At 45.3% G+C, this 57671-nt stretch carries 47 protein-coding genes and 1 other annotated feature (2 of these 48 running past the window's edge); of the genes, 33 read left to right on the top strand and 14 right to left on the bottom strand.

Features of this window, described 5'->3' with window-relative positions; genetic code table 11:
• A protein-coding gene (locus tag L876_RS0101185) for a hypothetical protein (protein WP_028762106.1) crosses the window boundary here: on the bottom strand, positions 1-154 show its beginning. It extends 203 nt beyond the left edge of the window; the window shows 154 of its 357 coding nt (coding positions 1-154); it begins with the start codon at positions 152-154; its stop codon lies beyond the left edge, outside the window.
• A gap of 218 nt (positions 155-372) precedes the next feature.
• Here L876_RS0101185 and L876_RS0101180 point away from each other — a divergent pair, with 218 nt between their 5' ends.
• Positions 373-2445: a S9 family peptidase gene (locus tag L876_RS0101180; RefSeq protein WP_028762105.1), complete on the top strand. Its 2073-nt coding sequence runs from the start codon at positions 373-375 to the stop codon at positions 2443-2445.
• 86 nt (positions 2446-2531) lie between these two features.
• On the opposite strand, the gene trpA is transcribed toward L876_RS0101180, so the two are convergent.
• From trpA to L876_RS0101150, 6 genes are read right to left on the bottom strand one after another with little or no spacing between them, the layout of a single operon-like run.
• The gene (gene trpA / locus L876_RS0101175) at positions 2532-3335 is read right to left on the bottom strand and encodes a tryptophan synthase subunit alpha (RefSeq protein WP_028762104.1); all 804 of its coding nucleotides are present in this window, start codon (positions 3333-3335) and stop codon (positions 2532-2534) included.
• A complete protein-coding gene (gene trpB, locus L876_RS0101170) occupies positions 3328-4527 on the bottom strand; it encodes a tryptophan synthase subunit beta (RefSeq protein WP_028762103.1) in 1200 nt (399 codons plus the stop codon). The genes trpA and trpB overlap by 8 nt, the downstream gene beginning before the upstream one ends.
• Before the next feature lie 43 nt (positions 4528-4570).
• On the bottom strand, positions 4571-5998 hold the full coding sequence (gene trpCF / locus L876_RS0101165) for a bifunctional indole-3-glycerol-phosphate synthase TrpC/phosphoribosylanthranilate isomerase TrpF (protein ID WP_037427776.1): 1428 nt from the start codon (positions 5996-5998) through the stop codon (positions 4571-4573).
• 31 nt (positions 5999-6029) lie between these two features.
• Positions 6030-7064 (bottom strand): anthranilate phosphoribosyltransferase, encoded by a 1035-nt coding sequence (trpD, locus tag L876_RS0101160; RefSeq protein WP_028762101.1) that lies wholly within the window; start codon positions 7062-7064, stop codon positions 6030-6032.
• The gene (locus L876_RS0101155) at positions 7061-7660 is read right to left on the bottom strand and encodes an aminodeoxychorismate/anthranilate synthase component II (protein WP_028762100.1); all 600 of its coding nucleotides are present in this window, start codon (positions 7658-7660) and stop codon (positions 7061-7063) included. Before L876_RS0101155 ends, trpD begins: the two co-directional genes overlap by 4 nt.
• The gene (locus L876_RS0101150; protein ID WP_028762099.1) at positions 7657-9213 is read right to left on the bottom strand and encodes an anthranilate synthase component 1; all 1557 of its coding nucleotides are present in this window, start codon (positions 9211-9213) and stop codon (positions 7657-7659) included. The genes L876_RS0101155 and L876_RS0101150 overlap by 4 nt, the downstream gene beginning before the upstream one ends.
• Positions 9214-9272: 59 nt before the next feature.
• Positions 9273-9381 (bottom strand) — a sequence feature (Trp leader region).
• Between the two features lie 214 nt (positions 9382-9595).
• Here L876_RS0101150 and rnm point away from each other — a divergent pair.
• The 7 genes from rnm (at position 9596) to L876_RS0101115 (ending at position 17981) form a co-directional block, all read left to right on the top strand.
• Positions 9596-10429: an RNase RNM gene (rnm, locus tag L876_RS0101145; RefSeq protein ID WP_028762098.1), complete on the top strand. Its 834-nt coding sequence runs from the start codon at positions 9596-9598 to the stop codon at positions 10427-10429.
• A 23-nt stretch (positions 10430-10452) separates the two neighbouring features.
• Complete coding sequence (locus L876_RS0101140) at positions 10453-11073, top strand: L-threonylcarbamoyladenylate synthase (protein ID WP_028762097.1); 621 nt, start codon at positions 10453-10455, stop codon at positions 11071-11073.
• Positions 11074-11193: 120 nt separating this feature from the next.
• The gene (locus tag L876_RS0101135; protein ID WP_028762096.1) at positions 11194-11982 is read left to right on the top strand and encodes a segregation and condensation protein A; all 789 of its coding nucleotides are present in this window, start codon (positions 11194-11196) and stop codon (positions 11980-11982) included.
• Positions 11983-12000: 18 nt separating this feature from the next.
• Entirely contained in the window at positions 12001-12624 is a 624-nt protein-coding gene (gene scpB, locus L876_RS0101130; RefSeq protein WP_028762095.1) for an SMC-Scp complex subunit ScpB, read from the top strand.
• Positions 12617-13483, top strand: coding sequence for a 23S rRNA pseudouridine(2605) synthase RluB (gene rluB / locus L876_RS0101125; RefSeq protein WP_028762094.1), 867 nt, complete (start codon positions 12617-12619; stop codon positions 13481-13483). Before scpB ends, rluB begins: the two co-directional genes overlap by 8 nt.
• Before the next feature lie 265 nt (positions 13484-13748).
• Positions 13749-14504 carry an exo-alpha-sialidase gene (locus L876_RS20845; RefSeq protein WP_248674431.1) on the top strand — a complete coding sequence of 252 codons (756 nt, stop codon included), beginning with the start codon at positions 13749-13751 and terminating at the stop codon, positions 14502-14504.
• Positions 14505-15302: 798 nt separating this feature from the next.
• On the top strand, positions 15303-17981 hold the full coding sequence (locus L876_RS0101115) for a TonB-dependent receptor (protein ID WP_028762093.1): 2679 nt from the start codon (positions 15303-15305) through the stop codon (positions 17979-17981).
• A gap of 240 nt (positions 17982-18221) precedes the next feature.
• Here L876_RS0101115 and L876_RS0101110 read toward each other — a convergent pair whose 3' ends face one another.
• The gene (locus L876_RS0101110) at positions 18222-18578 is read right to left on the bottom strand and encodes a TraR/DksA C4-type zinc finger protein (RefSeq protein ID WP_028762092.1); all 357 of its coding nucleotides are present in this window, start codon (positions 18576-18578) and stop codon (positions 18222-18224) included.
• 150 nt (positions 18579-18728) lie between these two features.
• Positions 18729-19658, bottom strand: coding sequence for a tRNA dihydrouridine(16) synthase DusC (gene dusC / locus L876_RS0101105; protein WP_028762091.1), 930 nt, complete (start codon positions 19656-19658; stop codon positions 18729-18731).
• A 351-nt stretch (positions 19659-20009) separates the two neighbouring features.
• Between dusC and L876_RS0101100 the strand changes: the two genes are divergently transcribed.
• The 13 genes from L876_RS0101100 (at position 20010) to L876_RS0101030 (ending at position 34144) form a co-directional block, all read left to right on the top strand.
• Complete coding sequence (locus L876_RS0101100; protein ID WP_028762090.1) at positions 20010-20483, top strand: HvfA family oxazolone/thioamide-modified RiPP metallophore; 474 nt, start codon at positions 20010-20012, stop codon at positions 20481-20483.
• 89 nt (positions 20484-20572) lie between these two features.
• Complete coding sequence (locus L876_RS0101095) at positions 20573-21409, top strand: HvfB family MNIO-type RiPP peptide maturase (protein ID WP_028762089.1); 837 nt, start codon at positions 20573-20575, stop codon at positions 21407-21409.
• On the top strand, positions 21410-22153 hold the full coding sequence (locus L876_RS0101090; protein ID WP_028762088.1) for an HvfC family RiPP maturation protein: 744 nt from the start codon (positions 21410-21412) through the stop codon (positions 22151-22153).
• Positions 22154-22440: 287 nt separating this feature from the next.
• Positions 22441-22809: a YbaN family protein gene (locus tag L876_RS0101085; RefSeq protein ID WP_028762087.1), complete on the top strand. Its 369-nt coding sequence runs from the start codon at positions 22441-22443 to the stop codon at positions 22807-22809.
• Between the two features lie 205 nt (positions 22810-23014).
• Positions 23015-23569, top strand: coding sequence for an adenine phosphoribosyltransferase (gene apt, locus L876_RS0101080; RefSeq protein WP_037427701.1), 555 nt, complete (start codon positions 23015-23017; stop codon positions 23567-23569).
• 285 nt (positions 23570-23854) lie between these two features.
• Entirely contained in the window at positions 23855-26632 is a 2778-nt protein-coding gene (dnaX, locus tag L876_RS0101070) for a DNA polymerase III subunit gamma/tau (RefSeq protein WP_028762085.1), read from the top strand.
• A gap of 97 nt (positions 26633-26729) precedes the next feature.
• The gene (locus L876_RS0101065; RefSeq protein WP_028762084.1) at positions 26730-27059 is read left to right on the top strand and encodes a YbaB/EbfC family nucleoid-associated protein; all 330 of its coding nucleotides are present in this window, start codon (positions 26730-26732) and stop codon (positions 27057-27059) included.
• 12 nt (positions 27060-27071) lie between these two features.
• Positions 27072-27671: a recombination mediator RecR gene (recR, locus tag L876_RS0101060; RefSeq protein WP_028762083.1), complete on the top strand. Its 600-nt coding sequence runs from the start codon at positions 27072-27074 to the stop codon at positions 27669-27671.
• Positions 27672-27829: 158 nt separating this feature from the next.
• On the top strand, positions 27830-29749 hold the full coding sequence (htpG, locus tag L876_RS0101055; RefSeq protein WP_028762082.1) for a molecular chaperone HtpG: 1920 nt from the start codon (positions 27830-27832) through the stop codon (positions 29747-29749).
• Positions 29750-29823: 74 nt separating this feature from the next.
• Positions 29824-30669 (top strand): co-chaperone YbbN, encoded by an 846-nt coding sequence (locus L876_RS0101050; protein WP_028762081.1) that lies wholly within the window; start codon positions 29824-29826, stop codon positions 30667-30669.
• Positions 30670-30866: 197 nt separating this feature from the next.
• A complete protein-coding gene (gene adk, locus L876_RS0101040; RefSeq protein WP_028762080.1) occupies positions 30867-31511 on the top strand; it encodes an adenylate kinase in 645 nt (214 codons plus the stop codon).
• Positions 31512-31630: 119 nt separating this feature from the next.
• A complete protein-coding gene (hemH, locus tag L876_RS0101035; RefSeq protein WP_028762079.1) occupies positions 31631-32650 on the top strand; it encodes a ferrochelatase in 1020 nt (339 codons plus the stop codon).
• A 189-nt stretch (positions 32651-32839) separates the two neighbouring features.
• Positions 32840-34144, top strand: coding sequence for an inosine/guanosine kinase (locus L876_RS0101030; protein ID WP_028762078.1), 1305 nt, complete (start codon positions 32840-32842; stop codon positions 34142-34144).
• A 62-nt stretch (positions 34145-34206) separates the two neighbouring features.
• On the opposite strand, the gene L876_RS0101025 is transcribed toward L876_RS0101030, so the two are convergent.
• Positions 34207-35526 carry a dicarboxylate/amino acid:cation symporter gene (locus L876_RS0101025; RefSeq protein WP_028762077.1) on the bottom strand — a complete coding sequence of 440 codons (1320 nt, stop codon included), beginning with the start codon at positions 35524-35526 and terminating at the stop codon, positions 34207-34209.
• A 615-nt stretch (positions 35527-36141) separates the two neighbouring features.
• Between L876_RS0101025 and L876_RS0101020 the strand changes: the two genes are divergently transcribed.
• Positions 36142-38514, top strand: coding sequence for a hypothetical protein (locus L876_RS0101020; RefSeq protein WP_428829713.1), 2373 nt, complete (start codon positions 36142-36144; stop codon positions 38512-38514).
• A 313-nt stretch (positions 38515-38827) separates the two neighbouring features.
• On the opposite strand, the gene astB is transcribed toward L876_RS0101020, so the two are convergent.
• Positions 38828-40165 carry an N-succinylarginine dihydrolase gene (gene astB, locus L876_RS0101015; RefSeq protein WP_028762075.1) on the bottom strand — a complete coding sequence of 446 codons (1338 nt, stop codon included), beginning with the start codon at positions 40163-40165 and terminating at the stop codon, positions 38828-38830.
• Between the two features lie 359 nt (positions 40166-40524).
• Between astB and topA the strand changes: the two genes are divergently transcribed.
• The 6 genes from topA (at position 40525) to L876_RS0100985 (ending at position 46469) form a co-directional block, all read left to right on the top strand.
• Complete coding sequence (topA, locus tag L876_RS0101010) at positions 40525-43188, top strand: type I DNA topoisomerase (RefSeq protein WP_028762074.1); 2664 nt, start codon at positions 40525-40527, stop codon at positions 43186-43188.
• Between the two features lie 514 nt (positions 43189-43702).
• Positions 43703-44275 (top strand): YceI family protein, encoded by a 573-nt coding sequence (locus tag L876_RS0101005; protein ID WP_028762073.1) that lies wholly within the window; start codon positions 43703-43705, stop codon positions 44273-44275.
• A gap of 119 nt (positions 44276-44394) precedes the next feature.
• Entirely contained in the window at positions 44395-44751 is a 357-nt protein-coding gene (locus L876_RS0101000; protein ID WP_028762072.1) for a DUF3802 family protein, read from the top strand.
• 98 nt (positions 44752-44849) lie between these two features.
• The gene (locus L876_RS0100995) at positions 44850-45137 is read left to right on the top strand and encodes a hypothetical protein (protein ID WP_028762071.1); all 288 of its coding nucleotides are present in this window, start codon (positions 44850-44852) and stop codon (positions 45135-45137) included.
• A gap of 26 nt (positions 45138-45163) precedes the next feature.
• Positions 45164-45535, top strand: coding sequence for a SpoIIAA family protein (locus L876_RS0100990; RefSeq protein ID WP_028762070.1), 372 nt, complete (start codon positions 45164-45166; stop codon positions 45533-45535).
• 64 nt (positions 45536-45599) lie between these two features.
• Positions 45600-46469 carry a putative ATP-dependent zinc protease gene (locus L876_RS0100985; protein WP_028762069.1) on the top strand — a complete coding sequence of 290 codons (870 nt, stop codon included), beginning with the start codon at positions 45600-45602 and terminating at the stop codon, positions 46467-46469.
• Positions 46470-46587: 118 nt separating this feature from the next.
• On the opposite strand, the gene L876_RS0100980 is transcribed toward L876_RS0100985, so the two are convergent.
• Together L876_RS0100980 and L876_RS0100975 are read right to left on the bottom strand one after the other, a co-directional pair.
• Positions 46588-49221, bottom strand: a complete 2634-nt coding sequence (locus L876_RS0100980; RefSeq protein WP_028762068.1) for a PDC sensor domain-containing protein — start codon at positions 49219-49221, stop codon at positions 46588-46590.
• Between the two features lie 121 nt (positions 49222-49342).
• Positions 49343-50845, bottom strand: coding sequence for a methyl-accepting chemotaxis protein (locus tag L876_RS0100975; RefSeq protein WP_028762067.1), 1503 nt, complete (start codon positions 50843-50845; stop codon positions 49343-49345).
• Between the two features lie 392 nt (positions 50846-51237).
• On the opposite strand from L876_RS0100975, the gene pheS reads away from it, so the two are divergent.
• The 4 genes from pheS to lpxM all read left to right on the top strand — a co-directional run bounded on the left by pheS (position 51238) and on the right by lpxM (position 55961).
• The gene (gene pheS / locus L876_RS0100970; RefSeq protein ID WP_028762066.1) at positions 51238-52221 is read left to right on the top strand and encodes a phenylalanine--tRNA ligase subunit alpha; all 984 of its coding nucleotides are present in this window, start codon (positions 51238-51240) and stop codon (positions 52219-52221) included.
• A gap of 15 nt (positions 52222-52236) precedes the next feature.
• Positions 52237-54624, top strand: coding sequence for a phenylalanine--tRNA ligase subunit beta (gene pheT, locus L876_RS0100965; protein ID WP_028762065.1), 2388 nt, complete (start codon positions 52237-52239; stop codon positions 54622-54624).
• Between the two features lie 4 nt (positions 54625-54628).
• Positions 54629-54925: an integration host factor subunit alpha gene (ihfA, locus tag L876_RS0100960; RefSeq protein ID WP_028762064.1), complete on the top strand. Its 297-nt coding sequence runs from the start codon at positions 54629-54631 to the stop codon at positions 54923-54925.
• A gap of 100 nt (positions 54926-55025) precedes the next feature.
• Positions 55026-55961 (top strand): lauroyl-Kdo(2)-lipid IV(A) myristoyltransferase, encoded by a 936-nt coding sequence (gene lpxM / locus L876_RS0100955; RefSeq protein ID WP_028762063.1) that lies wholly within the window; start codon positions 55026-55028, stop codon positions 55959-55961.
• An 82-nt stretch (positions 55962-56043) separates the two neighbouring features.
• Here lpxM and L876_RS0100950 read toward each other — a convergent pair whose 3' ends face one another.
• On the bottom strand, positions 56044-57150 hold the full coding sequence (locus L876_RS0100950; protein ID WP_028762062.1) for a phosphoribosylaminoimidazolesuccinocarboxamide synthase: 1107 nt from the start codon (positions 57148-57150) through the stop codon (positions 56044-56046).
• Positions 57151-57530: 380 nt separating this feature from the next.
• Between L876_RS0100950 and L876_RS0100945 the strand changes: the two genes are divergently transcribed.
• Positions 57531-57671, top strand: the start of a protein-coding gene (locus L876_RS0100945; RefSeq protein WP_028762061.1) for a hypothetical protein. 1161 nt of this gene lie beyond the right edge of the window; the window shows 141 of its 1302 coding nt (coding positions 1-141); the start codon lies at positions 57531-57533; its stop codon lies beyond the right edge, outside the window.

Raw genomic sequence — 57671 nt, 5'->3', positions numbered from 1 at the left:
TACTGAATTTTCCGAGCCCATAAGACAGCTGAAAATGAATTGCCTTGATGTTGTTGCTTTGGTCGTACTTTGCATCGTAGGGCGTATGTTCGATGCCATTTTTGCTGCGGTAGTCTTGCAGCCGGGTTAACACCTTTGTTAAAAAATGCTCCATGCTTACCTCTTTCCTTAGATGACGCGGCTGGCAACTTGTTAGAAGGATACAATATAAGCTTTTTGACGCTTACCGCGAGCCCAATACTACCTGCACCATGACTTAATGCCAATAAATTGTTAGGCACTGTTTTAGTTTTGTATCCAATGAACCTATAATGTTGCCCAGATCAAGATAACAATAACAAGATAACTAACAGATTGGAGTCTAAAGCAAATATGAAAAGACCGTTACAAGCTGTAAAGCATGCCATCGCCTTGTCGTTTGGTGTACTCAGTCTTAATGCAGCGGCTGGAGATCTACTCACGGCCGAGGAACTGATTGGGTTGCAACAGGTGGCGCAAGCTCAGGTAAGCCCATCAGGAGACAATGTCGCTTTTACTCGCTATGTGCCTCGTGAACTCTATAAAGAGAAGAATGGCTTACATTGGGCTGAGCTGTATATCGTTGACGACAAAGGTATTGAACGCCCCTATGTTACAGGCGAAGTGACCATTAAAAATATTCATTGGTCAATGGATGGCACCTTGGTGTATTTCCTCGCAAAGATGGGTGATGACAAACATACAGCGTTATATCAGATCCCTTTTAATGGGGGGCAGGCACAGAAAACCTTCGAATTAAAAGAGACCGATATCGCCAGCTATGCACTCAGTCATGATGGTAAACAAATTGCGCTGATTGCAAAACCTGCTAAAGACAAAAGTGTTAAGGAGCTAAAAGAGCTTGGTTTTATGGCCGAGGTTTATGAGCAGGGACTGACTAACAAACAGCTGTTTGTCGTCGATTTGACTGTCAATGACAAGCCGCTTACACCTGTTGCTTGGGCGATTGAGGATTATGTTTCAGCGGTACAGTGGTCGGCAAATGATGAGCAACTGCTTGTTAAAACCCAACCTTCAGCGTTGATTGACGATCAGTACATGAAGTCGCAGTGGCATATTGTTAATGTGGACAAGCAGCAGGTTGTGACCTCATTTATGACTGAAGGTAAGCTTGGCGCTGCTGAGTTTTCCCATGATGGGAAATATGTCGCCATTTTAGGCGCACAAGATAAGCACGATCCCGCGACTGGTCGACTTTACCTTGCTGACAGCCAAAGCGGTAAGATCAAAGAATGGTTACCTAATCATTTAGGCCACGTGAGCGATATAGAGTGGAAAAAGCGCAGCAATGAGCTTTATTTCATTAGTAATATCGATACGGATTCAGTGATTGGATTGATTAAACCGGGTAGCAGCAAGTTCAAAGAGGTTGTTAAACCGGGTAAATTTATCGCTTCACAGCTTAGTATCTCTGATTCAGATAAGAGTATTGCCCTGCGTGCTAACACTGCTAAACATCCGAATGAAGTGTATTTCCTTCGAGGTGCCAAGCATAAGGCAAACCGTCTAAGTAACTCCAACCCATGGCTAGACGATAAGCGTTTCGCTAAACAGGAATCTATCACCTTCAAGGCGAAAGATGGCGTTGAGATTGGTGGTGTGTTGATCTATCCCCTCGACTACAAAAAGGGGGAGCGCTACCCGTTGATCATGTCGGTCCATGGCGGCCCAGAGAGCCATGATAAAGATGGTTGGTTGACTAACTACTCTCGTCCAGGTCAATTAGCGGCGAGTCAAGGTTATGCGGTTTTTTACCCTAATTACCGTGGTAGTACGGGTAAAGGCGTTGACTATTCTAAGCTTGGACAAAATGATTATGCTGGCAAGGAGTTCGACGATCTGGTCGAGTTTAAAGATCACCTTGTTAATATGGGGCTAGTGGACAGTAAAAAAGTAGGTATCACGGGTGGTTCATACGGCGGCTATGCTTCAGCATGGGCGGCGACTAAGCTGACAAAACATTTTGCTGCGAGCGTGATGTTTGTTGGTGTGACCAATCAGCTGTCTAAATTTGGTACGACGGATATCTCGAATGAGATGCACTTAGTGCATGCACGCTCTTATCCTTGGGATAAGTGGCAGTGGTATTTAGAGCGCAGCCCAATTTATTGGGCGGGCCAATCTGAAACCCCATTGCTGATCATGCATGGTAAGGATGATCCTCGTGTACATCCTGCTCAATCGATGGAGCTTTATCGTTATATGAAGGTGCAGGGTAAGGACGTGCGCTTAGTTTATTACCCTGGTGAAGGACATGGTAACCGTAAAGCAGCTGCGCAATACGATTACAATCTTCGTTTAATGCGCTGGATGGATCACTATTTGAAAAATGATGGCAAAGCAATGCCACCGTTTGAGATAGACCATAAGGCTATGCTCGATACAGCGAAGCAAGAAACTGAATAGTCATTATGCTAATGGGTACTAGATAATAAAAACGCCTGATAGTTAATCAGGCGTTTTTTTATGGCACTCAAAGTGGCGATATTAGCCTAAGTGGCGGCTTTCATATTGCGGGTAAATTCTCCCAGCGCACTAAGGAGTGCGGCTTCGTTATCACGATTGGCTTCAATTATCTTAACCACAGCCGATCCTGAAATGGCTCCTGCTGCGCCCGCGTCGATCGCGGCCTTCACTTGCGCTGGCTCTGCGATACCAAAACCCAATAGTGGTGGTGCACCGTTGAACTCTTTCAAGCGGGTTAAAATCTCATCAATTGGCCTGCCTGCTTTCGACTCTGTCCCCGTGACACCTGCACGCGACAGAAGATAGGTGTAGCCTTCACCTTTCTCACTGACTAACTGCAAGGTTTCACGGTTAGCATTAGGCGGGGCGATAAAGATTGGCGCAATACCGTGTGCTTTGGCTGAGTCGATAAAAGGCGCCGCTTCTTCCACTGGCACATCAGCAATGAGTACTGAATCGACCCCTGCAGCCTTGGCTTTGGCATAAAAGGCATCGATACCGTTGGCAAAGACTAAGTTGGCGTAAAGCAGCAGCCCGACAGGAAGATCGGGGTATTTAGCACGGATACTGCTAAGCATCTCAAAGCAATGACTCGGCGTGGTCCCTGCGTCTAGTGCACGTAAGTTTGCCCCTTGGATCACGGGACCATCGGCAAGCGGATCTGAAAAGGGGAACCCTAGCTCTAGCGCATCGGCACCGTTTTCAACTAAGGTATCGATGATCTTTAGCGATAACTCAGGGCTGGGGTCGCCAAGCGTGACAAAAGGCACAAAAGCGCCTTGGCCTTTCGCTTTTAATGCGCTAAATGCTACTTGATAACGGTTACTCATTACCGCTCTCCTTGTTCTTATTTTCTAATATGTCCGCCACGGTAAAGATATCTTTATCACCGCGACCAGAGAGATTGACCACCAATAAGGTCTCTTCTGTGGCTGCTTTGGCAAGCTTGATGGCATAAGCTAGCGCGTGGGCGGATTCTAGGGCTGGAATAATCCCTTCGCTACGGGCTAATAACTGGAAAGCTTCGAGCGCTTCATCATCGGTTGCCGATTCATAAGTGGCGCGGCCGGTGGCTGCAAGGTGAGCATGTTGTGGGCCGACAGAGGGAAAGTCAAGGCCTGCCGAGATGGAGTAAGACTCTTCAATCTGTCCCTCTTTGTCTTGCATCAAGGGGGCTTTCATGCCGAAAAATATACCGGTTTTGCCATGCTTAAGCGGTGCGCCATGCATCGGGGTATCAATACCTAACCCAGCGGGCTCGACACCAATAAGTTTGACACTGGCTTCGTCAATAAAGTCGGCAAACATACCTATGGCGTTTGAACCGCCGCCAACACAGGCGATAACCGCGTCTGGCAGGCGACCTTCACGTGCAAGTATCTGTTGTTTTGTCTCTTCGCCAATCATGCGCTGAAACTCACGCACTATGGTTGGAAAAGGGTGTGGCCCTGCAGCGGTGCCAAGTAGGTAATGCGCTTTATCGTAGCTGCCAGACCAGTCGCGCATCGCTTCATTACAAGCATCTTTTAGTGTCGATGAACCAGAGGTTACCGGAATGACTTCGGCGCCCATCAGTTTCATTCTGAACACGTTTGGCGATTGACGTTCAACGTCTTTAGCGCCCATATAAACTTTGCACTTTAAATCGAGCAATGCACAGGCTAGGGCCGTGGCTACACCGTGTTGCCCAGCTCCGGTTTCAGCTATGATCTCTTTTTTACCCATGCGCTTAGCGAGTAACGCTTGGCCGAGCACTTGGTTGGTCTTATGGGCGCCACCGTGCAACAGATCTTCACGTTTAAGGTAGATCTTAACCAAAGGGTTCGGGCTTAAGTTACGGGTGAGTGTCAACGCTGTTGGGCGGCCAGCATAGTTCTTCAGTAGGTCGCTAAACTCTGCCAGAAACGCCTCGTCTTGCTGGGCATCGACAAAAGCTGCTTCAAGTTGTTTTAGCGCTGGCATCAATATCTGCGGCACGTACATGCCACCATATTCACCAAAGTAGGGATCAAGCTTAGTCATTGGTAGTTCCTTAAATTAAAATTCAATTTGGTGTCATCGTCACTTAGTAGGCTCTAAGTGCGCTAAATGCTGCAGCAATTTGTTGATGATCTTTTACCCCCGGCTCATGTTCAACGCCTGAGTTAAAATCCAGACCAAAGAACCCTTGTTTACTGGCCTCAGCGGCATTTTTAGCGGTTAAACCGCCTGCAAGCATGGATTCAGTTTTGTTGGGGAGTGACAGTTGCCAGTTAAATACTTGGCCGGTACCGCCAAACTGCACGCCGCCGGCTTGCTGGGTCTTGCTGTCAAAAAGGAGACGGTCGGCATTGGTGACTAACGTGAGCTCAGTATCTGCTGCATCAACATTAACGGCAACCGCTTTCCAAATTTTTGCTTGTGAGCCCGCCTCTTTTAATGCTTCTCGTACTTGGTTTATTTCATATTCTGATTCGTTGCCGTGTAACTGTACGGCGAATAGATCTAATAATGAGGCGATATCACTGATCACTTTGGGGGCTTCATTGACAAATACTCCAACAAAGCTAAGCGATTTAGCGCTGGCACGTTGTGCGGTTGTCAGCGCTAGCGCTTGCTCTGGCGTTACGTAGCGTGGCGATTTTTTTGCAAAAATAAGTCCTGCGTAAATTGCCCCCGCCTCTGCGATTGCTTGCAAATCCTCGCTACGGGTCATCCCACAGACTTTGTTGTGACCTAAGGTCAAGGTACGACAGGCTAAATCTAAATCATCTTCTGCCATTAACGAGCTACCCACCAAAAAACCATCTACTAATGGGCTGAGGCGACGCACTTGTGCTTGGTTATAGATCCCTGATTCACTGATCACCACGCGATCTGCGGGTATATGTGGTGCCAAGGCTTCTGTGGTGGCTAAATCGGTCGATAGATCGCGCAAGTTACGATTATTGATGCCGATGATTGCAGCATCTAAAGCGATAGCACGCTGTAACTCCTCTTCGTTACTGACTTCTGTCAGCATATCGAGTTGGTACTTTTGGGCTTCGGCCGCTAAGGCTTGGTACTGCTCATCATCTAATACCGATAACATCAGCAAAATGGCATCGGCACCTTGATGCGCCGCGAGTTTGACTTGATATGTGTCGACAAAAAAATCTTTACACAGAATGGGTTGTGTCACTCGGGCTCTGACTTTGGGGATATAATCCATATCACCTTGGAAGAAGGCTTCATCGGTCAATACCGATATGCCCGCCGCGTAATGCAGATAAACGTCGGCAATCGCTTCAACATCGAAATCTGGGCGAATCAAGCCTTTCGAAGGGCTGGCTTTTTTACACTCAAAGATAAACCCAGCATTGGGCGCTTTCAGAGCCTCGAACAGGCTTCTGTCTGATATTTTGGGTTGCAGTGATGCCTCGGGGAAACGGATTTTTAATGCAGCGATATGCTCAGCCTTGGTATCAACAATCTTGGTCAATACATTGCTTTGCTTTGGTGCTGTTTGGGTCATAGTTGAACTGCTCACAATCACTCCCAATTCTCTATTTAACGGCGCTTGCGTCGGCAAGCTGCTCAAGTAAGGTAAAGGCTTTGCCACTGGCTAGGGTATCTAACGCGAGTGCTGTGCCAGCTGCAGGGCTGTTACAGATACCGGCGATGTACAATGCGCAACCTGCATTGGCGGCAACCGCATTGGTGTGCGCTGCTTGGCCGCAACCTTGTAAAATGGCCTTAGTCAACGCGGCATTTTCTTCTGGAGTGCCCCCTTCCAACTCAGGAAGGCTAGCTTGTGGTAATCCTAACTCAGCAGGTGTAAGGGTGTATTGGCTTATCTCACCATTATGCAGCTCACAGACAAAGGTGTCGCCATGAATAGCTACTTCATCGAGCCCTGCGCCGTGTACCACCATTGCACGCTTTATACCTAGGGCTTTCAATGCATGAGCAACCGGGTCGACCAGCTCCTGACTGTATACACCTAGCACCATAAAATCTGGGTGTGCGGGATTGATTAACGGCCCTAAAAGATTAAACAGTGTGCGGGTTTTCAACGCTTGGCGCACCGGCACCGCATGTCGCACGCCACCATGATAATGGGGCGCGAATAGAAAACATAAGCCCAGATTGTCTAGGCAGTCTCGGGCGGTGTCTGGGGCCATTGTTAAATCGATGCCAAATTGTGCCAACAAGTCGGAAGACCCCGATTTACTTGAGACGCTGCGATTTCCATGCTTGGCGACCTTAGCGCCAGCAGCCGCGGCAACAAATGCTGCTGTCGTTGAAATATTGATGGTGTTGTGGCCATCACCGCCAGTGCCGACAATGTCAACAATACCTTGCGCTTTAGTGGCTTTGCTTGGACGTGGGAAAGGTTTTGCGGCGGCGCGCAGTGCATCGGCTGCCCCTGATATTTCATCAATGGTTTCACCGCGCATTTTCATTGCGACTAGCATACCTGCCATAGTGACTTGGTTCATTTCACCGCTAATGATCTGACTGACTAAGGTGTTGGCTTCTTCGCGGCTAGCACTCTGTCCAGCATAAAGTTTATCTAAGATTGATTGTAGTTGGCTCATTTTTCCTCTCCCACTGCCGGGCTGGTTAAATAGCTGAGGGTTTGCGTCAATAACTGACTGCCTAGCGTGGTTAGAATCGATTCAGGATGAAATTGAAAGCCCACGGCTTTATAGGTTTTGTGAGAGATCGCCATCGGCATCTCTTCTGTTGTCGCAATGACCTCTAAACACTCAGGGACTTGGGTCGCCACTAGGCTGTGGTACCGTGCGACGGGAAGCGGCGAGGGCAAGTTAGCAAATATCTCTTGGCCATTGTGAAAGGTTGGGCTCGCTTTGCCATGTACCACTTGCTGAGCGCGCTCAACTTTGCCACCGAAATGTTCAACCATGGCTTGATGTCCTAAGCAGATCCCAAGCATTGGCACTTTTCCCGCAACCAAACTGATTAATGTCATCAGACATCCAGCCTCGTGGGGAGCACCAGGGCCTGGTGACAATACTAATGCGGCTTTACCAGCTTCATTGAGGAGTTTATCAGCGATAAACTGGGCATCGACATCATTACGGTAGATCACCACCTCGAAGCCTAAGCTTCTAAATTGGTCAACTAGGTTGTAGGTAAATGAATCGAAATTATCCAATAGGTAAAGCTTCATACGCCACCTCCCATCTTAATTGCTGTTATAACGGCTTGTGCTTTTTGACGGGTTTCATCAGCCTCGGCCTGTGGGTCTGAATCATAGACCACACCAGCCCCTGCTTGAATGTGTGCGGTGCCATCTTTTACAAAGGCGGAGCGGATGACAATGCAGGTGTCCATATCACCTAGACCATTAAGATAACCTGCGGCGCCTCCGTAACTACCGCGGCGTGTTTTCTCTACGCCACGAATGAGCTGTGCGGCACTCACTTTTGGAGCACCAGTCAGGGTGCCCATATTCATACATGCTTGATAAGCATGTAGTGCATCTAAATCTTGGCGCAATTGTCCTGTGACGCGACTGACCAAATGCATCACATGTGAGTATCTATCGACTTTAAGTAACTCAGGAATTTTACGGGTGCCACTTTGACTAATGCGAGCGACATCATTACGCGCAAGGTCGACCAACATCAAATGTTCAGATAGCTCTTTCTTATCTAGCCGAAGTTCAAGCTCAATCCGGCTGTCTAGATCGGTGTCAATACTGCCATCAAGGGTTTTTCCTCGCGCTCGGGTGCCAGCGATTGGGTAAATCTCAACCTGATTGGTCGAGGTTTCATATTTGAGTGCGCTTTCTGGTGAGGCACCAAACACGGTAAAATCATCGCCTCGAAAGTAGAACATATAAGGGCTGGGGTTGGTTAAACGCAGCGCTCGGTATGCGCCTAAGGTATTGGGGCAAGGGAGGCTAAAACTACGTGAGGGGACAACTTGAAAGATATCTCCTGCTACCACATGAGATTTTAGCGCCTCGACGTGTTGGACAAATTCCGCATCAGAGACGTTAACTTTGGCGTCAGCATCAACAGTAACCAGTGCTGGAGCCGATCTAAGTTCCGCGACTTGTGCTGCAATCGTTGCAATACGATCGCTAAGGCAGCATGCATAGTCATTATCTTGGTGTTGTTCTGTATTAAATAGATGCGTGATCACTTGCGCTGTTTCGGCCTGTCTATCGACTGTGACCAAGGTTTCAGCCAGATAGAAAAGGTAATCAGGGCAACTGTTATTACCCTCTGGTACTTGCGGCAGAGGCTCTACCGTGTCAATTAAATCATATGCCAGTACACCACCTAGGAATAGATCTTCAAATTGTGGTGATTCACCACAATCGATGCCCTTAACTATGGCGCGTAAACCATCGAGTGGCGACACCGATTTAAGCCGAGCATCTTCATCGAGTTGTTGAGACGCTTTCGTCAAGGTTAAGGTTAGCGTGTTGTCTTCAACCACGGCGTCAGCATCGGGGAAATAGCGTTCAATTGGTGCGAGCAAGTTTTGGCCATTTTCAGTCAGTGCGGTAAAGGTTAACTGATAACCTTTGCATCGGATAGCCAGTGCTGCGTGGGTTAAGATGATGCTGCGAATATTATCTTTGCTTTCAATCTCAGCCGATTCGAGCAGCATAGTGTGCGGCGCATCGTGGGTAAGCTGCTGATATAAGCTGAGCGGATCATTCGGATAGTCGATCCGTTCCCTAACCGTTGTTACTTTAGCTATTGTCATCTTGTCTCTCGCTTTAAACGTCTGGTATCGCAATAACGGGCTGATTATGATTTTTTTTTACAAAAAAGCCCGCATCAAGTGCGGGCTTTTTGTTGAATCTTGTCTCTTTTACATGAGCACAGTTCTTCACACCACCCGCTAGTTTGGGAAGTGCCACCACCAATTGATGTTATTGAACTGAAATGTCATCGAAGCGTCTCTCATTTATGTAAAAGGTAATGTTGTTTAATGGCTATATAAAAACATCCACGTGGCGGTGATGTCAATTGAATATTTTTCTATTTAGTGCTTATTTGGTCTAAGCGACATCTCATCAAGGGGATTGTCGCACTATTTAACCCAATTAGATGTTTCTAATAACAAACTCTAGTAGAATAGTGGGATGATAAATGAAACGCTTTTAATTGATCTTCACAGCCACACGACCGCTTCAGACGGACAGTTGTCACCTTCAGAGCTTGTTGCTCGCGCCATTGAGAAAGGTGTACAAGTGTTGGCTATCACTGATCACGATACAACCGCAGGTTTAACTGAGGCCCATCAGTTTAATAATAACCAAAGTGAGCCGTTAACCTTAATCAATGGTACAGAAATATCAACTCGGTGGAATAACTTTGATATTCATATCGTTGCACTGAATATTGATACTGACAATGAACCGTTAGCTGAGTTTTTGACCGAGCAACGCCTGTTGCGTGAAGCCCGGGCCAAAGAGATTGGGATGCGCCTAGAAAAGGCGGGTATAGAAGGCGCTTACGAAGGAGCTAAGGCGTTAGCCTGTGGGGCTGCGCTGAGTCGTGGGCATTATGCGCGCTGGTTAGCGGATAATGGTTATGCCGTTAATGCCGCATCGGTATTTAAGAAGTATCTCGCGCGTGGAAAAACGGGATATGTGCCGAATAATTGGTCCGACATGGCAACAGCCATTGCATTTATTCATCAGGCTGGTGGCTGCGCGGTATTAGCACACCCTAGTGGTTACAAGCTGTCTGGGAAATGGCTCAAACGCTTGGTTAGAGAGTTTAAAGCGGCTGGGGGCGATGCGATGGAAGTGGTGCTTGGTCAGCAAACCATTGAAGATAGAAATAATTTAATCGCATTAAGTAAACTCAATCAACTGCATGCATCACTAGGTAGTGATTTTCATTTTCCTGGCAGTTGGATTGAGTTAGGTAAAAATATGTTCCAGCCCCAAGGTGTTGATTGGGTATGGTAAATGGATAATTGGATGGAATCTAAATGAGTCAGTTTTTTTATGTACATGAAGAAAATCCACAGGCACGACTGATTAATCAGGCGGTGAATGTGATTAAGCAGGGCGGAGTGGTGGTTTACCCAACCGATTCCGGTTATGCCTTAGGTTGCTTGTTAGGCGAAAAAGATGCCATGACGCGTATAGCCCGTATTCGTCAGATAGATAATGACCACAATTTCTCACTGATGGTGCGCGATCAATCTGAACTAGCCGCTTATGCAAAGGTTGATAATCAAGCTTATCGCGTGTTAAAGCACAACACACCGGGGCCATTCACCTTTATTTTTAAAGCAAGTAAAGAGGTGCCTAAACGGTTACAGAACCCTAAGAAAAAGACCATTGGTATTCGAGTGCCTGATAATGTCATTGCTTTGGCGCTGCTTGAAGCGCTAGATGCCCCGCTTATGTCGACCAGTTTGATATTGCCAGGCGAGGAGTTTACCGAGTCCGATCCTGAGCACATTCGTGACATTCTTGAGCATCAAGTGGATGTGATTATCCATGGTGGTTATTTAGGCGAAAAGCCGACGACCGTGATTGATTTATCCGAAGGGGATATCGATATTTTGCGTGAAGGCGCAGGGGATGTCAGTCAGTTTCTTTAAACCCCTGTCTATTGCGACGCTTAGCGGGTATAATCGCGCGTTTGGCGTAAAGCAATCAAGAGGTTAAACGCTGTAGTTGGTCTGTTTCCTTTTGAAAAATAAAGGGTATTGGGAGCGCGGATGCTTGGAACTCAACAAAGTTTACCGCTAGCAGTCGTTCGAGGCGAGGTGGTTAAACATCTGCCTGCTGATCTGTTTATCCCGCCAGAAGCATTAGAGGTGTTTCTTGAGTCCTTCGAAGGACCGCTCGATCTCTTGCTATATTTAATCCGGAAACAAAAGCTGGATGTGGTGGATTTAGCCATCTCTCCGGTGACGGATCAGTACCTTGAGTATATTGAGTTACTGCAAGGTGCCAGAGTGGAACTTGCTGCCGACTATTTGGTCATGGCCGCTACCTTAGCAGAGATAAAGTCGCGGTTATTATTGCCAAAGCCTGATGTGGGCGATGAGGATGAAGAAGATCCTCGGGCGCAACTTATTCGCCAATTAAAAGCGTATGAAGTCATTAAAGACGCCCAACAGCGCTTAGATGAGTTACCGCGTTTAGAGCGAGATATATTTCAAGCTAAAGCGCTGCCAGCGGCGGATATTAAACCTGTTGTCGTGCCGCCGTCGGTATCCTTGTTTGATATCGCCAGCGCATTTGCATCGGTGTTAAAACGTGTTGAAGCGACTGAGCATCATCATGTTAGACGTGAAAACCTGTCAACCCGGGAACGTATGGCACAGATTTTAGCTATGCTTGAAGGCAAGGATTATCTGCCTTTTGAGCAGCTATTCGATGTCAAAGAGGGGCGAGCTGGTGTGGTGGTGAGCTTCTTAGCGCTAATGGAGTTAGTCAAAGAGCTATTGGTTGACTTAATTCAAGCTGAGCCATTATCAACGATTCATGTTAGGGCGTATTGATTGTCAAACGGTAAGAAACTGCAAATTAATCCTGATCAGTTAAAACAATTGATTGAAGCCAGCTTATTCGTCATGGCGAAAACGGTGTCAATTAAGCATTTAACTGAGAGTGTGTTGGCAAACTTTAACGTGTCTCGCGTTAAGGTTAAAGCAGCGCTAGAGGAGTTACAGCAAGATTATCAAGGCCGTGGCATTGAACTGGCTAAGGTGGCGGGTGGTTATCGTTTTCAGACGATTGAAACCTTGAGTCCCTATTTGCAAACTTTGTGGCAAGAAAAAGCGCCTCGTTACTCTAGGGCGACACTCGAAACATTGGCAGTGATAGCTTATCGTCAGCCAGTGACACGAGGAGATATAGAGTTTGTCCGTGGTGTGGCAGTCGGTAGCCACATTATAAAGAGTTTATCCGATAGACATTGGATTAAAATTGTAGGCCATAAAGAGGTGCCGGGAAGGCCCGCGTTATATGCGACTACAAATGAATTTTTAGCCTATTTTGGCTTAGATACGATAGCGGATCTTCCCGTTCTATCTGATACTGAGTCACTAGCGGCACTGTTTTCTGGTGGGGTGAGCGCTGAGGTAAGCGTGCCCGACGATGAAACCGTGCCCAACACTATAGAAGAGTCTACTAATGAGTGAAAAATTGCAGAAAGTCTTGGCCCGAGCAGGCCATGGCTCCCGTCGTGAGATGGAGGCATGGATTGCTGCAGGTCGAGTTAGTATTGACGGTGAAATTGCTAAGCTAGGTGATCGTATTGAGGCTGACGCCAAGGTGCGTATCGATGGTCGCGCGGTTTCGGTAAAGTCTGAAGAGGATCTGGTATGCCGTGTGATAGCCTACCATAAGCCAGAAGGTGAAATTTGCAGCCGCAAAGATCCTGAAGGACGTCCTACGGTCTTTGATAGATTACCACGCACGCGTGATTCACGCTGGGTCGCGGTCGGCCGTTTGGATATCAACACCTCTGGTTTGTTATTGTTTACCTCTGATGGTGAATTGGCCAACCGACTAATGCACCCTTCACATGAAGTGGAGCGCGAGTACGCTGTGCGTACATTTGGTGAAGTCAATGACGCTTGCATTCAGCGTTTACGCACAGGTGTAACCCTTGAAGATGGTCCAGCTCACTTTGATAAAGTAAAACCAGCTGGTGGTGAGGGCATGAACAAGTGGTGGCATGTATCACTAGCCGAAGGCCGTAATCGTGAAGTTCGTCGCTTATGGGAATCGCAAGAGGTACAGGTGAGCCGTCTGATCCGTATTCGTTACGGTATGATCGAGTTGCCAAAAACCTTGCCGCGTGGTGGTTGGATTGAGTTGCCAATTGAGCAGGTTAATTACCTAAGGAAATTGGCCGGCATGGAAGAGGAAACACGTACCCTAATGGGAACGGACAAGCACAGTGTTGCTCGTGCTAAAGTCAAAAGTGCCAAAATTCGGCGGGCTGTGCGCAAACATAAGAGCGCTGCAGGCAAAACACCACGTCAACGTAGCTAACCGAGTTACAGTATCCCAAAGAGGTCGCTTAGGCGGCCTTTTTTGTACCCACAATTGTGCTGCAATGCTATAACTCTCTATAGCCTTCAAGCGGAGTATACCAATGGAAATCATATTAGTAACAAAGGTTTGCGACCAAGGTTAACATAATGCCTTTACTGGCTTAGCGGCGTTTAATGGTGCGCTTTACTGCGTATTTCGAGAAGGTCGCGCCCATGTCTCTCCTGATGGTGCGCTGCGTATTCTCAAATCTTGTGACGATGGTGTGACATGGCATAGTTCAGCGCTAATCACTTCTGCTGAGACCGATCTTCGTGATGGAAAGTTAGTCGTGTTTCAGCAACAACTTTATCTTTTTGGCGGTGCCACGCTTCACAATAAGAGTGAGCAAAATCTGCAATCTTACTATTGGCAATCAAAGGATGGTAAAGATTGGTCATCAGGGCAAGAGTTAGCAGGTAAAGATGAATGGCTGTGGCGCGTCACTGAGCATAAAGATTGTTTGTATGGCGTTGCTTACCACCCTAACGAGCTTCATGGTTATGTCGCTTTATATCGTAGTGATGATGGGCTGCAATACACTCAGCTGAAACCACGATTAAATCAAAGTGGCTATGTGAATGAGTCAGGGTTGGTATTTGATTATGAAGGCAAGGCGTGGTGTCTTCTTAGACGAGATCCCCTCTGGCAAACCGATGAGCGAGCGCTGCTTGGTGAAGCCAATCCTCCCTATACTTCCTGGCATTGGCGCGTGTTAGATAAACGTATCGGTGGTCCAGTCAATTTTATATGGCAAGGGCGACACTTTGCCGTGGTACGGCTATATGATGAGCGTGTAAGAACATCAATTGTTGAGGTTTTATCTAGTAAAGGGGAGTTGATTGAGTGTTTGACCTTACCGTCTGGTGGCGATACCAGCTATGCCGGAGTTATAGTGACCGAAGAGGAGTTACGCATCAGCTATTATTCCGCTCATGAAGGGACATGCGCGATCTATTTCGCTAAGGTGCTACTGAGTTAATCTTTCCTGCCACAATCGTTTTTTTGTGTCAATTGAGTCGCGACAATGTCAAGTCTGCCGATTAGACTAAGCTGATGTTAATTCAATCGGCTTGATTTAGCCTTGTTGCTGGGTATTGGTGATGAGAGCACTCAAGTCTTTCTTTGAATACATTGATGCTCATAATATCCTTAGTACGCTGCTCGTTTTGACTCGTGGCCGTCATCTATTTAGTTGGTACGCAATGTTGCTGTTTTAGATTTCTAATATCTTGCTGAACCCCGCCAACGTTCCATTTATTTAATGACATACTAGTTGTAAATAACAATATTTATTTAATATTAAAATAGCTGGATAATTATATCACCCTTCACTCAGTAACATTTTATTAACTAGGGTGGATTTTTAGAGCTTCTAAAATTTGCCGAGCGTTTACAATGTTTCGATACTTGTTGTGTTTAGTGTTTATTATTGATCTTTTATTAATAATTAAAACAGTAATCATACATGTGTATTTATTTGTATCCACTGACTTTAATGTAATGTATTTACTTTGCTCGTTCTCTTGCTTATCACCTTTGCTTTTTAGGTCGTTGTTTTTTATGGCTTTTTTGGGCTCCTTATTATTTGTAATAATTTTTTGTTATTTCATGTGTATCAATTGGTTTCATTTAGGTTGTTTTTGTGCACTATTCGTTGACATGTTTTTTGTTTTTTAACAATATCTATACCGAAGGATTAACTTCTTATTTAAAAACAAAACAATAAATATTATTAAGCGAGAAATTTTTGTTAATTACTCGTATATGAGGGAAACATATGAACTCTTTGACCTTAACAGCGAAAGCGGTTCGCGTAGGCATATTTGCCTTAACGACATCGAGTATGGCTTTTTCAGGAACAGTATTTGCTGAAGAGCAAAGTGAAAAAGTAGAACGCATCGAAGTAACTGGTTCACGCATTAAACAGGTGGATATGGAAACTTCCTCACCTGTAACTGTGCTCAGCGCAGCAGATATAGCCTTAACGGGTGAGAAAACCGTTGCAGATGTGCTTAACAACTCAGCCATTAACAGTTTTGGTTCTTGGCGTGGCATGTCAGGTTATGGATCTGGTGCTAGCTCTACTGCCAGTATTAATATGCGCGGTCTTGGTGCACAAGCAACGCTTGTCCTGCTAGATGGCCGTCGTATGCCTGGCACAAGTTCTAGCTCAGGTGCGGTTGCCGATACTTCGCAAATTCCATTGGCAATAGTAGAGCGAATCGAAATCTTACGTGATGGCGCCTCTGCGGTTTATGGTTCTGATGCTGTTGCAGGTGTAATTAACATTATTACCAAGAAAGAGTTTGATGGTTTCCAGCTTGATTTTAGCACTGAGCAACCCGATATCGACGGCGGAGATGCCAACCGATTCTCTATCGCTGCGGGCTTCAATTCAGATAAAGGCAATGTCACATTTACCTATGAGTACTATGACACTAAATCTGTGATGGACCGTGATATATGGAATATGGATGATCCCTCTTATGGCGATTACAGTTCGTTCAGCTCAGTGCCAAATGGTTACTACAACACTGGCAAGTTAGATGCAGATGGCAAGCCGATTTATGACTTTTACGCTAATTCTGATATGTGCGATCAAACAGAAAATGTTTCCGATGGTACAGACGGTGAAAATAACGGTCGCTGTTTCTACAGTTACGGGGCTGTCACCAAGTTATTTGGCGACATGACGCGTAACTCATTCATGACCAATTTCAACTATGAAGTGACTGATAACATTCAGTTCCGTGGTCGTGGGTCTGCATCGTTGAGCGAAACCAATACGCGTTATGCCGGCACGCCTGTGTCAACTAACTATCCAGTAATGGGCGCAGATAACCAATACAACCCAACTGGCGCAGATATGACGCTTTATATGCGCTCGGTACAGATTGGCGAGCGCGACACATTAACCGAGACCAATAACTACGATATTTTAGGTGGATTTGTTGGTTACTCAGAAGTCGGTAATGGGATTGACTGGGAGATCAATGCTCAGCATTCTGCGTCAACCACTAACTCTTTCAATTATAACTTAATCAATGACAACATCATTCAGAGCGAAATCGATACTGGTGAGTATGACATCTTTAATACTTCTGGAATGAGCTATGCCGAGTGGGATGCACAGATGGCTAAGTTGTACGGTGCTGCGGCTCATACTGGCGTATATCAAGGCAAATTCGACAGCACTCAGTTTGATGCGTTAGCCAGTACATTAGTGCTTGAAAATGGAGATTTCACTGTTGCTATGGTTGGTGGTATCGAGTATGAAATGATCAACTTTAAACAAACTAGCGACCCTGAGTCTGCAGCAGGTATTATCTCTGGTGGCTCAGGTGGCGATGATGTTGATGCTGAGCGTACGCGCCAAGCTGTATACACAGAGTTCCAAGTGGGTTTGCCTGCTAACTTTGAGTTTTCAGCGGCAGTTCGCTATGAAAAGTATGAGCAAGAGGGAAGCCTGAGTGGTCCTGAGGGGGTCGTGACCAAATCATCGACATTTGATGCCGTTGTGCCTAAGTTTGGTTTAAGCTGGCGTCCAGTTGATTCGTTACTCCTTCGTGCCAGTTATGGTGACTCTTTCCGTGCACCAAACATGGGGGAGATGTTCTCATCTCAATCACTAAGCTTTGAGAAGGCTTATGATTCAGTGTGGTGTGAAGCGAACAACGACTCAGATGCCAACTACTGTGCAACGGGAAATCAACACAAAACTTGGTACGGCGGTAACCCTAATCTAGAAGCTGAAGAGGGTAACTCTTTAACACTAGGCGGTGTATGGAATGTGACCGACGCATGGAGCCTTGAGCTGTCTTATTATGCCATCACTTATGACAATAAGATTGAGTCTGTGAGTGCATCAGATGTGATTCGTGATGAAAAGGTTAATGGTGGTTCGCAGTTTGTGACCCGTGGTGCTGACGGTAAGATCGAATACATCGAAAGTGGTGTGGTTAATATTGCAACGGTTGAGACATCAGGTTTCGATTTTGCCACCGCGTACAACTTAGAAACTGGCTTTGGTGACTTTAACTTTAAGGTCGATATGAGCCATGTGCTGGAGTTTAAAAAGCAGGCTGACTCTGAGTCGGTAACTATTGATTACTCAGGTGTTGTTGACTACCCAGAATGGCGTGGTAACTTCTCTGCAGCCTGGTACTTTGATGATTTTAACGCAGCGTGGACTACGGTCTATATTGGCAGCCAGTCGGGTGAATATTGGAGAGAGCAGGGCGAAGATTACATCATCGATACGCCAAGCTATTTCAAGCATAACTTCCAAGTGGGTTACACTCATGATTGGAATGGTACCGTTACGCTTGGGGTAAATAATCTGTTTGATGAGCAAGCTCCTACCTATTATAACTTTGCCGCATATCGCGATGTGAACACGGGCTTGTATGATGTACTTGGTCGTACTTTCTATTTACGTGTAAATCAAAAGTTCTAAGCCTGGCTTAGCCTATAAAAAACCTCCTTAGTTGGAGGTTTTTTTATGGGCGAATTAAACCATTATCGTTAATGGTTAAATATGGAGGCTACAGATTTGATGGAGTGCAGTGTATAAACAGGACTATGATGACAGGTCGCTTAAGTCAACATCAGTTACCAGCGGTGGTGACAATTCATGGACAGCAGAGGTTGGGCACTGTGTCAGATACCATTTGTAGCAGATAGCTGACACATAGGTTTAATGAGTCAAACGCAACTCTTGGCGGTGTTCGTGTTCATGATCGGCAGCGCATTGTGCACAGCGCTGCTCCAAGGGATTGGCGTCAATTCTCTGCTGCTCAATTTCCGACTCGCAGTCAGAACATAATCCATAGAGATCAATGTCGAGTTGGCACATTGCGGCATCGAGTTGGGTAAGTTTGAGAAAGAGTGGTTCATCGCAAAGTTTGGCTGCGGTTAACTCATCTATTAACGATGACAGTGACAACGACTCACAATCAATAGATAAATGGTTCAACCTTAGCAGTGCACCTAACTCTTTCCTGAGATTAGCTTCAAGCTCCGACAGTTCATGTCTGATATGGGATCTGCTCACAAATCAATGCCTAGTTTATGTTGATGGATATTCAGTCTAAGCCGCTGGCGCAAATTGGCTATGACTGAGATCAAAACTCGGTGTGATTTTTAGGAAAATTGGTGTGCAACAATAAGATCAGACCAGTGAAACCCCAATGCTGGCTGCAAGTTAACTGTTTTTTAACAGCGACAATATATCTGGGGTATGTTTAAGTACGCGAACTTGCAGAAATAAGGCTTCGCCCTCACTGTAATGTCTCGCGATGAAGCGCAGCCACTGTTTAATGCGGGCTGGATAGTATTTTTCTTTCTCGTTGACAATCTCAAAGTCGGAGTATTGGATCAGGAGTGCTTTCACTTCTTGCCAGCTCATGGGCGTTTGGGTGCCTTTGACCACATGTGCCAAGTTTGGCACGGTTAACGCGCCCCGCCCAAGCATTACGTCATCACAACCACTGACTTGCTGGCATTTTAAGTAGTCTTCACGGCTCCACACCTCACCATTGGCGATAATAGGTAAGCGGACTGCTTGCTTAATCTTAGCGATATACTCCCAATGGGCTGGTGGCCGATAGGCTTCCTCTTTCGTTCTAGCATGTACGGTTAATTCGGTTGCGCCAGCCGATTCAATTGCCTGTGCGATTTCGATACACCGACTTTTGTCATCCCAGCCTAAGCGTATTTTAGCGGACACGGGTTTACCGGCTGGGACGGCATCGCGTACAGCTTTAGTCACGCGATAGATAGTTTCTGGCTCTTTGAGCAGTGCTGCGCCGCCGTTACTACGATTAACCATAGGGGCAGGACAACCATAATTTAAATCGACGCCACGGGAGCCTAATTCAACTGCGCGTAGCGCGTTTTCTGCCATCCAATCTGGGTTTTGTCCGAGTAGCTGCAAGCGAACCGGTGTGCCTGCCTCGGTGTGGCATTGATGTTTAAGCTCTGCACATAACCGGTAAAAGACTTTTTCTGGTAGTAGTTGATCGACGACACGAATAAATTCGCTAACGACCATGTCATACCCACCTACACGGGTTAACAGAGCTCGCATCGGGGCATCGGCAACGCCTTCCATTGGGGCTAAAATTACGCGCATTAACTTGTTATCCCACTTAAATAAACAATTGAGGCCTGCGCCTCTAGATTAAGAAAAGGCCACATCAACTTGTTGCGAAGTTATGTTAGTGAACGCCGCAAAAGGGCGCACATTCTACTCTAACGCTATACACGTTACAAAATAATCGACCTTTACTGCGGAAAAACTATCGATTCAATGGCTTTGTACAGATAAACTAAGTTGCACTATTATCATTTGTGTAGCATAAATGTGATGTCTGATAAGTTTTTTGAAATAAAAACTTGGTAGGGCGGGTCATATTACCCGAGCCAGCAACATAGTGGTGTTGGCAACCAATTGCATACAAATCGATTATGGAAGGAAGAGATTATGAAATTAGTTAAAAATACTGCAGTGGCTGTTGCGTTAGGTACGGTTTTTGTTGGTGGTGCTTTTGCCGCTGAAGCACAGGCGAATCCATTCGGTTATAGCGAAATGCAAGCGGGTTACCAAATCGTTGACGGTGAAGGAAAGTGTGGCGAAGGTAAATGTGGCGAAAACATGAAGAAGGGCGAAAAAGCCAAAGAGGGTAAGTGCGGCGAAGGCAAATGTGGCGCTGAGAAGAAGGCCATGAAAGAAGGTAAGTGCGGCGAAGGCAAATGCGGTGCTGAGAAGAAAGCCATGAAAGAAGGTAAGTGCGGCGAAGGCAAATGCGGCGCTGAAAAGAAAGCCATGAAAGAAGGTAAGTGTGGCGAAGGTAAATGCGGTGGTGAAAAGAAAGCCATGAAAGAAGGTAAGTGTGGCGAAGGCAAATGTGGTGGTGATAAAAAAGCCAAAGAAGGCAAGTGTGGTGGTAATAAGTAATACCACTTCCGGTTAAACGTTGTTTAAATCTTTAGTTAGGCCAGTTAATTGCTGGCCTAATTGTTTTAGAGAGTTGAGGTTGTCACGTTATGGCTAATAATGCACAGGTGGGATTAGGGCTAAGACGCGAGATGTTGGACGAGTTTTGCGAGCAGGTACCTAATGCTATTGATTTTTTCGAGGTAGCGCCTGAGAATTGGATGACCTTTGGTGGCAAATACGGACGACAGTTTCGACAGTTAACTGAGCGCAATACATTTTTTTGTCATGGGCTCTCTTTGTCGATTGGTAGCCCAGAACCGTTAGATGTGAGTTTTGTAAAGCAGATCAAAGGCTTTATGGACTTACATGGTATCGATGTTTATTCAGAACACCTAAGTTACTGCTCAGGAAAAGGGCATTTATATGATTTAATGCCAATCCCGTTTACCCAAGAAGCCGTTATCCATGTGGCGTCACGCGTTAAGCAAGTTGAAGCGATCCTTGAGCGACCACTGATTTTGGAAAATGTCTCATTTTACGCCGCACCAGGTAGTGAAATGAGTGAACTAGAGTTCGTTAACGCGGTTTTATCTGAAGCAGATTGTCGGCTACTGCTCGATGTAAACAACATCTACGTCAACTCGATTAATCACCAATACGATCCATTAGACTTTTTAAAGGCGATGCCGACAGAGCGTATCGCCTACCTGCATATTGCCGGCCACTATGAAGAAGCGGTCGATCTGATGGTTGATACCCATGGTGCAGATGTTATTGATCCCGTTTGGCAGTTGCTGCAAGCCTGCTATGCTCATCATGGTGTTTTTCCGACCCTATTGGAGCGAGATTTTAATATCCCGCCAACCCAAGTGCTATTGCAGGAAATTAATAAAATTCATGATTATCAAACAGCGGCGCAGCAGCCTATTAATCGGAGTGCATAAATGACGTTTGTTAATGTCCAGCAATCATTTATCGATTACATTCGAGACCCGAGTCAACCCCTGCCCAGCGGAACTGATGCACGTAGAATGCAGGTTTACCGAGAGCTGTTTTTTAATAATATTAATGGGTTTGTCTCTAATGCTTTTCCGGTGTTGTGTTCGCTGTATGAGGATAAACAATGGGAGGAGTTAGTTCAGCAGTTCTTTGTTACGCACGACTGTCAAACGCCGATCTTTATTGAAATTGCACAAGAGTTTTTGGTGTTCCTCCAGCAAGAGTACCCAGTAAGCGAACGTGATCCTGTGTTTATGTTAGAGCTTGCACATTATGAGTGGTTAGAGTTGGTTGTAGCGACAGAGCAAGAAAACCCGCTGCACCACCCCATTGACGACACCCAAGTGAGTAGTGCCAAATTGGCATTTCGTGCCAGTGCGCGTGTGGCTCAGTATCACTTTGACGTACAGCGAATTAGCGCTGAATATCAACCCTTGACTCAAAGTGAGCAGCCCAGTTTTTTCTGTATCTATCGGGATGCAGAAGAAGAGGTCTGTTTTTTACAGCTTAACCCACTTGCGGCGCAAGTATTGGCCTATATTGAGCAACATGACTATCTTGAGTTTGATCAGATTATCAAGTGGTTGTGTGGCTTGTACACGCAGATGGATAAGGAGACTCTCGTCAGCGGATGCACGCAGATGCTTGGTGATATGATTAGCCGTAATATCATCTTGGGTCATCGCTGAAAAATAGTTCGAGTTAGGGCTTTCTATCATTGCTTCATCTCTCTATAATGGCGCCGAAAATTGATCTAGATCAATAAAATTAATGCCTAGAGTGAGGAAGTCATGAGTCAGCCGTTTAAAGACCCGTTTAATCTTGTTTATTTTGTTGGATTTATTCTCGTACTGTTACTACCAACGCTTCCAGCGACTCTATCTTGGTTGAAGCATCTACAACTGCTATAGCCTCCAAGCGTTACTCAGGTATACTAACCACTCATTTTTGAGTGGTTTTTTTATGTGAGGAATCAATGGCGCTAAAGCGTGGTATGTATCTTGTGGTTGGGCTGTGCAGTCTGCTGCTAGGCTTAATTGGTATTGCTGTTCCCTTACTACCAACGGTTCCTTTTGTTTTACTGGCGGCGTTTTGTTTTGCGCGATCTAACCAGAGGCTCCACAATTGGTTAATGACTCATCCGTGGTTTGCCGATGCGCTGCAAGATTGGGACAGAGAAAGAGCGATTCGTAAGGGATTAAAGAAGAAAGCGTACATTGCCACGAGTGTTAGCTTTCTCGTCAGTATTGCTATTGTACCGCTGATATGGGTTAAGGTGATGTTGGCCTGTATGTTAACAGGTCTGCTGCTTTATTTACGTCGCATTCCCGAGCTTGATGATTAGTGGTTTTGTCCGCGCACCGCATTTTTGTTCAACTCTGGGTTGTTTAACTCTCGCTAAAATTGTGACTCAGCGCTTTAAACAAGGTTAAGGTTTGTGACACTCAGTGTTGCAACACACTTCAAAGGGGCTTAAGCTTTAGCCGAAAATTCTAGTCAAAGCTGGCCAAATGGTTAGTTTATCCCTTAAGTGGGTTTAATTGAAAAAGATGGTAGCAATGAATACAGATAAGTTAGCCTTGATAAAGCAAAGTATTAAGACAATTCCTGATTACCCAAAGCCAGGCATCATGTTTAGAGATGTCACTAGTTTGATGGAAGATCACAATGCGTATCAAGCGACAATAGAATTACTTCTTGAGAAGTACCAAGGCCAAGGATTTACCAAGGTTGTTGGCACCGAAGCGCGTGGTTTTCTTTTTGGTGCGCCCCTAGCCTTAGAGCTTGGTGTTGGTTTTGTGCCAGTGCGTAAGCCGGGTAAATTGCCACGTGAAACGATTTCAGAAAGCTATGAGCTTGAGTATGGTCACGACATGCTTGAAATCCACACCGATGCGATTAACGCCGATGATAAAGTACTGGTCATTGATGATCTGTTGGCAACTGGTGGCACCATCGAAGCCACGGTTAAGTTGATCCGTCGACTTGGCGGCCAAGTTAACCACGCGGCATTTGTGATCTCGTTGCCTGAGCTCGGTGGCGAGCAGCGCTTAAACGATATGGATCTAGAGTTAGTGACTCTGTGTGAGTTTGAAGGCGAATAATCAAGCTGTTTTAGCGTGTTTAAATGCTGTGAGATTGACTGGCTTTAGGTGCCTGTCACTCGCAGCATTTTTGTTTTTAAGCAATACAGGGCGTTCGTTCGTCACTGGCTGAGTCTCCCCCTTTATCCTTATCTGCTTAAACAAACTCCAACTGTTCTGTAATTCCAACTTATATCGTTATCGACAAGCGCTGCTTGCTAGCGAGTTATCCCGTGGCATGTTATTGTTTGCGGATTATCGGCGTCTATTTCCGCTATTGTTTTGATGACACAAATGGGGAGTTCCATGTCATACCAGGTGTTGGCCAGAAAATGGCGCCCTGCCAAGTTTGAGCAAGTGGTCGGACAGTCTCATGTTCTCCATGCACTGACCAATGCACTGACGCAGAATCGTTTACATCATGCTTATCTTTTTTCGGGTACCCGAGGCGTGGGTAAAACCAGTTTGGCACGATTATTTGCAAAAGGTCTTAACTGTGAACAGGGTATTACTTCCTCTCCATGTGGGCAATGCAGCAGCTGTGTTGAGATTGCGCAGGGGCGATTCGTTGACCTGATAGAAGTCGATGCGGCATCGCGTACGAAAGTTGATGATACCCGTGAATTGTTGGATAACGTGCAGTACCGGCCTTCCAGAGGACGTTTCAAGGTCTATTTGATCGACGAAGTGCATATGTTGTCGCGTAGCAGTTTTAATGCGCTGCTCAAAACCTTAGAAGAACCACCTGAGCATGTTAAATTTCTCTTAGCGACAACCGATCCCCAGCGCTTGCCTGTCACTGTGCTGTCACGTTGTCTGCAATTTAATCTCAAAAGCTTAACCTTAGATGAGATACAAGCGCAGTTAGCCAATATATTGTCCCGAGAGTCGGTTAGCTATGATGAAGGTGCGCTTAAACTTTTGGCTAAAGCGGCCAACGGCAGTATGCGCGATGCCTTGAGTTTAACCGATCAAGCGATTGCGTTTGGGGCAGGCAGCATTAGCTTAACGCAAGTGCAAACCATGCTCGGGACCATAGATGAACATTATGTCATCGTATTGCTCAATGCTTTAGCTCAAGGTGATGTGGCTCATCTGCTGCAGGTAACTGAAGAGGTACTTTCATTTGGTGCCGATCCAGAGGAAGTGCTGCGAAGTATATTAGAGTTATTACATCAGATAACTTTGACACAATTTGCGCCAGCTGCGGCGCAACTGTCGAAATATGCTGAGCAGATTAAAGCGTTTGCAGAACAGTTAAATCCTGAGCAAGTTCAGCTTTATTATCAACTCTTGTTGAGCGGTCGCAAGGATCTACCTCATGCCCCAGATCCAAAGTCGGGGCTTGAGATGGCGCTGTTAAGAGCGGTGGCATTTGTGCCAGAAGCCCCAGTAAAACGTTGGGAAGCAGAGCCTAGTAAGAATGGACTTGAGTTGCCAGCGGTCAACCTTGCCAATGAACCCGCGCCATTGAATCATCGTCCTGAAACTGTCACAGATGTTAGCGTAAATATCACGGCTAAGAGTTCGTCTGAGATGACTGATTTGATTGACGATAAGTCAGCAGCCATTGACAACAGTGAAGATGATGCTGATGTGGCGGCGTTAGAGGCTGAGCAGGCACTAATCTTAAGCCAAGCCCAGAGCCAAAATCAAGATTCAGGTCATAATCAAGGTGCCAGTGCAGAGGCTAATGCGCCAACATCCAATGTGCAGCCTACACCAGCGCAACCACAATCGCATGAATCTAGTGCGGTGCCAGAATCGGTGGTTTCACCCATAAACTCCGCCAGCAGCGCTGCCGTTGAGCCCGTGGTGTCAGAAACCGCGGTTCAAACCGATGCGACAACGCCTTTTGGGCAAAATGTGGCAGATAATACGCCGCATTTTGATGAAATGAATCATTTTGTTGATGACTCTGACAGCGAGCATTATCAGGATCCTAGTGATTATGATGCCTATATTGCCAGTCAATCCGGCACCCAAGTTGCCAATCTGTCTCCTAGGAAGCCTGCTGATAGTATTGAACCGAGTGTCGAGGTCACAGATCCGCTTGATGATGACCTGCTGGATGCTGTACTAGCGGCCAGAGAGTCTTTGCTATCAGATCTGGTTGAGCAATCATCTAAGGAGAGTGACACAAAAAAGTTTGAGCCGAAACGCCAAACATATGTGCCACCGTCTCGCAGTGACAGTGACAGTGACAGTGACAGTGATCAAGCGTCATGCAGCACCAAGCATGAACATGGGGTGCAACGTAGCGATGAACAAAAAGCACCGATCACAGAGTTTGCACAGTCCAGTGAGACTAATCAACACCAGTCATCTGAGATTGCTCATGAGCTAGCAGCCTCCAATGATGAAGATAGGCCGCCTTGGGTCGCGGCGCCAGAATCTAATGTGAGCACTACTACTTCACAGCTAGCAAAAGGTGAGACCGCGGACCTTAGAGTAAACAGTGATGAGCCTGCTACGCGTCAATCAGCTACGAGTGGCCAAACTAATAGCCTTGTCAGCAGTGCTGAACCTGAACAGCACCGTGATGTTGTTGTGCAGCCAGCGGCTGCTGATTTTCCTGACCCAAATACGGTGTTGCCACCCCTAGGTGAGGGGAAAGTGACTGGTCACAGTATCGACTTGCAATGGTATCGTTTAATGTCAGCGCTAGATATTGGTGGTCGTGTCAGGCAGCTGGCTGTTAACTCTGTATGTCAGCAGTTTTGTGATCCATTGCCCTTGGTACTTAAACCGAATCAGAAGCATCTTGAAGCCCCCGGGGCCATCGAGCAACTTGAAGCCGCGTTAAGTCAAGCGCTAGGCGACACTTGCCGCGTGGCGTTTGTGGTGGGCGTTGAGTCTGGACGTGAGACACCACTGGAGATCCGTCAACGTTTTCATCAAGAATTGTTGGCCGAAGCGCATCATGGATTACTCAGCGATGATAACATTCAGTGGTTGCAGGCGATGATGAATGCCGAAATGGAAAATGATAGTCTAAGTTATGCGCCAGAACTACTTGGGCAACGTGGTAACGGTATTGCACTTGTCGATAAATCGAACTTTATCGAAAGCGTTGAGTCATAACTGTTCATAAGTTTACAGTTTGGTGATCAGCTTTGATTGCTTATTGGCGCTAATTGAGTAAGATTAGCCAGTTTTTTAATATTGAAGAGAAATCGATATGTTTGGAAAAGGCGGTATGGGTAACCTGATGAAACAGGCCCAAATGATGCAAGATAAAATGGCCAAAGTGCAAGAAGAGATCGCACGTATGGAAGTCACTGGCGAAGCTGGTGCTGGTCTTGTAAAAGTGACCATAACAGGCTCTCATAGTGTTCGTAAGGTAGATATCGATCCTAGCCTGCTTGAAGATGACAAAGAGATGCTTGAAGATCTTATTGCTGCAGCGTGTAACGATGCCGCACGTCGAGTTGAAGAAAATCAAAAAGAGAAAATGGCTGAAGTGACTGGTGGCATGCAATTACCACCAGGCATGAAGATGCCGTTTTAATCTGGACCGATTATGAAATTTAGTCCGCTGGTTGATGATTTGATCCAGTCTTTACGCTGTTTACCAGGCGTTGGTCCTAAATCAGCGCAGCGCATGGCGTTTCAGTTGTTAGAGCGCGAGCGGAAAGCGGGCCAAAAACTCGCCAGTGCGTTAGCCAGTGCAATGAGCGATGTCGGCCATTGCACTGCTTGTCGCACCTTTACTGAAGAGACACACTGTCCAATCTGTGCCAGTAGTCGTCGTGGTCACTCTGATCTTATCTGTGTGGTGGAAACGCCTGCAGATGTATTAGCTATTGAAGCGGGTGGCCATTTTAGTGGGCGTTATTTTGTGTTACTCGGTCATCTTTCGCCACTCGATGGCGTGGGACCAGATGAACTTGGTTTAAGTTTGTTAGCCCAGCACTTAGCTGGCGGCGAGGTGAGTGAGCTTATTTTGGCGACCAACCCAACGGTAGAGGGTGACGCTACAGCGCATTATATCGCTGACATGGCTAAGAAACATAATATTAAGGTCAGTCGAATTGCCCATGGTGTCCCCGTTGGCGGTGAACTTGAGTATGTCGATAGCACTACATTGGCACTCTCATTTAACGGACGATTGCCGATATAATCGGCATTGGCGTTAATCGAAATAGGAATCCAGTACGAAAGTACTGGATTTTTTTTGAGCAAATGAAATTGATAAATGAATTTTGCCTTGAAAAGCCAAATTCGACCCCCATCTCTTTAGCCATAGAGCGTTTTTGTAAATACAGGAAGGAATAATCGATGTCACAACAAGAAACTCATGGCTTTCAAACCGAAGTCAAACAACTACTGAATTTGATGATCCACTCTTTGTATTCAAACAAAGAGATTTTCTTACGTGAATTGGTCTCCAATGCAGCAGATGCTGCAGACAAGTTAAGATATGAAGCCTTGACCAACGATGCCTTGTATGAAGGTGATGGCGAATTGCGTGTGCGCATTAGTGCTGATAAAGAGAAAGGCACTGTCACGATTGAAGACAATGGTATCGGCATGACACGCGACAGTGTTATTGAGCATTTGGGTACTATTGCTAAGTCAGGTACCGCAGATTTCTTTAAAAACCTATCTGGCGATGAGTCAAAAGACTCGCAACTAATTGGCCAATTTGGTGTGGGGTTCTATTCGGCATTCATTGTGGCCGATAAAGTGACTGTTCGCACTCGTGCCGCTGGCCACGCACATGATGAAGCGGTTCAGTGGGAGTCTGCGGGTGAAGGTGACTTCACCGTTGAAACTATTACCAAAGAAACCCGCGGTACAGAGATCACTTTGCACCTTCGTGAAGAAGAGAAAGAGTTTGCCGACGATTACCGTCTACGCTCAATCATTACCAAATACTCAGATCATATTTCAGTCCCGGTAGAGATGTGGCAAGAAGGCACGCCTGCGCAAGAGGCCACTGAAGAGGGAGCTGAAGCGATTCCGGCAACGGAAGGCGAGTGGAAGGGGATGAACAAAGCGACTGCGCTATGGACTCGCAGCAAGAGTGATGTGAGTGACGAGGAGTATCAAGAGTTTTATAAGCATATCTCTCATGACTTTGTTGACCCACTATTGTGGAGCCATAACCGTGTTGAAGGTAAGCAAGAGTACACGAGCTTACTTTACATCCCAGCGAAAGCGCCTTGGGATCTTTGGAATCGCGATCGTAAACACGGTCTAAAACTGTTTGTGCAACGTGTGTTTGTGATGGATGATGCAGAGCAGTTTATGCCAAGTTACTTGCGTTTTGTGCAGGGATTGATTGATTCAAATGATCTACCTTTGAACGTTTCTCGCGAAATCCTACAAGACAACAAGGTCACTACCGCACTGCGGACCGCCGTCACTAAGCGTGTACTGGGTATGCTGGAGAAGTTAGCTAAGAATGATGCTGAAAAGTATCAAACCTTCTGGACTGAGTTTGGTCAGGTATTAAAAGAAGGTCCAGCCGAAGATTTTGCCAACAAAGAAAAAATTGCTGGTTTGCTGCGCTTTGCATCGACTCATACTAATGAAGCTGCACACACCGTCTCTTTAGCTGACTACATCAGTCGCATGAAAGAGGGACAGAACAAGATTTACTATATTGTAGCTGACAGCCATGAAGCTGCTGCCAACAGCCCACATCTTGAGTTGTTACGTAAGAAAGATATCGAAGTGTTGTTGATGTCAGAGCGTATCGATGAGTGGCTGATTAATCACCTAACCGAGTTTGATGGTAAGCAACTTCACTCTGTGACCCGTGGTGACTTAGAACTGGGTGATCTTGAGGATGCGGGTGAGAAAGAGGCACAAGAGAAGCTAGAGACTGAATCAGAAGGACTCGTGACCCGCGTTAAAGATGCGCTGGGTGATAAAGTGTCTGCGGTTAAGGTAACGACTCGTCTAACCGATACTCCGGCCTGTGTGGTTGCAGGAGAAGGGGAGATGTCATCGCAGATGATTAAGTTAATGCAAGCGGCAGGACAAGCGGTTCCTGAGAGCAAGCCTGTATTTGAACTCAATCCTGAGCATCCATTAGTTGCACGCTTAGATGGAGAGCAAGATGAAGAGCTGTTTAGTCAGTGGGCCGATTTGTTACTTCAACAGGCCCAACTGTCAGAAAAGGGCAGCCTTGCAGATCCATCAGCATTTATTAAGCTGATGAATAAGATGTTACTCGCAGGCGCTAAGTAATATTTAGCCATTAAAAAAGAGGCAGTTTTGACTGCCTCTTTCATTATTTGGGTTAACCCATGTAAAGGGGAACTATGGAAGGCATATTGGATTTAACCAAAGAGAACATACAACAAGTTGTCGATGCCTCGATGCAGCAAGTTGTTGTACTAACCTTCTGGAGTCAACAAAGTCCAGAAAGTATAGCGTTAGCGGATACACTGCAGAATCTCGCCATTTCCCAAGGCGGTCGTTTTGTGCTCGCCAAGGTAAATTGCGACCAAGAGATGGAGATCGCTAACTACTTTCAGATCCAGAACTTGCCGACCACCTTAGTGCTGAAAGAGGGCAAACCAGTTGATGGTTTTGCCGGGGTTCAAGAACCTGTGCAAATTCAAGCCATGTTAGATCAACATCTGCCTAAGGCTTGGCAAATACAGCTAAATCAAGCTAAGACTCTGCTAGTAGATGGCGACGTAACTCAAGCGCTTGGCCTATTGCAACAAGCCTATAGTGAATGTCAGCAAGCAGAAGTTGCGCTGGTTTATGCTGATGCCTTGCTTAGTGCTGATGATATTAATCAGGCACAGGTACTGCTTGATAATATTGGGCTTGCTGATCAAGACAGTTATTATCAAAGTTTAAAAGCCAAACTATCTTTGGCGTTAGATGCCGCTGATACACCAGAGATCCGCAGTCTGATTGATGCAGTTGAAGCGCAGCCGGATGACTTACCCTTAGTGCTCTCCTTGGCCAAAGCCCTCCACAGTGCCAAGCGTGATGAAGAGGCATTAACACGACTGTTTGCTATTTTGCAGCGAGACATTAGTGCGCAGAGCGGTGATGTAAAGCAGCTGTTTATGGAAATTCTAACCGCATTAGGCCAAGCAAACCCGCTTGCTAACCAATATCGTCGTAAGTTATACAGCTTACTTTATTAACTGACGCGTGATTTACCCAGTCATTTGGGTAATTGCTCGGTTAAATAGTATTTATTGAGCGAATTGTGCTGTATCAGCCTAAAGTCGAACTAAAACACGGCTTTCAGCTCTTCAAAAGGGCGGCTAATTGTGCGAAGATCGCCGCCCAAATGATAAAAACTAATAATCAAAACTATGCGAAATAAGAGGACTCTCAGATGCGCATTATGCTATTAGGTGCCCCAGGTGCCGGAAAAGGTACTCAGGCCCAGTTCATCATGGAAAAATATGGTGTGCCACAGATCTCTACTGGCGACATGCTACGTGCAGCAGTGAAAGCGGGAACGCCACTTGGCTTAGAAGCGAAGAAAGTGATGGATGCAGGACAATTAGTTTCTGATGAGCTGATTATTGGACTAGTAAAAGAGCGTGTTGCTCAAGAAGATTGCGCTAACGGATTCCTACTTGACGGTTTCCCACGTACGATTCCGCAAGCCGATGCAATGGCGGCGAGTGGTATTGCTATCGATCACGTGATTGAAATCGATGTGCCAGATGAAGAGATCGTTAAGCGTATGAGTGGCCGTCGTGTTCACCCTGGATCTGGCCGTGTTTACCACATTGTATTTAATCCATCTAAAGTGGAAGGCAAAGACGATGTTACCGGTGAAGATTTAGCGATTCGCCCAGATGATGAAGAGAGCACTGTGCGTAAGCGCTTAGGCATCTACCATGAGCAGACTAAGCCGCTTGTTGAGTATTACGGTAAGGTTGCTGCGCAAGGTGCAATGACCTACAACAAGTTTGATGGTACCCAAAGTGTTGCAGCGGTTAGCGAAGCGATTGTTAACGCTATCGGTTAATTTGCAATATCTTATGAGCTGCTTCTCATATTTTAAAAAGCCCACTTAGGTGGGCTTTTTTTATGCCTATTGCGGTGCTAGCCTACTGTCATTATTGATGATTTGCCAATGAGTAGAGAGTGATCTTGACTGCCAATACTGCTGCCGTTTCACCTAAAGTGGGTGTGTTATTAGTTAACCTAGGTACGCCGGATAGTCCGACGCCTAAAGATGTGAAACGCTTTTTAAAGCAGTTTCTTAGTGATCCCCGAGTCGTCGACCTTAACCCTTTGATTTGGAAACCCATCTTAAATGGCATTATCCTCAATACTCGGCCTAAAGCTGTGGCTGAGCTCTATCAGTCGATCTGGTGGCAACAGGGATCGCCTTTGATGGTTGTCAGTGAGCGTCAGAAACTGGCTCTGTCGGGTGCATTGCAAGCGCAGCTAGGTAGAACGGTTCCGGTTGCGCTGGGCATGAGTTATGGCAATCCATCATTAGCCAATGGCATTGATGCATTAACCACTCAAGGGGTTGATAAAGTGATTGTACTGCCGCTTTATCCTCAATATTCCTGCTCCACGGTAGCACCAGTATTTGATGCGGTTGCAGCGTGTTATAAAAGCAGGCGCAACTATCCAGAGACTCGGTTTAGTAAAGAGTATTATCAACATCCACTTTATATCGAGGCTTTAGCGCAGTCGGTTCGCGCCCATTGGCAGCAACATGGCCAATCTCAATGCTTGCTGATGTCTTTTCATGGTGTGCCGGTTAGGTATGTGACAGAAGGCGACCCTTATCAACAGCAATGCGAAACGACGGCAATACTGTTAGCACAAGCATTAGGACTTGAAGCCTCTCAGTGGCGCCTTTGCTTTCAATCAAAATTTGGCAAAGAGGAGTGGTTGACTCCTGCGACAGACAGTTTGTTAGAATCTTTGCCCAAACAAGGTATTAAGTCCGTCGATATTATGTGTCCAGCCTTTGCGGCTGATTGTTTGGAAACATTAGAAGAGATCTCTATTGCTGGAAAAGAGAGCTTTATTGACGCTGGTGGTCACAGCTATCGCTTTATTGACTGCCTGAATGATGAACCCGCCCATATCGCGCTGCTGAAATCGCTAGTCATTGAACAGGCTGGGCATTGGTTGGCGAGTTAATCATCCACATACAGGCATAAATCACTGCCTGCTGCTATTTTATATGGTAGGATCTGCCGCCGTTTATTGATGGTGAGGCTGCTGACGTCGCTTTGTTGCGCGCAGCTCAATGATGTGTGGGTTACGGGGGTCTAACTTGCACATTATTTTCATTTGATTTTGCATGGATGCGACAAGAGTGAGTTCGGTATGAAGTTTCCTGGTCAACGTAAGTCAAAACACTATTTCCCAGTTAAAAATCGTGATCCATTATTGGCACAGCTAACACAGCAACCACAGCATGTGTCTACTCACATTAGTGGTATAGATCAAACCTTAGTTGATATCGAAGCGAAAGTGGCTGATGAGTTGTTAAGCCGTTACGAATTGCCAAAAGGTAACTCTACTCTTATCGACAATGACAAAGCCCATCAGCTATACACAGAGTTGAAGCAGTCAAATATGATCAGTGATGAGTTTGCGGGTGGCACCATAGGTAACACGGTTCACAACTACTCTATTTTGGCTGATGATCGTTCGGTATTGTTTGGGGTGATGAGTAATAATATCGAAGTGGGCAGTTACGCCTACCGTTATTTGTGTAATACCTCCTCTAAGGTGGACCTTAACTACCTGCAGCCTGTCGATGGTCCAATTGGCCGTTGCTTTACGTTGATCTCCGAGTGCGGTGAGCGTACCTTTGCGATAAGCAAAGGTTTTATGGATAAGTTGACGCCTGAATTTATCGATAAGCAGATAGTGCAAGACTCTTCAGCCTTAGTGTTAACGGCCTATCTAATGCGCGCAAGCGACGGCGATCAAATTACCGATGCGGCGTTAAAAGCGATTGAATATGCTAAAGAAGCCGATGTCCCTGTGGTATTAACGCTTGGCACACGCTTTTTGATTGAGGAAGATCCACAGTGGTGGATTGATTTTATTAGAGACAATGTCACCATTTTGGCGATGAATGAGGATGAAGGTGAAGCATTAACGGGCTTTAAAGATCCACTGAGCGCAAGCAATGCCGCGTTAGAGTGGTGCGATATGGTACTGTCAACTGCTGGGCCGTTAGGGCTTTATACTGCCGGTTATACTGAGGATACTGAAAAGCGGGAAACCAGTCATACCTTGCTGCCTGGTGCGATTCCAGAGTTTAACCGCTATGAGTTTTCTCGCCCTAAATTAAAGCGTGATTGCGAAACACCGATTAAGGTGTTCGCGCATATTTCGCCTTATATGGGGGGACCTGAGATCATTCGTAACACTAATGGTGCCGGTGATGGTGCTCTAGCCGCGTTACTGCATGACTTAGCGTCGAATACTTATCATAGAGCAAATGTACCTGGGTCAAGTAAGCATAAACGTGATGGCTTGTGTTATTCCTCATTCTCCCAAATCTGTAAATACGCGAATCGTGTAGCCTATGAGGTATTGGCGCAGCATAGTCCAAGACTTTCTCGCGGCTTACCTGAGCGTGAAGATAGTTTGGAAGAGTCCTACTGGGAACGTTAGTCTTTTGTTATTTTCAGTCACCAAAAAGGCGTCCATTTGGACGCCTTTTTAATGTCATCGATTTAGTCTTTTATGTCAGCATTGACTTGTTCTACAAAGCTACCGGCAGTTTTACCAGCTTGAGAGTCATTAAAGGTCACTTCATCAAACGCCCCCTCAGACTTAGCAATGACGACAGTCGCTACAGAATCGCCTGTAACGTTCACAGCCGTGCGCACCATATCAAGTAGTCTGTCAACTCCCATAATCAACGCGATACCTTCTACAGGCAGTCCTACTTGGTTTAACACCATGGCTAACATGATAAGTCCGACTCCAGGTACCCCTGCGGTACCGATTGAGGCCAATGTTGCCGTTACGACGACCATTGCGTAGTCAGTGATAGTCAGATCAATACCAAATACTTGTGCGATAAATACCGTCGCGACACCTTGCATAATCGCAGTGCCATCCATATTGATCGTAGCACCGAGGGGTAGGGTGAAGGAGGCGACTTTGTTGTCGACGCCCAGACGGTGTTCGGCAGTTTCAATCGTGACAGGTAACGTGGCATTAGAACTGGCGGTGCTAAATGCAAAGAGCTGCACATCGCGCATTTTGCGTATAAAGGTAAATGGGCTCAGTCCTGAGAACACTTTTAACAGTGTGGGGTAGACGATAAATGCATGTATAAGTAATACACCTAAGACAACAAAGAAGTATTTCAATACACTTTCGAACGTTTCCAAGTCAAGGGTTAATGCCAGTTTACCCATTAGGGCAAAAATACCATAGGGGGCGAGTTGCATTATTAAGGTCACAACGCGCATGATCACTTCATTTAAATCGGTAAAGAGTGCAGCGACACGCTTACCGCGCTCGCCAATATGTGACACCGCGAAGCCAAATATCACCGCAAAGATGATTATTTGTAGCATATTGCCTTCAGTCATTGCCTGAATCGGGTTGCGAGGGACAAGATTAATTAACACATTGGACAGGCTGGGCGCTTCCTTTACGGCGTATTGCATATTCTCTGCAGCAAGTGAGGCATTACCCGGGTGGATAAGCAGGGCTATCAAGATCGCCATACTTAATGCAATTGCTGTAGTAAACAGATAAAAGGCAATGGTTTTTCCACCGAGTCTGCCCAAAGTGGATGGGTCGCTCAGTGAACAGGTACCGCAAACCAGTGAGATGAAAACCAGTGGGACAACGAGCATCTGTAAACTTGAGATGAAAATGGTACCAACGACATTAAGTAAGCCATTAGTAATGTACTCTTCGATGAACTGACTATCTGGAAATAGACTCCGAATAAGGAGTCCAAATAAAATACCCCCGCCCATGCCGATAAGTATTTTACCCGTCAATCCGAGCTTTTTATTTTGAGTGCGAGCCATAGTGCTTCCTGTATTATTTTTATGCTTTTCAATTTGCGTTTAAAGCCTAGCAAGAAACGAAAGGCGATGAAACGGCTAAATAGTTAAAGTTTTTGGGGGTTTTAATCAAATAAACGCGATTAGTGATGGAAAAGTTATAGGAAAATTGTGTAATGTTCATCTATAAGTAATAAGCAGACGCTTAAAATTATAATCTGAGTAACAGGGAGTCTGACAATGAAGTCAGCGTATAAAGTTTTCACCTCATATTTATTCTTGCTTTTTATCGTAGCGTGTAGCGGAGGAGGCAATGTCACCGACGATGGCAGTGGCGGAGGAACAACACCACCAGAACCCACTATTTCAATTGCGTTGTCTATTTCAAATACTCAAATTTCAGCTGCTGAGCCAGCAACGATTACGGCCACTGTAAAGGATTCGACTGGGGCCAATATTAGTACACTGGTTTCATTTAAGTTAAATAATGATACCTATGGTACCTTTGTACCGGGTACTGGTGAGGTAGCTACTGTCGATGGTGTTGCAACGATTCAGCTTAATACCGGCACAATTCAGACTGGAGCAACAGTCACAGCGACTACAAGCACTGGTGAAAGTGCTTCTGTCAATGTGGCAATGGCTGGTGACGGAGTCGATGGTGGGGCTGGAGGCATTTCAGTAAGCTTGCAGATCAATAACACTCAAATCTCCGTGGCGGAACCTGCGACGATTATAGCGACAGTTAAAGATTCTGTTGGTGCAGCTGTCAGTACACTCGTTTCATTTAAGCTAAATAATTCGACCTACGGTACCTTCGCTCCGGGCACTGGTGAGGTCGCAACCGTCGATGGTGTAGCAACGATTCAGCTTAATACTGCAGCGATTAACACCGGCGCGACTGTAACCGCGACTACCTCTTCTGGAGAGAGTGCATCGGTTAACGTAACTATGGTCGGTGATGGTGGCGAAGCTGGCGGCGGCGCACAAGTCTCTCTCGTACTCACTGATGTTGATGGTAATCCTACGCAATCAATTAGCACGCTTTCACCTGGTAAGTTAACCGCGACCGTGACTGGGATTGCTAAACCCACGATTGTCACTTTCGAGAGCCCTATCGGTGATCTTCCCATTAAAACGGCAGTGACAGATGCCACTGGCAAAGCAACCGTTGATATCTACGCAGGTAGCTCTTTAGGTGCAGGTGAAGTGACGGCGACCTTATCGACCAACGAAGTAGGTAAGACCATTGTCGTGGTTGGCGCAACGAATGTTGTGATGGGAAGCGGTTCACCATTCGTTAAAGGTGTGGCGTCGATTAGTACTGATAATTTATCTGCGGGTGGCACAGCCACTATTTCGGTGCAGATTCAAGATGACAAGGGAAATCCATTTACACAACCTGTTGATGTTAACTTCTCATCTACCTGTGCAACGAAAAATCCAGCACAAGCGGAAATTAGCTCGCCAGTATCATCAAGTAATGGTGTGGCCACCTCGACCTATCGTGCACAAGGGTGTGTAGGGGAAGATCAAATTAACGTCACGGCAAATGCAGGCGGTATTAGTCTTTCTGCAACGGGTACTATCAACGTGCTTCAAGCCGATGTCGGCAGTATCGTTTTTGAGTCAGCAACACCAGAGAATATCAGTATTCTTGGTACTGGTGGTGTCGAGTCTTCAGTTGTTAAATTCAAAGTGTTAGATAAGAATAGTAACCCTGTTGCTAACCAGAATGTGTTGTTCTCGCTTAATACGCTAGTCGGCGGGGTCGGTCTATCGCCTGCTCAAGCCACCACAGATAACGCAGGGATTGTACAAACAGTTGTGACAACGGGTACCGTATCAACGTCACTACGTGTGACTGCTACGGTTGATGATGGCTCTGTGCCTGCGATATCAAGCCAGTCTAGTCAATTAATTGTGTCAACAGGTATTCCAGATCAGGACAGTTTCTCGTTGTCTGCTGCAGTATTAAATGCTGAAGGTTGGGATGTTGATGGCACAGAAGTTGTTGTGACTGCCCGTATGGCCGATGCGTTTAATAACCCGGTGCCAGATGGGACAACAGTCTCTTTTACCACCGAAGGTGGCTCTATTGAAGATGCATGTCAGACCGTAAAAGGTGCATGTTCTGTAAAATGGACCAGTCAATTACCAAGACCTGAAGGTAATACCATTCTCTCTGGTGCAGGCGCTTTGGTTAACAATCCCACTGCGGCGTTGATCTACTATCCTACACTGGATGTTTACGGTAACTTTTATGGTCAAAAATATGGAGGGCGGGCCACGATTACGGCTACCGCGATCGGTGAGGAATCTTTTCCTGACTTAAATGGTAACGGCCGATTCGATGCAAGTGAGATGAGCGAATTCACTAATGGCACCGATGTAACGGGTCAATCATTTGATTTGACCGATGCTTATAACGATTACAATGAGGATGGTTTGTTTAACCCTCAACAAGCAGGTGGTCAGGTTGGTGGCTCGTTAGAGGAGCTTATTGATTTTAATGCTAATGGTGTGTTTGAAGCTAAAGATGGCAAATACAATGGCGTACTCTGTTCTGATCCAGTCCATGCGGGTTGTGCAGATGGTTTAAGCGACTCTAAGTCACTCTACGTGCGTCGCAGCCTTGTGATGGTAATGTCAGGCAGTACGGCATACGGAACGGCGCCTGCTGATATTTACATTGATGATAAAGATGGACCTAAATACGGTGGCAGTATCAATATCGTTGGTAAAGGTGCGGCAACCGTTGGGTTTACAATTTCAGACCTGCATAACCAACAGATGCCAGCGGGTTCAATTGTCAGGTTTAAGGCCAGTGCAGGTTCTGTAGTCAGTGCCGCTGAGTATGTGTGGCCAAGCTCAAACTACAATGGTGGTCGTGAGTTCAGTGTTACCTTAAAAGGTGAAGATGAACCTAATACCGGCGTATTTATTGTCGAAGTTGAGACGCCAAATGGCCTGCTCTCACAAGTAGTGTCGATTGGTATAAACATTCTCTAACCTTAATGTTTTAACTCATAGAAGGGGCGCCAATGGCGCCTTTTTTATTGGCTATGATTATTGAATTACAGTAACTCTTGTCACTCTCTATACTATTTGTCGAAGTCACGTCTGAGGTGAGTCTTGCATTTTCTAATAGATAAAACTGATGTAAAGATTGGATGATTGTGGCGAGAAGCAATCGATCGGAGAGTTGCTAAGTTTTATCTTAAATAGGCTTTTGATGTAGCAATAAAAATGGCCACCTTTAACGGTAGCCATTTACGGGAATTTATTTTATCACAGAGTCTAGTAATTGATTTTAGTGAACTCGTTACTTTTGGAACTGATACACACTGCCGAGTTTCATAATTTGCGTCAGTTCATCAAGTGCTGTTCGAGACTCTATAATGAGCTGCGGATCGGCCAGATCATCAACGGCTAATTCATCACGGTAATGTTTATCAACCCAAAGATTTAGACGTTTAAACAGCGCATCATTCATCAAGGTATGTTGATTAACCGCCGCCACTTCCATTTCATTCATTGCTACACGTAAACGCAGGCATGCAGGGCCGCCACCATTTTGCATACTTTGTTTAACATCGAAGTAGTGTACGTGATTGATTGGTGTACCGAGCGTTACTACCTCATTGAGATAAGCAAATACCGCTGGGTTCTCTTGGCAATTTGTCGGTGCGATAATCGCCATTTCACCGTTTGGCAGGGTAATGATTTGCGTATTAAACAAGTAGCTTTTAACGGCGTCTTGAATTCCGACTTTAGCGGTAGGGACTTCAATAAAGTGAAGCTCTTGTCCATTAAATTTACGCTGGATCTCGGCAAGTTTCTTTTGGGTATCCATAAAGGCTTGCTCATGATAAAAGAGCACATTCTGATTACCTACGGCAATCACATCATTATGAAATACACCTTGATCGATCACGTCGGGATTTTGTTGAATGAACACACTGCTATCATCATCAAGTTGATGTAAGCGTGCAATCGCTTGCGAGGCCTCTAAAGTTTGACGTGCAGGATACTTTTGCGGTTTTGGCGCAGCCGGGTTGGTAGCTTCTTGCCCGTAAACAAAAAGCTCTAGGCCTGCATGGCCATACTCGCTGCATAAACGAGTGTGGTTAGCCGCACCTTCATCGCCGAAACTTGGATGTTCTGGTAGATGTTGATGATGACTAAAGTGGCGCGCGTTGTTGAACGTTGCTGCGAGAATATTACCTGTCGTTGTGGGTTCGATACTGCGATGCAGTTTGTCGACCAAGTTTGCTGGTGTGAAATGGATTTTTCCATCATGGGTATCGGCACTAGGTGACACCGTTGCCGCATTGGCTGTCCACATGCTCGATGCGCTGCAACAGGCTCTAAGGACCGCAGGGGCCTGTTTAGCGGCTTTATTTAAAACTTCGGCGTCAGTACCTGAAAAACCAATTCGACGCAGTGTATGGAGGTCTGGGCGCTCCTGAGGTGCAAGCATACCTTGTACCATTCCCATATCTGCGAGCGCTTTGGCCTTTTTAAGGCCTTGTTTAGCGGCAGCTTTAGGGCTTGATATTGCCGCGGCATTGCTTAAAGAAGCCACATTACCGTATGACAGTCCCGCATAATTGTGGGTTGGTCCGACGAGTCCATCAAAATTCGCTTCGTAATGCTTCATTGCTTATCCTTCAGAGTCATTTTTGTTTTTGTGCCATGTTCGACAAATTCAATACTTGTGCTGAATAATGGCTTATTTGTGCCTCAGTATACTTGAGAGTTTACGCTTAACAAGCTAGGGGAAAATGGCTGTTAATGTGATATTTGACTAGAAATGCATAACTAGTACTTGCTAGATGGGTAATAATGAAATATTAGTTTTTAATTACGCAATATTATTTTTCACATTTTTTTCAAAAACGGTTAAAAAATGGCTCTCCGTGACAAATAAAAGAGGGATTAGCTTGAAACTATTGATACAACCCTCTATATATGGAGCCAATTTACAGAATTTTGAGACTTTTTGGCGCAGATCATTCTATGGGTAAATCGCTAGTTATTGTCGAATCACCGGCCAAAGCCAAGACTATTAATAAATATCTCGGCAAAGATTACATCGTAAAATCGAGTGTAGGGCACATCCGTGACCTACCGACCTCTTCGAGCAGTGAGACAAGTACGGCGACTAAAACGCCTGCTGAAGTACGTAAGATGTCTCCTGATGAAAAGGCTATATACAAAGCGGCAAAAGCCAAACAAGCGCTAGTCGCTCGTATGGGTGTCGATCCTGAACGAGGCTGGAAAGCAAAGTACCAGACGTTACCAGGTAAAGAAAAAGTCGTTAAGGAACTTCAAACCCTTGCCGCTAACGCTGACCATATCTTTCTCGCAACCGATTTGGATAGAGAGGGGGAGGCGATTGCATGGCATTTGCAAGAGGTTATCGGTGGTGATCCAGAACGCTACCAACGTGTGGTGTTTAATGAGATCACTAAAACCGCGATTCAAGATGCTTTTAGTCATCCAGCTAGCCTAAATACGAATATGGTGAACGCCCAACAAGCTCGTCGTTTTCTCGACCGAGTCGTGGGTTTTATGGTGTCCCCCTTGCTATGGAAAAAAGTCGCTCGTGGTTTATCTGCGGGTCGAGTGCAATCTGTTGCAACACGCTTAGTGGTTGAACGCGAAAGTGAAATTAAGGCATTTGTTCCTGAGGAGTTTTGGGATATTCATGCTGACTTAAATACCTTGTCTAACGATAAGCTAAAAATGCAGGTGAGCAAATTTAAGGGCGATGCCTTTAATCCTGTGAATGAAGCTCAAGCCATGGCGGCGGTCGCTGCATTATCTGCGGCAAGCTTCGTTGTGAGCGCCCGTGAAGACAAAGGCACATCGAGTAAGCCCTCAGCACCCTATATCACTTCTACACTGCAACAAGCTGCGAGTACTCGTTTAGGCTTCGGTGTTAAGAAGACGATGATGATGGCTCAGCGCCTTTATGAAGCGGGTCACATCACCTATATGCGTACTGACTCAACCAACTTGAGTCAAGAAGCATTAGACAATGTACGTGAAATGATTGGCAAAGAATTTGGCGATAAATATCTGCCAGAGTCGCCAATCCGTTATGGCAGCAAAGAGGGGGCTCAGGAGGCTCACGAAGCGATTCGCCCTTCTAATGTCAAAGTGACTGCTGCTAGCCTGAGTGACATGGAGCGCGATGCTCAACGTCTTTATGAACTGATTTGGCGCCAGTTTGTTGCGTGTCAGATGACGCCAGCAAAATATGATGCGACGCGCCTAACTGTGTCTGCGGGTGACTATGAGCTTAAGGCGACTGGTCGCACACTCAAATTTGACGGTTGGACGCGTGTACAAACGTCAATTAAAAAGAAAAATGAAGAAGACAATACTCTCCCTTACGTCGCTAAAGGCGATAAGCTTGCGCTTGATGAGTTGCTACCTAAGCAGCACTTCACTAAACCGCCTGCGCGTTTTAGCGAAGCATCACTTGTTAAAGAGTTAGAAAAGCGTGGGATCGGTAGGCCATCGACCTATGCAACGATCATCTCAACTATTCAAGATCGTGGCTACGTAAAAGTTGAAAACCGTCGCTTTTATGCTGAAAAAATGGGTGAGATCGTCAGTGAAAGTTTAGTCGGTAGTTTTGAAGAGCTAATGAGCTATGACTTTACTGCGGGCATGGAGCAGACACTTGACAATGTTGCTCAGGGTCAACTTGAATGGAAAAAAGTACTGGATAACTTCTACAAAGGCTTAACTGAACAGCTTGAGAAGGCGGAATTACCACCAGAAGAGGGCGGAATGCGTCCTAACGAGATGGTGCTTACCGATATTCAGTGCCCAACGTGCGGTCGCCCTATGGGGATTCGTACCGGTACCACAGGTGTCTTCCTAGGTTGTTCGGGCTATGCACTCCCACCTAAAGAGCGTTGTAAGACCACGCTTAATTTAACGCCGGGTGAGGAAGCCATTAGCGAAAATAACGAAGATGCAGAAACTGATGCATTACGTGCTAAGCATCGCTGTGATGTATGTGGCACAGCGATGGATAGCTACCTGATTGATGAAAAACGCAAACTACATGTTTGTGGTAATAATCCTATTTGTGGTGGTTATGAGGTTGAACAGGGTCAATTTAAGATTAAAGGTTATGAAGGCCCAATCTTAGAATGTGATCGCTGTGGCAATGATATGGAACTGAAGAACGGCCGTTTTGGTAAGTATTTCGGCTGTACCAACAGTGAGTGTAAAAATACACGTAAATTGTTGAAGAGTGGTGAGGCTGCACCACCAAAAGAAGATCCTATTCATCTCCCCGATCTAAAATGCACCAAATCTGATGGCTATTTCGTCTTGCGAGATGGTGCGGCAGGGATATTTATGGCCGCTAGCACTTTCCCTAAATCGCGTGAAACACGTGCACCGTTAGTGGAAGAGTTGGTTAAATACCGTGAGCTACTTTGGCCTAAATACCTTTATCTAGCAGACGCTCCTGTTTGTGATGATGACGGTAACAAAGCCTTTGTGAGATTTAGTCGCAAAACCAAAGAGCAGTACGTATCGACAGAAGTTGATGGTAAAGCGACAGGATGGACGGCAAAGTATATAGGCGGTAAATGGGTAAGCGAAGCTAAGTCCAAGGCAAAACCAAAAGCTAAACCCAAGGCTAAAAAAGCCTAGATTGTTAAAGCCCTAACTAAAGTTAGGGCTTTTTTATATCTGCAGCTTTCATTACTATTACCAATCAGTACCAGAGTGTGAATGACTCTGTGTGTTTTTTGCAACGAGTGCACCCGATGCAGAAGACTATGCTTCTCAGTCGTTGCAATCAACTGGGGCGTTGTGAATGCCCTTAATGCAGGAGTCATTAAGGGCCTTGTCTCAGACGCGCTGCACTCTTGCTGAGTTATAGCATCAATCGGACATTTCGCTCTTTTAATACGCGAGTGTTTTATCATTGGGTGGGCTAATCGTGTGATTAATTTTTTGCATTAAGTCGTTTTGGGCAAGCGTCATTCGCTGTAAGAAAAGCAGATTGTTGATGTTACTTTTCCAACTATTTAATACGCTTAGCTAAGAATAGGCTAATATTGATATCACGAGTGAAATTGATCATAAAGACAACCTAGTGGTTGTCTTTATGCTTGTGTCGATAGTGTAAGCAAGGATTCATTAAGCAATGGAGCGTATAACAATGAGAAGAATGTTACTGGGTATTTCCCTTAGTGCGATAAGTTGTTTTTCTTTCGCGATGAACTGGCAGGTGGTTAATGAAGACTCGAAAGTGAGTTTTATCTCGATTAAAAAGGGTGATGTTGCGGAAGTCCACCGTTTTAATCAACTGGAAGGTCAGTTAAAGTCAGGTGCTTTTACCTTATCGATTCCACTAACGAGCGTGTGGACCAATGTTGAAATAAGAGATATCCGAATGAAGGAGATCCTTTTTGAAACCGCTCAATACCCAAACTTAACGCTCAAGGCTGAGTTAGATGATGCGGCCGTTGAGTCGTTAGCCGTTGGCAGTGTTATGCCTATGTCGCTGCAGACTGAAATAGCACTCCATGGTCAATCAAAGACAATGGCCGTGCATGTTAAGGTTGCCAAATTGGCAACAGATAAACTGTTTGTGGTGAGTGATGTGCCGCTATTGATCAATGCTGCTGATTTTGGCTTAACAGAAGGGGTTGAAAAACTCAGGGAAATAGCTGGCTTAACGACAATCAGCCAAGCTGTACCTGTCTCATTCGTGTTAACGCTTAAGCGATAATAAAAACGTGCGCTATCAACAAGACTCTGGCTTTGTTTTGTACCATAATATCAACAGTCACTGGATATTCAGCATGGCTTAGGCCATGCTCAGTATAATTTAAGATGCTAAGGTAAATAATGGTTACTGATAAAGACGGTTATATTCACTTAATACAGTATCTCACTGAGCACTTAGGCTTATTCGAAGCCCCAGAGCATACCTCTATTGGTGATGAAACCGTTATGGAACTTTTTGAAGAGCAACTTGCCGCCCAGATCATTATGGTTTGCGGGCAAAACCCCTCACTCAGTTTTGCGCAGCGAAATATGGTCATTCGAGAAGTCGATGCCATCGTCTACGATTTAGAAGAGATCCTCGCCAACGTTGCTAAGCAAAACGCAACACCAGAGCAAACTCTTTTTATTACCGAGTTTTCCGGATTGATAAAGAATTTGTTTGACCAAGAGATTGCGAAGATGCAAGCAAGTGAGTGATTTATCACCGTGCAACAGCTGTTTACAACTGAGTACTTGTTAAAGCGGTTAATTGTACCTAATGTAATAGAGTAAATCGCATTAGGGTCGTTGTTCAGATGTTATCTAAATCTCTCTATAAACAGCATTATATTGTTTACCTCATTTTGCTAATTTTTTGGGCAGTGTTTCAGCTGTTCACTGCTAATGCATTTGAAATGGGCTGGGGCTTTATTCCCTTAGTGATTTCGCTGCCATTTGTGCCGTTTATACTCGTCTGGCTCGGTGTTCAGTTTGTTCGCCACTATCGATATTTAAAAGATGGGATTAATCGTTTGGAACATATGATGCACTGTGCCTGCACCAGCTTTCTGTTTAGCCTGTTTGTTTTTCACTTTGTTCATTAGCATTCTGATTAAAAACGGAGTTCATCATGATACAGCTGTTAGATGGGTTTCACCACGATGTTGTCGCTATTAAGGCGTTAGGTGTGTTAACTAGTGAAGACTACGAGCAGCATTTGCTTCCAGCAATTGAGGCTAAGTTAATGGACCACGCAACAATTAAATTATGGTATGAATTTAGTGAAGGTTTTGAGGGCGTTTCTGTTGAAACGCTGTGGGATGACGCCAAATTAGGCTTTTTTCATTTGACTGATTTTTCAAGAGTTGCCATCATCACTGATAATGATTTGGTTGCGAATACGGCAAGCGTACTGGCTTATATGGTGCCATGTCCGGTTAAAGTTTTTAGTCGTATGGAAGTGGAAAACGCACAGGATTGGATACTTCATCATGACGCATAAACGTTAAGTGAATGGATAAAGCCGACTTTAGGTCGGCTTTTTAGTAGATAATTTGAGGTTGTAAATGCTAAGAATATTAATTTTGAGTGCACTAATGATTGCCGCACCAACATTTGCTGGTGAAAAAGCGATCATCGGCCAAACGGCGCAAATGAGTGTGAGTGAGGTTGGTTTAACTTATGAAGCGCGCATTGATACCGGCGCGGGCAATACTTCAATACATGCTTTTGATTTAGAAGTCGAAGGTGGTAGCGCTAAAAATATGAAGGACAATGTGGGAAAAACCATTTGGTTTACCACCGAAAATCGTACGGGCGAGTCAAAGCGCTTAAGTGCAACAATTGTTAAAACGTCGACGGTGAGCAATTCTCAAGGCACTGAAACGCGTTACATGGTGTCACTTAAGATTGGTAAGAAAGGGGACGAACGCAAGGTCAAAGTTAACCTACGAGACCGTAGCCACATGGATTACAAACTCTTAATTGGGCGGAATTGGCTTAAGGGCAAATATATTGTTGACGTGGCTGATAAACAATTGATTGGTCCTGTCGCCCCCATTAGTATTGTTGAAACTGGATTGCTATTTAACACACGTATTGATACTGGTGCGGTTGAGAACTCACTACATGCTGTAGATCTAAAGGTTGAGAATGGCGTTGATGACATGGAGAAAAATGTCGGAAAAATGCTATTTTTTACTACCGAAAATGAACAGGGCAAGCAGCATCGTGTTCATGCTCGTATTGTGGAAACATCGTTAATACGTAATGCTCAAGGTAGCGAGATACGTTACATGGTGGAGTTACAAGTGGGAGAGCTAGGTAAAGAGTATAAGGTTAAAGTGAATTTACGTGATAGAAGCAAGATGACGCACAAATTGCTCATTGGGCGTAATTGGCTTCAGGGTCATTATATGGTCGATGTATCGCTATAAAGTAATAACAAGAAAGAGGCGCAAGCCTCTTTTCTGTTCTTATAGCATATAAACGATTACCACTTTACCATTGTAAGAATGCTGCGAGACCAAGGTTTCTCTTTAAGGCTGTTAGCCTCTAAGGTAAATTAGGGTTAAAACTGACGGTTATCTCTGTGTATCGGCCGAGGACAGAGTTAATCTTTATTTCACCCTCATAGCGTTCGCTAAGCCATAGGTTGAGTTTATTAAGCGTGCCATCATGGCGTTGCTGCTTAAGCTGTTGCTGTATTCTCGCAAGCATGTCGCTGCTCAGTCCCGATCCGTTATCGTGAAAGCGCAGGATAACATAGTCTTTCTTCGCGCTAATATCGATAGTAATACTCGCAGCGGTATCACGTTCATATGTTTGGCCAAACCCGTCAATTAGGGTGTTTGAGAGTATTTGATAGCTGATGGTAAACAGGTCCCATGCCGCCATATTGATTGTAACGGCTGTGGCACAGTTGACCTCAATATCAACATTCTTAGCTGCTAGTTGTGGATGGAGAACGCTCGTGACATCTTGAATAAACATCGCTAAGTTTATTGATTTAACTGTGCCATTACTTCGACTGAGCAGGGCGAGCGTATGACGGATTATGTCGATTTGCTGAGTCAGTCGGTCTATCACTAGCAAACGATTTGCAGAAGGGGCTTGTATCGATGATTGCTGATGAAATGATAAAAATAGTTGCTCAAGGTTTACCAGCTGATGTTTGAAAAGCTGTTCAACTACCTGTGGCAATATATGTAACTGCTCTGATTCTATGCGGGCCAATTGCCCCTTTTTCTGGCTAGCATCTGCCCCAAGGGTTAACTGCTCTCTTAACGCAGTGCTCTTTGCTTCTGCAAGCGTCAATGATTTTCTTAGTGCATCAATAGTTATACTTAGGCGAGCTGAAGTTTGTCGCTGCTCTTCATATTTCTCTTTTAAGCTACTAATATCAACAGCCATTGCACCCAAGGCTATAAGATTATCATCACTATCTTTTATCGGGTATTTAGTGATGAGATAGGTGCGTTCCCCTTGTACCGTTGGTATGGGTTGCTCAAAGCTTTGTGCTTTATCTGATTCGATGATGAGTTGGTCGTGAGCTGCAATGATAGCAGCGATATGCTTAGGATAGATGTCGCTATCTAATCGATTTAATATCTGTTGTCGTTCTATGCCCAATACTTCACAAAACTTGTCATTAATTAGGGTGTAATGCCCATTAATGTCTTTAATGCAGATTAGGTTTTGTGATGCATTTAACAGCGAATTTATTAACTCCTTCTTTGCCTCAAGCTCTTGTTGAGCATGTATTTGCATGGCCAGTTGCTGCTCAAGTGCCAGATTTCCCGCATCAAGGCTTGCATAGGCTATCTCTAATTGGTTGCTGCGGGCAATAAAGGCTTTGGCAAGTTGGCCAACTTCATCATTTCGGCGGTTGGCATCGAGCTCCAGTCGACCTAAATTACCACTCTGTAGTGCAGAGACAATTTGAAATATCGGCCGAATAAATAGTTTATGTTGAAATATAAACAGTACAAATAGTGCGATGAGCTGCGCCAGTAGCAAAAACGCGCCAATTTTGATTGCAATTGCATTCGCCTGTTGCGACAAGCTCGATAGTGGAGTCACTAATACTATTTTCCAGTATGTCTGTGGCATTTGGAATATTGATATTAAGACAGGCTCATTAAAAATGGGCCCTGACTCGAGTGATATGATCACGGGATCCTGTTTAAGCTCAAGATGCTGTACAGAAGCATTGAGCAGCACTGATAGACGTTGCTTTTCGGACTGGGCGGTATTATTAAGCAGATCGTCAAGTTGTGTATCTTGATAGACGGATGTGGCCAGTACCTGTTTAGCAAACTGGCTATCAATGCTCTTTATACTTGAATCTATCGCAGATAAAGCGGGATATTGTTCAATGAGTGTTTCAAGTGGTTTGCCTAACAGCGTGTCGCCCAGTGGTGTTTCCTCGGCTTCGTAAAAGGGGTCAGATAACAAGTTATTGAAACTGTCTAAGACAAACAGATAGCCTTTTGAAAGTGGGTTTTTATCGGAAAAACGCAAGCGCTCATTTAAGGCATTGAGTGAGACATCAACCGTAGCAACGCCAATAAAGTTGTGTTCCACCCGCATGGGAACTGATGCCGTGATCATCACAGCATTAGTATGGGGGTCAATATAGCTTTTCGACCAGTGTGTGTGACCATTCTGTAGATATTTAGCGGGTTTATACCAGAATTCATTATGGTAACTGGTGTTTACTTCGGTGTTATAGCCCCCCTCAAATTGGAAGTCGAGGTTCTTTTCTCTTGCCCAAAAATAGCTATTACGTTGTTTGTTTTCGCTAAATGCCCAAGGCTCAGGCCATAAACCACCACTAATGATGAGTTGTTCATTCTCTTCTATAGCCAACAGCGGTGGAACTATCTGTTCGATGAGCGATTCTTGATCACGATAGGTTGCACCAACAATTCCAATCGAAACGGCTAAGGCTTCTATTTTTGAGGTGATCTGCTGTAACTGTGCGATAACGGATAAGCCATGGTTTTGGCTCAGCGAAAGCTGAGTATCCATATGGTGCTTTTGTTCGGTAGAGAAAATTAGCCAGATACTTGAAGCAATGATCAGTGCGGCAACCACAAATTGCACTACGGTGAACTTAAACGTTAGGCTATCTCGCCATAGCGGCGCTTGACTATCTCCCTTGTTTTTATTCTCAGTGGCGCGCATCCGTTTATTCCATCAATTACCTGTTAATCTCTAAGATTAAAGTAAAAATCGCTAACTGAAAATAGGGAAACACAATGAACTGGCAGCGACCCAATAGGTCTACTGCCAGTTATTAAGGGGGTTAAACTTTTAGACCAACGAGTAAATGGTCAAGTTGTTCAGCTGTTGCGTGCAATTCATCACAGCCTGACACCGACTGGTTAGCCGATTGTTCGACGTCGTGGGATTGATTGCGGATCTCCATAAGATTGGTGGCAATCTCGTTGGCAACCGCAGATTGTTCCTCTGCAGATGTCGCGATGAGCACACTCATCTCATACACCTTTTCACTGTGGTGTGCGATTGCTTTCAGATCTTCGCCTGTATCAAGTACGTGTTGCTTACCTTCTTCTGCTTTGTCCACTGTGCGCTTCATGACGCGTGTGAGGTCTTGGGAACCAGTTTGTAGCGCTTCGATCATTGACTTAATTTCAACCGTTGCTGCTTGGGTTCGGCCCGCGAGTGTACGAACCTCATCGGCAACAACGGCAAAACCACGTCCTTGCTCACCAGCACGGGCAGCTTCGATAGCAGCGTTTAGGGCAAGCAGGTTGGTTTGTTCAGAGATGGCATTAATGGTGGTCACCACTTCATCAATCTTGGCGGCATTGTCATTGAGGGTATTTACTGCTTCTGATGCATCACCGATCTCATTGGAAAGCGCACCAATCGCTTCTACGGTTATGGCGATATCTTTAGAGCCTGCTTCAACTTGCTGATTAGCTTCTTGTGTTTCTGTCGAAGACTGTTCTGCGTTACGAGCAACCTCTTTTACCGCTGCGGTCATTTCTTCCATAGCGGTGGCTAGCGAATCAAGATGTTGGCGTTGCTCTGCTGCTAGGCTCTGGCCTTCTTGCGCCGTTTGCCTAAAACTCTGCACAACGTTACGAATTTGACTGCTTGCTTGGGTCATTTGGGTAACGAGGTTGTGTTGGCGCTCAACCAAAGTGTCGATACTGATGGCCAAGATGCTGAACTCATCGTTAACTTCAAAAAAGTTTAGTCGCCCGGTGAGATCGCCATCTGCGGCACGCTTGAGTGCCATAACATTGGTATAAAGTGCACCACCGACAAATGTCGAGATGTAATAGCTGCTAATCAAGATCACTAGAATTAACATAACCAAGCTAAGGATCACTGTATTTCGTGACTCATCGAGGACGTTACTTAGGTTATTTATGCTCACCTTTGCCACTAAACCTTGTTGCGTCTCACCGCTATAAGCCGTCACTGTATTATTATTTACAACCGCACCCCCGCCTTTAGTTACAGCTTGGGAGGCTGCGCCAGAGAGACTTTGCTCGGCGGTGGCTAACCCCTGGCGGGTGAGTTCATTGCTATAAGCTTGTTGTTCACTCTCTGGTATGTAGCGGCTGCTGATGTCAATGAGCTGTGCCATTTGTTGTGCTTGCTGGGTACTTGAATTTTGGTAACTTTGGCTGACTTGGGCTGTAAACTGGCTATATAGAATATAAGATAGGCCCATTAAGGTAATGATAGGGATAATGGCCAGTATTGAAAACTTGGTCTTTAAGGTCATGTGAATAAGGTATTGATCTACCCAACGAAATTTAACTTCTTTCATAGCAATTCTCTGTTGCCGACACGGATATACATAAATTATCGGAAAAGGTTTTAATAACTTGACCTGATATTTAAAGATAAGCGTTCGGTTGTTGGTTATTTGTACGGTTTGTTTATCGTTATTGTTAATTAAGGTACCGGTGAAGTTTACAACGTCATTGAGGGCATCGCGAATCAAAATTACATTTTTAGCGTGCTTTTTATTCAATAATGGTTACTTTGAACGCTTCAAGAATGTTTTGCCTTATCTTTCGTTAGATAAATACCAAATAAGCCCTAGTCAAACGCCTTGTGGTCACGTAAAATTTGTCTCTTTTTCTATTTTCGCAAGATAAATAGCTAGCATATAGAAAGTCTTGGCCTTATTTAAGGTTGGGCGTACTGGAAGAGATGATGTCACAGTTAACAGAAATCGTAGAACAGGCCTTGCAGGCTATCGAAGGGACAGATGATCTGAAAGCCCTTGATGACCTTCGTGTCGATTACCTAGGCAAGAAGGGTAAAATCACCGACATGATGAAGATGATGGGTAAGCTTAGCGCTGAAGAGAAGCCCGCTTTCGGTCAAGCCGTTAATCAGGCCAAGCAAGCTGTACAACAAAAGCTTTCTGAGCGTATTGATGGTTTAAAGGCGAAAGAGCTAGAAGAGAAACTTTCAGCCGAAAGCATTGATGTCACGCTACCTGGTCGACGTATCGACAATGGTGGTTTACACCCAGTGACGCGTACAATCGAACGTATCGAAACCTTCTTTGGTGAACTTGGCTTTAGCGTTAAGCAAGGGCCTGAAATCGAAGATGATTTCCATAACTTTGATGCGCTTAACATCTCTGAGCACCATCCTGCGCGTGCCGATCATGATACCTTCTATTTTAATCCAAAGTTAATGCTGCGTACGCAGACTTCTGGTGTGCAGATCCGCACCATGGAAAATGAGAAGCCGCCGCTGAGAATCATCTCTCCAGGCCGTGTTTATCGTAACGACTACGATCAAACTCATACGCCTATGTTCCATCAGGTGGAAGGCTTATTGGTCGATGAGCATGTTAACTTTGCTGAACTGAAAGGGATCTTGCACGATTTCTTACGTAATTTCTTTGAAGAAGATTTACAGGTACGTTTCCGTCCATCATATTTCCCATTCACTGAGCCTTCGGCCGAAGTTGATGTGATGGGCAAAAATGGTAAATGGTTAGAAGTATTGGGTTGCGGCATGGTACATCCAAATGTACTGCGCAGCGTTGGCATTGATCCAGAACAGTATCAGGGCTTTGCGTTTGGTATGGGTGTAGAGCGACTCTCTATGCTGCGTTATGGGGTTAATGATCTACGTTCATTCTTTGAAAACGACCTACGTTTTCTTAAGCAATTCAAATAACGGAGCGAGTAAAAAATGAAATTTAGTGAATCTTGGCTTCGTGAGTGGGTCAATCCTAGTGTTACCCGTGACGAGCTGTCACACCAAATTACGATGGCAGGTCTAGAAGTCGACGGTGTTGATGCCGTTGCTGCAGACTTTACTGGCGTGATAATTGGCGAAGTGGTCGAGTGCGGTCAGCACCCAGATGCAGACAAGCTTCGTGTAACAAAAATCAATGTTGGTGACGATGAGTTAATCGATATTGTTTGTGGTGCACCAAATTGTCGTTTAGGCCTTAAAGTCGCGGTCGCCATGGTTGGTGCTGTATTGCCTGGTGACTTTAAAATCAAAAAGGCTAAGCTTCGTGGTCAGCCTTCTTTTGGTATGCTTTGTTCATATTCAGAACTTGGGATCGATGTAGAGAGCGATGGCATTATAGAGTTACCACTTGATGCGCCAATTGGCACCGATGTGCGAGAATACCTCGACCTTAATGATGCCGTCATTGATGTGGATTTAACCGCAAATCGCGCTGATTGTTTAGGTATGGCGGGTTTAGCAAGGGAAGTTGGTGTACTTAATCGCCAAGCTGTGACGGAACCAAAGTGGCAAGCCGTAACACCTAGCATCGATGATGCCGTGGTTATTGACAACCAAGCGCCAGCATCTTGTCCACGTTACTTAGGCCGTGTAGTTAAAAACGTAGATGTAAAAGCACCATCGCCATTGTGGATGCAAGAAAAGCTGCGTCGCAGTGGTATTCGTTCAATCGATCCTATTGTTGATATCACCAACTATGTATTGATTGAGTTTGGTCAGCCAATGCATGCGTTTGACCTTAATACGCTTAACGGTGATGTCACGATTCGTCTAGCCGATGGCGAAGAGAAATTAACACTACTCGATGGTAACGAGATCACAGTGCCTAGCGATACCTTAGTGATTGCCGATCAGCAAAAAGCGTTGGCACTAGCAGGTGTATTTGGTGGTGAAGCATCAGGTGTGACAACGGATACGCAAGACATTCTGCTTGAATGTGCGTTCTTTGCGCCACTTGCCATAATGGGTAAGTCACGTCGCTTAGGGTTACATACTGATTCGTCACACCGTTTCGAGCGTGGTGTCGATCCAGAGCTTCAAGCTAAAGTGATGGATAGAGCGACTCGCCTAGTACTGGATATTTGTGGTGGTGAAGCTGGTCCAGTTGTTGAGTCTAAGTCAGATGAGCACCTACCGCAGCCTGTAAGCATTGTGCTGCGCCGTAGCAAGCTAGACAGAGTATTGGGCCACCATATTGGTGATGGCGATGTAACAGAGATCTTAGAGCGCTTAGGCTTTAATGTTGTTATTGCTGAAGATAGCTGGAAGGTAACGACAGCTACTTACCGTTTCGATATGGCGATTGAAGAAGATCTCATTGAAGAGGTTGCACGTATATACGGATATAACAATATCCCCAATACGGCCCCGATCGCGGCGTTGAGTATGCCTGATCATAAAGAATCAGACATCAGCCTAAAACGTGTACGCGCTATGATGGTAGCACGTGGGTTCCAAGAAGCTGTTACTTATAGTTTTGTTGACCCCAAGCTGCAAGAGTTGGTTCACCCCGGTGAAACGGCAATGATTTTGCCAAATCCAATCTCTGTAGAGATGTCAGCAATGCGCTTATCGACCTTTACTGGACTATTGACTGCGGTTGGCTACAACCAGAGTCGTCAACAAAATCGTGTTCGTTTATTTGAAACGGGTCTACGTTTTGTACCAGATGAAACCGCCGAGTCAAATGTACGCCAGCAGGCTATGCTAGGCGCGGTAATTTCAGGTAACCAAAATGACGAACATTGGTCAATGGAATCAAAAACCGTTGACTTCTTCGACCTTAAAGGTGACTTAGAAGCGATTATCGGCTTGACAGTTTCTGATGAAGAATTTACTTTTAGAAAAGCATCGCATTCAGCTCTGCATCCGGGGCAATGTGCTGAAATACTAAGAAATGATCGTGTGATAGGCGTCATTGGTGCCGTTCATCCTAGCTTAGAAAAGCCATTTGGACTAAACGGAAAAACATTTGTTTTTGAGCTTGAATTAGACGCTTTATTACATGCAAGTTTGCCTCAAGCCCAGACTGTATCTAAGTTTCCAGCAAACCGTCGTGACATCGCTATCGTCGTAGATGAGCAGGTCTCCGCAGGAAATGTTGTAAATTTGATAAGAAAAGTTGGCGAAAATCAGTTGGTTGGCTTAAACTTGTTCGATGTATACCAGGGTAAAGGTGTTGAACCGGGCAAAAAGAGCTTGGCGATAGCACTTACACTACAAGACAACACTCGTACACTTGAAGAGAAAGAGATTGCTGAGATGGTTGATGCAGTAGTTTCTGAACTTAAGTCAGAGTTCAACGCATTGTTGAGGGATTAAAAGTATGGCACTTACCAAAGCCGAAATGGCAGAGCATCTTTTTGAAACGCTTGGAATTAACAAGCGAGTAGCTAAAGAGATGGTTGAAGCGTTTTTCGAAGAAATTCGGTCAGCGCTAGAAAACGGTGAGCAGGTCAAGTTATCTGGCTTTGGCAACTTTGACCTAAGGGACAAAAATCAAAGACCGGGAAGAAACCCTAAAACAGGCGAGGATATTCCAATTTCTGCTCGTCGTGTGGTGACTTTCCGCCCAGGACAGAAACTGAAGAGTCGAGTTGAAGAGGCTAACGCCGGTAAATAACTTCACTTGATTAAAAGTTAAGGCCACTCTACGAGTGGCTTTTTCTGTTTTTCTGAACTCCAGTCTTATCGGACTCTTCGCAAGTTTGAGGTTTAATTACTTGTCTAGAAAACCAAAATATTTCGATCGCCGCTTTAAATTTGAACTCTTGCACCCAAAACACTGGCCAACTTGGCTTGCTATTGGTGCGCTAGTGATTTTTGGGTTAATGCCTGCTTGGCTGAGGGACCCCATTGCGCGCACATTAGCGAAACTGGTGAAGCAGATTGCTAAGAAACCGCTTCGCGTCGCACGAGCCAATTTAGTGGCTTGCTTCCCAGAAAAGAGTGAAGCTGAGATCACACAGTTACTCGATGATAATGTCGAAAACTTTGTCATGATCTTACTCGCGCAATCGGAACTGTTGCTCCGCTCAACTAAAAATCTTCGTCGTCGTGTTGAGTTAGTGGGATTTGAACACGTGCAGCGTGCCCGTGATGGTGGCCAACCCGTTATCTTTATCATGCCTCACGTGTGGGGAATAGAATATGCCGGATTACGCTTAAATGCTGAGTTGCCTATGGTCGCCATGGCAAAAGCCCATCGTAATAAGCTATTCGATTGGTTTAATAATCGTATGCGTAGCTCTCAAGGCGGTAATATCTATATGCGCGAGGCTGGTATTCGTGCGCTGCTTTCAGAGCTGAAAAATGACAATAGCTTTTTCTATTTGCCGGATGAAGATTTAGGTCCAGAGAAAAGCGTTTTTGCCCCGTTTTTAGGCACGGTCAAGGCAACGTTACCTGTGGTTGGCCGTTTAGCGGCCGCAGGCAATGCTCAGGTTATGCCTGTAAAAATTGGCTACAACCAAAAAACGCGTCGGTATCTACTGACCGTGATGGCGCCGATTGATCCTGCCCAAATGCAAGGCAAAGATAATGAGGCCTTAGCGCTTAATCGTGCTGTAGAGCAGGTGATCAATGCATACCCTGAGCAATATATGTGGTTTTTAAAGTTGCTCCGTACACGGCCGCCAGGCGAACCATCAATTTATTGATTGGTACAAATTAGTAGTGATAACAAAAAACCGCAGTGGCTAAATGGCGACTGCGGTTTTATTTTTAGCCAGAAGCTAATATCTAGTCAACAATCAGTTGATACTCATTACGTAGAATATCAACCACTTCCTGACGTGGGTTTTCACTCAACACTAATTTTTCACCAATGATGGTTTCGGCAATACCAACATAAGTATTGGAGATATCCATCATGACTTCTAGAGGGAGCTTGTTATCCTTGGCTAAGGCAAAGCGCTCAGGCATGCGCTCTTTGTTGAGCAGAATATCAGGATCAGGGAAGTGATTAAGTAACCACTGTCTGAAACCTTCTTTTGATTTCTCAACAATCTTGCCGTTGCGGCGCGCTTCACCATCCCAAATACGTGATGAATCTGGCGTCCCCACTTCATCCATATAGATCAGTTTTTCGTTGCCGTCGGCGTCGTTAACGTAGCCAAACTCGAACTTAGTATCGACAAAGATTTGATCGGCAGCGGCGAGAGCGTCACTGATCACGGCAAAACCTTCTTTGAGTAACTTCTCATACAAGTCGATATCGCTTGGCTGATGGAAGTTAAAGCCTGCTAGGTGACGTTCAAGATCGGCACGAGATACGTTAACGTCATCAACCTCTGGTACGCCTTCAAGTCCAGTGAGCACACCTTTGGTTGATGGTGTGATAAGCACTTCATCAAGCTTTTGATCTTTTTCAAGGCCTTCAGGAAGGGTAATACCGCAAAAATCACGCTCGCCCTTGCTATAAGCGCGCCACATGGATCCTGTAATGTATTGGCGTGCAATGGCTTCAACCATCACTGGCTGGGCTTTTTGTACAATCCATACAAAGGGGTGCGGCACATCTAGAATATGGCTATCGGCTAAGCCTTTCTCTTTGAATAGCTTAAACCAGTGGTTAGAGATCGCATTGAGTGCTGCGCCTTTACCTGGCACACCGTTTAGACCATTTTCGCCTTGCCAGATGCAATCGAAAGCGGAGATACGGTCGCTGATCACCATAATGGCCAGCGGTGTGTCAGCGGGAGCATCGTAACCTTTTTGCTGGATTAGGCGTGCACTGTCTTCGGCGGTAAGCCAATATACGCTGCGGACTTTACCTGAATGAACAGGTTTGTCGGTACGAATTGGTAGATCATCGTTAACGGCTAAAACTTTGTTTGAATGATTCATAGGGTTATATTTTTTTATGTAATGTTAGAGGGGATATTACCGCGAGATTGTAGCAGAACTGCGCCCTAGCTACAGTAGTTTACGCACCAAAATCATCTATAAAACAGTGTGTTTTCTATAGCGAAGGATGGAGGCTATTTATGTTAAAAAAATTACCTCTTGGGGGGGGAGTGTTAAGAGCCATGTTGTCGTGTTTTGCTGATAGTGGTGAAAGTATCTAGTGTTGAGTATCGCACTAAGAGTGCGATTAGGCCTTACCTTTAAATCCAGCAATATGTTTAGGTCTTAACTTGGCTGTTTGTGGTTTTATCTTCTAACCTGATAAGGGATTATCTCTAAATAACTAAGCTAGCTTAAATCAAATGGTTAAAGGAAATGACATGAATAAAAAGCTAATCGCTCTACTTGTTTCATCCTTACTTGTCGCGTGTGGTGGCAGTGATGATGACGAAACGACCACTCCGCCACCAGTAATTCCTCCTAGTCCAGCTGTTAGCTCAGGCGTTTTTATCGATAGTGCT

Origin of the sequence: Shewanella colwelliana ATCC 39565, assembly GCF_000518705.1 — a bacterium.
GTDB classification, from domain to species: domain Bacteria; phylum Pseudomonadota; class Gammaproteobacteria; order Enterobacterales; family Shewanellaceae; genus Shewanella; species Shewanella colwelliana.
This window is presented reverse-complemented; position numbering and strand designations above follow the sequence as displayed.

Coding starts and splice junctions, on each gene's coding strand:
- L876_RS0101000 (WP_028762072.1), top strand. CDS start 44,395: ATGGTTACTGATAAAGACGGTTATATTCACTTAATACAGTATCTCACT.
- trpCF (WP_037427776.1), bottom strand. CDS start 5,998: ATGACCCAAACAGCACCAAAGCAAAGCAATGTATTGACCAAGATTGTT.
- topA (WP_028762074.1), top strand. CDS start 40,525: ATGGGTAAATCGCTAGTTATTGTCGAATCACCGGCCAAAGCCAAGACT.
- L876_RS0101140 (WP_028762097.1), top strand. CDS start 10,453: ATGAGTCAGTTTTTTTATGTACATGAAGAAAATCCACAGGCACGACTG.
- L876_RS0101090 (WP_028762088.1), top strand. CDS start 21,410: ATGACGTTTGTTAATGTCCAGCAATCATTTATCGATTACATTCGAGAC.
- L876_RS0100950 (WP_028762062.1), bottom strand. CDS start 57,150: ATGAATCATTCAAACAAAGTTTTAGCCGTTAACGATGATCTACCAATT.
- L876_RS0100980 (WP_028762068.1), bottom strand. CDS start 49,221: ATGCGCGCCACTGAGAATAAAAACAAGGGAGATAGTCAAGCGCCGCTA.
- L876_RS0101100 (WP_028762090.1), top strand. CDS start 20,010: ATGAAATTAGTTAAAAATACTGCAGTGGCTGTTGCGTTAGGTACGGTT.
- L876_RS0100995 (WP_028762071.1), top strand. CDS start 44,850: ATGTTATCTAAATCTCTCTATAAACAGCATTATATTGTTTACCTCATT.
- L876_RS0101115 (WP_028762093.1), top strand. CDS start 15,303: ATGAACTCTTTGACCTTAACAGCGAAAGCGGTTCGCGTAGGCATATTT.
- apt (WP_037427701.1), top strand. CDS start 23,015: ATGGTAGCAATGAATACAGATAAGTTAGCCTTGATAAAGCAAAGTATT.
- L876_RS0100975 (WP_028762067.1), bottom strand. CDS start 50,845: ATGAAAGAAGTTAAATTTCGTTGGGTAGATCAATACCTTATTCACATG.
- L876_RS0101095 (WP_028762089.1), top strand. CDS start 20,573: ATGGCTAATAATGCACAGGTGGGATTAGGGCTAAGACGCGAGATGTTG.
- L876_RS0100985 (WP_028762069.1), top strand. CDS start 45,600: ATGCTAAGAATATTAATTTTGAGTGCACTAATGATTGCCGCACCAACA.
- pheS (WP_028762066.1), top strand. CDS start 51,238: ATGTCACAGTTAACAGAAATCGTAGAACAGGCCTTGCAGGCTATCGAA.
- L876_RS0101030 (WP_028762078.1), top strand. CDS start 32,840: ATGAAGTTTCCTGGTCAACGTAAGTCAAAACACTATTTCCCAGTTAAA.
- L876_RS0101085 (WP_028762087.1), top strand. CDS start 22,441: ATGGCGCTAAAGCGTGGTATGTATCTTGTGGTTGGGCTGTGCAGTCTG.
- L876_RS0101065 (WP_028762084.1), top strand. CDS start 26,730: ATGTTTGGAAAAGGCGGTATGGGTAACCTGATGAAACAGGCCCAAATG.
- trpA (WP_028762104.1), bottom strand. CDS start 3,335: ATGAGTAACCGTTATCAAGTAGCATTTAGCGCATTAAAAGCGAAAGGC.
- htpG (WP_028762082.1), top strand. CDS start 27,830: ATGTCACAACAAGAAACTCATGGCTTTCAAACCGAAGTCAAACAACTA.
- L876_RS0100990 (WP_028762070.1), top strand. CDS start 45,164: ATGATACAGCTGTTAGATGGGTTTCACCACGATGTTGTCGCTATTAAG.
- L876_RS0101050 (WP_028762081.1), top strand. CDS start 29,824: ATGGAAGGCATATTGGATTTAACCAAAGAGAACATACAACAAGTTGTC.
- pheT (WP_028762065.1), top strand. CDS start 52,237: ATGAAATTTAGTGAATCTTGGCTTCGTGAGTGGGTCAATCCTAGTGTT.
- L876_RS0101025 (WP_028762077.1), bottom strand. CDS start 35,526: ATGGCTCGCACTCAAAATAAAAAGCTCGGATTGACGGGTAAAATACTT.
- L876_RS0101020 (WP_428829713.1), top strand. CDS start 36,142: ATGGCTGGTGACGGAGTCGATGGTGGGGCTGGAGGCATTTCAGTAAGC.
- L876_RS0101180 (WP_028762105.1), top strand. CDS start 373: ATGAAAAGACCGTTACAAGCTGTAAAGCATGCCATCGCCTTGTCGTTT.
- dnaX (WP_028762085.1), top strand. CDS start 23,855: ATGTCATACCAGGTGTTGGCCAGAAAATGGCGCCCTGCCAAGTTTGAG.
- L876_RS0101135 (WP_028762096.1), top strand. CDS start 11,194: ATGCTTGGAACTCAACAAAGTTTACCGCTAGCAGTCGTTCGAGGCGAG.
- recR (WP_028762083.1), top strand. CDS start 27,072: ATGAAATTTAGTCCGCTGGTTGATGATTTGATCCAGTCTTTACGCTGT.
- rluB (WP_028762094.1), top strand. CDS start 12,617: ATGAGTGAAAAATTGCAGAAAGTCTTGGCCCGAGCAGGCCATGGCTCC.
- trpD (WP_028762101.1), bottom strand. CDS start 7,064: ATGAGCCAACTACAATCAATCTTAGATAAACTTTATGCTGGACAGAGT.
- dusC (WP_028762091.1), bottom strand. CDS start 19,658: ATGCGCGTAATTTTAGCCCCAATGGAAGGCGTTGCCGATGCCCCGATG.
- rnm (WP_028762098.1), top strand. CDS start 9,596: ATGATAAATGAAACGCTTTTAATTGATCTTCACAGCCACACGACCGCT.
- L876_RS0101155 (WP_028762100.1), bottom strand. CDS start 7,660: ATGAAGCTTTACCTATTGGATAATTTCGATTCATTTACCTACAACCTA.
- adk (WP_028762080.1), top strand. CDS start 30,867: ATGCGCATTATGCTATTAGGTGCCCCAGGTGCCGGAAAAGGTACTCAG.
- L876_RS0101005 (WP_028762073.1), top strand. CDS start 43,703: ATGAGAAGAATGTTACTGGGTATTTCCCTTAGTGCGATAAGTTGTTTT.
- trpB (WP_028762103.1), bottom strand. CDS start 4,527: ATGACTAAGCTTGATCCCTACTTTGGTGAATATGGTGGCATGTACGTG.
- ihfA (WP_028762064.1), top strand. CDS start 54,629: ATGGCACTTACCAAAGCCGAAATGGCAGAGCATCTTTTTGAAACGCTT.
- astB (WP_028762075.1), bottom strand. CDS start 40,165: ATGAAGCATTACGAAGCGAATTTTGATGGACTCGTCGGACCAACCCAC.
- L876_RS0101150 (WP_028762099.1), bottom strand. CDS start 9,213: ATGACAATAGCTAAAGTAACAACGGTTAGGGAACGGATCGACTATCCG.